39 protein-coding genes are annotated in these 47,457 nt (G+C 67.1%); 14 read left to right on the top strand and 25 right to left on the bottom strand.

The features are described from left to right. The first annotated feature begins 119 nt into the window (after nt 1-119). The 7 genes from WAZ62_RS09045 (at nt 120) to WAZ62_RS09015 (ending at nt 12,287) form a co-directional block, all read left to right on the top strand. Nucleotides 120-2,081, top strand: a complete 1,962-nt coding sequence (locus tag WAZ62_RS09045; protein WP_422643198.1) for an APC family permease — start codon at nt 120-122, stop codon at nt 2,079-2,081. A 159-nt stretch (nt 2,082-2,240) separates the two neighbouring features. Continuing rightward, entirely contained in the window at nt 2,241-5,561 is a 3,321-nt protein-coding gene (locus WAZ62_RS09040) for a DUF2126 domain-containing protein (protein ID WP_422643197.1), read from the top strand. 148 nt (nt 5,562-5,709) lie between these two features. Then, on the top strand, nt 5,710-8,298 hold the full coding sequence (locus WAZ62_RS09035; protein ID WP_422643196.1) for a circularly permuted type 2 ATP-grasp protein: 2,589 nt from the start codon (nt 5,710-5,712) through the stop codon (nt 8,296-8,298). Continuing rightward, nucleotides 8,295-9,191 (top strand): transglutaminase family protein, encoded by an 897-nt coding sequence (locus WAZ62_RS09030; protein ID WP_422643195.1) that lies wholly within the window; start codon nt 8,295-8,297, stop codon nt 9,189-9,191. The genes WAZ62_RS09035 and WAZ62_RS09030 overlap by 4 nt, the downstream gene beginning before the upstream one ends. 128 nt (nt 9,192-9,319) lie before the next feature. Next, nucleotides 9,320-10,708 (top strand): circularly permuted type 2 ATP-grasp protein, encoded by a 1,389-nt coding sequence (locus WAZ62_RS09025; RefSeq protein WP_422643194.1) that lies wholly within the window; start codon nt 9,320-9,322, stop codon nt 10,706-10,708. Then, nucleotides 10,701-11,675 (top strand): alpha-E domain-containing protein, encoded by a 975-nt coding sequence (locus WAZ62_RS09020; RefSeq protein ID WP_422643193.1) that lies wholly within the window; start codon nt 10,701-10,703, stop codon nt 11,673-11,675. Before WAZ62_RS09025 ends, WAZ62_RS09020 begins: the two co-directional genes overlap by 8 nt. Before the next feature lie 102 nt (nt 11,676-11,777). Next, entirely contained in the window at nt 11,778-12,287 is a 510-nt protein-coding gene (locus WAZ62_RS09015) for a hypothetical protein (protein ID WP_422643192.1), read from the top strand. Nucleotides 12,288-12,302: 15 nt separating this feature from the next. Here the strand turns inward: WAZ62_RS09015 and WAZ62_RS09010 are convergent, their stop codons facing one another. Both WAZ62_RS09010 and WAZ62_RS09005 read right to left on the bottom strand, forming a co-directional pair. Beyond that, complete coding sequence (locus tag WAZ62_RS09010) at nt 12,303-16,439, bottom strand: translocation/assembly module TamB domain-containing protein (protein ID WP_422643191.1); 4,137 nt, start codon at nt 16,437-16,439, stop codon at nt 12,303-12,305. Nucleotides 16,440-16,458: 19 nt separating this feature from the next. Further along, nucleotides 16,459-18,222: an autotransporter assembly complex protein TamA gene (locus tag WAZ62_RS09005; RefSeq protein WP_422643190.1), complete on the bottom strand. Its 1,764-nt coding sequence runs from the start codon at nt 18,220-18,222 to the stop codon at nt 16,459-16,461. A gap of 47 nt (nt 18,223-18,269) precedes the next feature. Here WAZ62_RS09005 and WAZ62_RS09000 point away from each other — a divergent pair, with 47 nt between their 5' ends. After that, nucleotides 18,270-19,349, top strand: coding sequence for a quinone-dependent dihydroorotate dehydrogenase (locus WAZ62_RS09000; protein ID WP_422643189.1), 1,080 nt, complete (start codon nt 18,270-18,272; stop codon nt 19,347-19,349). Nucleotides 19,350-19,415: 66 nt separating this feature from the next. After that, on the top strand, nt 19,416-20,090 hold the full coding sequence (locus tag WAZ62_RS08995) for a hypothetical protein (protein ID WP_422643188.1): 675 nt from the start codon (nt 19,416-19,418) through the stop codon (nt 20,088-20,090). A 5-nt stretch (nt 20,091-20,095) separates the two neighbouring features. Here the strand turns inward: WAZ62_RS08995 and WAZ62_RS08990 are convergent, their stop codons facing one another. The 7 genes from WAZ62_RS08990 to WAZ62_RS08960 form a co-directional block, all read right to left on the bottom strand. Next, the gene (locus tag WAZ62_RS08990) at nt 20,096-21,277 is read right to left on the bottom strand and encodes a branched-chain amino acid ABC transporter substrate-binding protein (RefSeq protein ID WP_422643187.1); all 1,182 of its coding nucleotides are present in this window, start codon (nt 21,275-21,277) and stop codon (nt 20,096-20,098) included. 159 nt (nt 21,278-21,436) lie between these two features. Continuing rightward, nucleotides 21,437-22,555, bottom strand: coding sequence for a branched-chain amino acid ABC transporter substrate-binding protein (locus tag WAZ62_RS08985; protein ID WP_422643186.1), 1,119 nt, complete (start codon nt 22,553-22,555; stop codon nt 21,437-21,439). 121 nt (nt 22,556-22,676) lie between these two features. Next, on the bottom strand, nt 22,677-23,024 hold the full coding sequence (locus WAZ62_RS08980; protein ID WP_422643185.1) for a DUF6867 family protein: 348 nt from the start codon (nt 23,022-23,024) through the stop codon (nt 22,677-22,679). Between the two features lie 5 nt (nt 23,025-23,029). Further along, on the bottom strand, nt 23,030-23,740 hold the full coding sequence (locus WAZ62_RS08975; protein ID WP_422643199.1) for an ABC transporter ATP-binding protein: 711 nt from the start codon (nt 23,738-23,740) through the stop codon (nt 23,030-23,032). Between the two features lie 136 nt (nt 23,741-23,876). Continuing rightward, entirely contained in the window at nt 23,877-24,698 is an 822-nt protein-coding gene (locus tag WAZ62_RS08970; RefSeq protein ID WP_422643184.1) for an ABC transporter ATP-binding protein, read from the bottom strand. Continuing rightward, nucleotides 24,695-26,161 carry a high-affinity branched-chain amino acid ABC transporter permease LivM gene (gene livM, locus WAZ62_RS08965; RefSeq protein ID WP_422643183.1) on the bottom strand — a complete coding sequence of 489 codons (1,467 nt, stop codon included), beginning with the start codon at nt 26,159-26,161 and terminating at the stop codon, nt 24,695-24,697. The genes WAZ62_RS08970 and livM overlap by 4 nt, the downstream gene beginning before the upstream one ends. 2 nt (nt 26,162-26,163) lie before the next feature. Next, a complete protein-coding gene (locus tag WAZ62_RS08960) occupies nt 26,164-27,087 on the bottom strand; it encodes an ABC transporter permease subunit (RefSeq protein WP_422643182.1) in 924 nt (307 codons plus the stop codon). A gap of 338 nt (nt 27,088-27,425) precedes the next feature. Between WAZ62_RS08960 and WAZ62_RS08955 the strand changes: the two genes are divergently transcribed. Continuing rightward, nucleotides 27,426-29,192 (top strand): methyl-accepting chemotaxis protein, encoded by a 1,767-nt coding sequence (locus WAZ62_RS08955; RefSeq protein ID WP_422643181.1) that lies wholly within the window; start codon nt 27,426-27,428, stop codon nt 29,190-29,192. A 68-nt stretch (nt 29,193-29,260) separates the two neighbouring features. Here the strand turns inward: WAZ62_RS08955 and leuB are convergent, their stop codons facing one another. The 8 genes from leuB to ffh all read right to left on the bottom strand — a co-directional run bounded on the left by leuB (nt 29,261) and on the right by ffh (nt 36,232). Continuing rightward, the gene (gene leuB / locus WAZ62_RS08950) at nt 29,261-30,373 is read right to left on the bottom strand and encodes a 3-isopropylmalate dehydrogenase (RefSeq protein ID WP_422643180.1); all 1,113 of its coding nucleotides are present in this window, start codon (nt 30,371-30,373) and stop codon (nt 29,261-29,263) included. Between the two features lie 86 nt (nt 30,374-30,459). Then, the gene (gene leuD, locus WAZ62_RS08945; RefSeq protein WP_422643179.1) at nt 30,460-31,065 is read right to left on the bottom strand and encodes a 3-isopropylmalate dehydratase small subunit; all 606 of its coding nucleotides are present in this window, start codon (nt 31,063-31,065) and stop codon (nt 30,460-30,462) included. An 18-nt stretch (nt 31,066-31,083) separates the two neighbouring features. Continuing rightward, on the bottom strand, nt 31,084-32,487 hold the full coding sequence (gene leuC / locus WAZ62_RS08940; protein ID WP_422643178.1) for a 3-isopropylmalate dehydratase large subunit: 1,404 nt from the start codon (nt 32,485-32,487) through the stop codon (nt 31,084-31,086). Nucleotides 32,488-32,611: 124 nt separating this feature from the next. Continuing rightward, a complete protein-coding gene (gene rplS, locus WAZ62_RS08935) occupies nt 32,612-32,998 on the bottom strand; it encodes a 50S ribosomal protein L19 (RefSeq protein WP_422643177.1) in 387 nt (128 codons plus the stop codon). A gap of 5 nt (nt 32,999-33,003) precedes the next feature. Then, nucleotides 33,004-33,765, bottom strand: coding sequence for a tRNA (guanosine(37)-N1)-methyltransferase TrmD (gene trmD, locus WAZ62_RS08930; protein WP_422643176.1), 762 nt, complete (start codon nt 33,763-33,765; stop codon nt 33,004-33,006). Then, nucleotides 33,762-34,379 (bottom strand): ribosome maturation factor RimM, encoded by a 618-nt coding sequence (rimM, locus tag WAZ62_RS08925; protein ID WP_422643175.1) that lies wholly within the window; start codon nt 34,377-34,379, stop codon nt 33,762-33,764. The genes trmD and rimM overlap by 4 nt, the downstream gene beginning before the upstream one ends. Before the next feature lie 29 nt (nt 34,380-34,408). Further along, on the bottom strand, nt 34,409-34,765 hold the full coding sequence (gene rpsP, locus WAZ62_RS08920; RefSeq protein ID WP_422643174.1) for a 30S ribosomal protein S16: 357 nt from the start codon (nt 34,763-34,765) through the stop codon (nt 34,409-34,411). 45 nt (nt 34,766-34,810) lie between these two features. Continuing rightward, entirely contained in the window at nt 34,811-36,232 is a 1,422-nt protein-coding gene (gene ffh / locus WAZ62_RS08915; RefSeq protein WP_422643173.1) for a signal recognition particle protein, read from the bottom strand. A 490-nt stretch (nt 36,233-36,722) separates the two neighbouring features. On the opposite strand from ffh, the gene WAZ62_RS08910 reads away from it, so the two are divergent. Both WAZ62_RS08910 and WAZ62_RS08905 read left to right on the top strand, forming a co-directional pair. Next, nucleotides 36,723-37,154: a PRC-barrel domain-containing protein gene (locus WAZ62_RS08910; RefSeq protein ID WP_422643172.1), complete on the top strand. Its 432-nt coding sequence runs from the start codon at nt 36,723-36,725 to the stop codon at nt 37,152-37,154. 38 nt (nt 37,155-37,192) lie between these two features. Continuing rightward, nucleotides 37,193-37,393, top strand: coding sequence for a CsbD family protein (locus WAZ62_RS08905; RefSeq protein WP_422643171.1), 201 nt, complete (start codon nt 37,193-37,195; stop codon nt 37,391-37,393). A gap of 99 nt (nt 37,394-37,492) precedes the next feature. Here the strand turns inward: WAZ62_RS08905 and WAZ62_RS08900 are convergent, their stop codons facing one another. After that, nucleotides 37,493-38,743 (bottom strand): oxygenase MpaB family protein, encoded by a 1,251-nt coding sequence (locus tag WAZ62_RS08900; RefSeq protein WP_422643170.1) that lies wholly within the window; start codon nt 38,741-38,743, stop codon nt 37,493-37,495. Between the two features lie 116 nt (nt 38,744-38,859). On the opposite strand from WAZ62_RS08900, the gene WAZ62_RS08895 reads away from it, so the two are divergent. Further along, a complete protein-coding gene (locus WAZ62_RS08895) occupies nt 38,860-39,435 on the top strand; it encodes a TetR/AcrR family transcriptional regulator (protein ID WP_422643169.1) in 576 nt (191 codons plus the stop codon). Here the strand turns inward: WAZ62_RS08895 and WAZ62_RS08890 are convergent, their stop codons facing one another. Next, entirely contained in the window at nt 39,436-40,533 is a 1,098-nt protein-coding gene (locus tag WAZ62_RS08890; protein WP_422643168.1) for an alpha/beta hydrolase, read from the bottom strand. It lies immediately after the preceding gene. A gap of 185 nt (nt 40,534-40,718) precedes the next feature. Beyond that, nucleotides 40,719-41,483: an SDR family oxidoreductase gene (locus tag WAZ62_RS08885; RefSeq protein ID WP_422643167.1), complete on the bottom strand. Its 765-nt coding sequence runs from the start codon at nt 41,481-41,483 to the stop codon at nt 40,719-40,721. Nucleotides 41,484-41,605: 122 nt separating this feature from the next. Here WAZ62_RS08885 and WAZ62_RS08880 point away from each other — a divergent pair, with 122 nt between their 5' ends. Beyond that, on the top strand, nt 41,606-42,514 hold the full coding sequence (locus tag WAZ62_RS08880) for a LysR substrate-binding domain-containing protein (RefSeq protein ID WP_422643166.1): 909 nt from the start codon (nt 41,606-41,608) through the stop codon (nt 42,512-42,514). Nucleotides 42,515-42,567: 53 nt separating this feature from the next. Here WAZ62_RS08880 and WAZ62_RS08875 read toward each other — a convergent pair whose 3' ends face one another. The 5 genes from WAZ62_RS08875 to WAZ62_RS08855 all read right to left on the bottom strand — a co-directional run. Continuing rightward, on the bottom strand, nt 42,568-43,596 hold the full coding sequence (locus tag WAZ62_RS08875) for an aspartate-semialdehyde dehydrogenase (RefSeq protein ID WP_422643165.1): 1,029 nt from the start codon (nt 43,594-43,596) through the stop codon (nt 42,568-42,570). Between the two features lie 161 nt (nt 43,597-43,757). Further along, nucleotides 43,758-44,123 (bottom strand): diguanylate cyclase domain-containing protein, encoded by a 366-nt coding sequence (locus WAZ62_RS08870; protein WP_422643164.1) that lies wholly within the window; start codon nt 44,121-44,123, stop codon nt 43,758-43,760. A 256-nt stretch (nt 44,124-44,379) separates the two neighbouring features. After that, complete coding sequence (locus WAZ62_RS08865) at nt 44,380-46,155, bottom strand: heparinase II/III family protein (protein ID WP_422643163.1); 1,776 nt, start codon at nt 46,153-46,155, stop codon at nt 44,380-44,382. 6 nt (nt 46,156-46,161) lie between these two features. Further along, nucleotides 46,162-46,827 (bottom strand): ribulose-phosphate 3-epimerase, encoded by a 666-nt coding sequence (rpe, locus tag WAZ62_RS08860; protein WP_422643162.1) that lies wholly within the window; start codon nt 46,825-46,827, stop codon nt 46,162-46,164. A gap of 39 nt (nt 46,828-46,866) precedes the next feature. After that, nucleotides 46,867-47,457 (bottom strand): SAM-dependent methyltransferase (locus WAZ62_RS08855; RefSeq protein WP_422643161.1); only part of this gene is annotated, 591 nt, incomplete at its 5' end.

The raw sequence follows: 47,457 nt of genomic DNA, 5'->3' as shown, positions 1-47,457 counted from the left end.
ATGCGTCGTCCCGGCGAAGGCCGGGACCTCGAGACGGGAAGGCCCCTCGCGGCAATCCCGCTTTCGCCGCCCTTCGTCCGGTGTACACTGCGAACAGCGGGGCGAGGGGTGGCGGTTTCGTGATCAGACGTTTGTACAGGGCCATAGTCGGCGCCCCCAAGGATCCGCTCTCCAGGGATACACGGCAGCACATGGCGCTGGCGGCCTTCCTCGCCTGGGTCGGGCTGGGCGCCGATGGATTGTCGTCCGCCAACTACGGGCCGGAGGAAGCCTTCCTCGCCCTTGGCCATCACACCCATCTCGCGCTCTATATCGCCTTGATGACGGCGCTGACCGTCTTCGTCATCTCGCTGGCCTATAATCAGGTGATCCGGCTGTTTCCCTCGGGCGGGGGCGGCTACAAGGTCGCGAGCACCCTGCTCGGCCCCCATGCCGGCCTCGTCTCCGGCTCGGCGCTGATGGTCGATTACGTGCTGACCATCGCGATTTCAGTGGCGAGCGGGGTGGATGCCCTGTTCAGCCTGCTGCCGGTCACCTGGCAGGGCGCCAAGCTCGGGGTCGAGATCGCGACCATCCTCGGCCTCATGGTGCTGAACCTGCGTGGCATGAAGGAGCCCTTGAGGCTGCTGGTGCCGATCTTCCTCGGTTTCGTCGGCACCCATCTCCTGCTCATCCTCGGCGGGATCCTGGCCCATGCCGAGCAATTGCCCGGCCTCCTGCCCGCGACCTTCAGCGAAACCTCGAGCCTGACCGGCGAAATCGGCTGGGTCGCCGTCGCCTCCCTGCTGCTGCGCGCCTATTCGCTGGGCGCCGGCACCTATACCGGGATCGAGGCGGTCTCGAACAATGTGCATATCCTGCGCGAGCCCCGGGTGCGCACCGGGCAATGGACCATGGCCCTGATGGCGACATCGCTGGCGGTGACCGCCGCCGGGCTGATCTCGCTCTACCTCCTGTGGAACGTCGGCCATGTCCCGGGCGAGACGCTGAACGCCACCACCTTCAAGGCGATCCTGGGCGAGACCTTCGGCGACGGCAGCCTGGCGCAGAGTGTCGCCCTGCTGATCGTCATGGTCCTGGCGGCTGGGCTGCTGTTCGTCGCCGCCAATACGGGCTTCCTCGGCGGGCCTTCCGTGCTCGCCAACATGGCGGCCGACCGCTGGGCGCCCCACGCCTTCGCCTATCTGTCGGTCCGGCTGGTGACCCAGAATGGCATCTTTCTGATGGGCATCGCCGCGCTCACCCTTCTGGTCATCACCGGGGGCAAGGTCTCGCTGCTGGTCGTGCTCTATTCGATCAATGTCTTCCTGACCTTCACCCTGTGCCTCGCCGGCCTCGTCCGCCACTGGTGGCGACAGCTCGGGACCCGCGACGCCAGCATCGGCAGTCTGCTGCAGGCGGGGCTGGCCCTCATCGTCGCCGGCTCGATCCTGGTCGTCACCCTGTTCGAGAAATTCTTCGAGGGGGGCTGGCTGACGGTGATCATCACCAGCCTCGTCATCGTGCTCGGCCTCGCCATCCGCCGCCATTACGACCAGACCGCGGTCGAGATCGCCAAGATCGACGCGCTCTTCGCGACGACGACGCGCAGCGCGCCGGTCGAATCGGTGCCCGCGGTCGACCCCGCCCTGCCCACCGCCATCTTCATGGTCGGGCGCAGTTTCGGCGCGGGGATGCACACGCTGCTGGCGGTGCGGCGCATGTTCCCCGGGCATTTCCGCAATTTCGTCTTCATTTCCGTGGGCGAAGTCGATTCGGAATCGTTCCGGGGCAGCGAACAACTCGCCCGCATGACCGCCGATGTCGAGGCCAGCCTCGGCGAGTTCGAGCGCTATTGCCAGCGCCGGGGCCTGCCGGCGGCGAGCAAGGCCGCCTATGGCACCGATGCCGCCCATGAACTGGCCCGGCTGGCCGAGAAGCTGATGGAAACCTATCCCCACGCGGTCTTCTTCGCCTCGAAGCTGATCTTCGGCCGGGACAGCCTGTTCAGCCGCCTGCTGCACAACCACACCGCCCTCGCCGTGCAGCGCCGCCTGCACCTCAAGGGCATCCCCATGGTGATTCTGCCCATGAAGGTCTGACCAAGGATGAGGCAGCGCCCCATGCCCTGCCCAATATGCGTTCACCCCTCGACGGCAGCGCCATCTTCGGGTTCAATCAATGCCAATGAATGATCACAACGTAACCGTGCCATTGTCTTTTGCGTCGACGGTGCCAGCCGTCGCGATCCTGGAGCGAGCATGACCATCAGGGTGGCCCTCAATCACAAGACGACCTACACCTATGACCGCCTGGTCAATCTGGGGCCGCAGACCATTCGTCTGCGCCCGGCGCCGCACTGCCGCACGCCTGTCACGGGCTATTCCCTGCGCATCACGCCTTCCGTCCATTTTCTGAACTGGCAGCAGGACCCGCAGTCGAATTATCTCGCCCGCGTCGTCTTCCCGGAAAAGACCCGGGAGTTCGCGGTCGAGGTCGATCTGGTCGCGGAACTCGCGATCATCAACCCTTTCGACTTCTTCCTGGAGAAAAGCGCCGAACGGGCGCCCTTCGCCTATGAGCCGGCGCTGGCCCATGAACTGAAGCCCTATCTCGAGGTCGGGGCGCCGGGCAAGGAACTGGCCGCCCTCCTCGCCAAGGTCGACCGGCGCGAGCGCGGCACGGTCGATTTCCTCGTCGATCTGAACCGCCTCGTCCATCGCCACGTCTCCTATGTCATCCGCATGGAGCCGGGCGTGCAGACCCCGGAAGAAACCCTGACCCTGAAGAAGGGCAGCTGCCGCGATTCGGCCTGGCTGCTCGTCCATCTGCTGCGCCACCTGAAGCTGGCCGCGCGCTTCGTCTCGGGCTATCTGATTCAGCTGGCGCCCGACGTGAAATCCATCGACGGGCCTTCGGGGACCGAGGTCGATTTCACCGATCTTCATGCCTGGACCGAAGTCTATCTGCCGGGTGCCGGCTGGGTCGGCCTCGACCCGACGTCGGGCCTCTTCGCCGGCGAGGGCCATCTGCCGCTCGCCTGTTCGCCCGAGCCGAGCAGCGCCGCGCCGATCGCCGGCATCGTCGACGAGGCCGGGGTCGAGTTCGACTTCTCGATGTCGATCACCCGCATCGAGGAGGCGGCCCGCGTCACCAAGCCCTATACCGACGAACAGTGGGAAGAGATTCTCGCCGCCGGTCGCGGCGTCGAGGAACGCCTGGTCGCGGGCGATGTCCGCCTGACCATGGGCGGCGAGCCGACCTTCGTCTCGATCGACGATTTCGACGGCGGCGAATGGAACACCGAGGCTCTCGGCCCGACCAAGCGCGGCCTCGCCAACACGCTGGTGCGCAAGCTGAAGGACAAATACGCCCCCGGCGGCGTGCTGCACTACGGCCAGGGCAAATGGTATCCGGGCGAATCGCTGCCGCGCTGGGCGCTGGGCTGCTACTGGCGCGCCGATGGCGAGCCGCTGTGGCAGCAGCAGAAATATCTCGCCGACGAGAATGTCGACTATGGCTTCACCCTCGAACAGGGTGAGAACTTCCTGATCACTTTGGGCGAGAAGCTGAAGGTCGCGCCGGATAACACGATCGCCGCCTTCGAGGATCCCTGGTACTGGATGTGGCGCGAGCGCCGCCTGCCGATCAACGTCGATCCGCTCGAGAACAACATGGAAGACGCCGAGGAACGCGAGCGCATGAGCCGCGTCTTCGACAAGGGCCTCGACACCCCCACGGGCTTCGTGCTGCCGCTCGAATGCTGGATGACCATGGAAGGCCCGCTGTGGCAGGCGAAACCCTGGAAGTTCCGCTCGAAGCGCGTGTTCCTGACCCCGGGCGATTCGCCGGTCGGCTACCGCCTGCCGCTGCAGAGCCTGCCCTGGGTGAAGAAGGAGGATTATCCCTACCACTTCGAGGAGGATCCCTTCGCGCCGCGCCCGCCGCTGCAGACCGGGGCCAGCACGCTGGTGTCCCAGATGCCCGGCCGCCTGCCCTCGAAGCCCCTGCCGCCGCCGGAGCCGACGACCCCGCCGGGCGCCCATCCGGGCAGCATCGTCGGCGTGTCCATGCCCGGCGTGATCCGCACCGCGATTTCGGTCGAGATCCGCAAGGGCAAGCTCTATGTCTTCATGCCGCCGCAGTCCTATCTCGAAGCCTGGGTCGACCTGATCGCCAGGATCGAGGAGACGGCGATCGCCCTCGACATGCCGGTGATCCTCGAAGGTTACGGCCCGCCCAAGGACTGGCGCCTGAAGAACATCATGGTCACCCCCGATCCGGGCGTGATCGAGGTGAACGTCCATCCGGCGAAAAGCTGGGACGAACTGGTGGACATCACCACCAGCCTCTATGAGGACGCGCGGGTCTGCCGCCTCGCCTCCGAGAAATTCATGGTCGATGGCCGCCATGTCGGAACCGGCGGCGGCAACCATATCGTCGTCGGCGGCGCGCGGCCGGAGGACAGCCCGTTCCTGCGCCGGCCGCATCTGCTGCGCAGCCTGCTGTGCTACTGGCAGAACCATCCCAGCCTGTCCTATCTGTTCTCGGGCATGTTCATCGGACCGACCAGCCAGGCCCCGCGCATCGACGAGGCGCGCCACGATTCGCTCTACGAACTCGAGATCGCCTTCCGCCAGGTGCCGGACCACACCAATGTCCCGTCCTGGCTGGTCGATCGCCTGTTCCGCCACCTCTTGTGCGATGTGACGGGTAACACCCACCGTTCGGAGTTCTGCATCGACAAGCTGTTCTCGCCCGACAGTTCGTCGGGCCGGCTCGGCCTTCTCGAACTCCGCGCCTTCGAGATGCCGCCGCACGCCCGCATGTCCTGCGTGCAGCAGCTGATCCTGCGGGCGCTGATCGCGCATTTCTGGGATCATCCCTATCCGGCGCGCCTCGTGCGCTGGGGCACCGAGTTGCATGACCGCTTCCTGCTGCCGCATTTCGTCTCGGACGATCTCGACGATGTCGTCACCGACCTCAACCAGTGGGGTGTGCCGTTCCAGCGCGAATGGCTGAACCCGCATTTCGAGTTCCGCTTCCCGCACTACGGCACGATCCATCAGCGCGGCCTGACCATGGAGCTGCGCCAGGCGATGGAGCCCTGGCATGTGCTGGGCGAGGAAGGCATGGCGAGTGGCACGGTCCGCTTCGTCGACAGCTCGGTCGAGCGCATCCAGGTGAAGATGAACGGCATGACCGATGGCCGCCATGCCGTCTCGGTCAATGGCTACCGCGTGCCGCTGACCTCGACCGGGCGCGAGGGCGAATATGTCGCCGCCGTGCGCTTCCGGGCCTGGCAGCCGGCCTCGGCGCTGCATCCGACCATTCCGCCCCACGGCCCCCTCGTCTTCGATATCGTCGACGAATGGTCGGGGCGGTCGATCGGGGGTTGCACCTATCATGTCTCGCACCCCGGCGGGCGCAATTATGTCACCGCCCCCGTGAACGCCTATGAGGCGGAAGGCCGGCGCCTTGCCCGATTCTTCAGCTTCGGTCACACCCCGGGGCCGATGACCCTGGGTCCGGTCGAAGTGACGCGGGAATTTCCGCTGACCCTCGATCTGCGCCGCCAATAGTCCTCGGAAACGGCCCCCAACCCCTGGATGGGGGGCCGTGTTTCGGGACATTGACCGCACAAGGCCGCGAATTGACCGCATTGATTCAAGAGCAAAATGATCGTGAAAAGTCATGGCGGCCCCCGACCTGCCTGATACGATGCCCCGCGTGAGTCTGGCGATCGAACCGCAAGGCCCCGAGGACGGGGCACAAATCCCTCTGCCCCTGCCGGCCGGCGAATCCGCTGCCGGCGGCGGTGATCGTCTGCGCGACTATCAACCCCTGCCCGGCACCTTCGACGAGAGCGTCGACGAGAACGGCGCCCTTCGCCCGCACTGGAAGGAGCTGACCGAATCGCTGGTCGGCCTCGGCAAGCAGGAATTCGGCGACCGCACGGCCCGGGCCCGCCAGCTGCTGCACGACAACGGCGTCACCTACAACGTCTATGGCGACCCGCGCAACGCCGCCCGGGCGATCGAACTCGACCTTGTCCCCCTCGTCATTTCCGAGACGGAATGGGCCACGATCGAGGCGGGCCTCATCCAGCGCGGGCGCCTGATGAACGCCCTGCTCACCGATCTCTACGGCGAGCGCAAGGTGTTGAAGGACGGCGTGCTGCATCCCGGCATCGTCGAATGCAATCCGGACTATCTGCGCCCGCTCGCCGGTTTCCGGCCGCCGGCGGAGATCTGGCTGCATGTCTACGCCGTCGATCTGGTGCGCGACCCGGAAGGCCGCTGGCAGGTCGTGGGCGACCGCACGCGCACCCCGGCCGGCGCCGGTTACGCGCTGGAAAACCGCATCATCACCTCGCGCTCGCTGGCGGAAGCCTACCGCGCGATGAAGGTGAAGCGCCTCGCCGCCTGGTTCGACCGGCTGCGCCAGACCCTGCGCAACCTCGCGCCCTGGACGCGCTATCCGCGCATCGTGCTGCTCACCCCCGGTCCCTATAACGAGACCTATTTCGAGCACGCCTATCTGGCGCGCTACCTCGGCTACACGCTGGTCGAGGGCAATGACCTGACCGTGCGCGGCAACCGCGTCTTCCTGAAGACCCTGGGCGGGCTGGAGCCGGTCGACGTCATCCTGCGCCGGGTCGACGACGATTTCTGCGATCCGCTCGAGCTGCGCGGCGATTCCTCGCTCGGCGTCGCCGGCCTGGTGCAGGCGGTGCTGGCGGGTCATGTCATCGTCGCCAACGCGCTGGGCACCGGCCTGGTCGAGACCCCGGCCCTGATGCCCTTCCTGCCGGCCCTGTCGCGCCACCTGCTGGATGAAGATCTGCAACTGACCAATATCGACACGGTCTGGGCGGGCGAGCCGCAGGGCCGCGACCGGCTGATGGCGCGCGGTGGCAATTACGCCCTGCGCCCGGCCTTCCCCCGGATCGGGGTCGCGCCGCCCGACACGGCCGAAAGCTGGGCCCGCCATTTTGGCGACCATCCCTATGATGGCGTCGGCCAGGCGCCGGTGCGCCTGTCGACGGCACCCTGCTTCACGGCGGAAGGCCCCCGGCCGCAGCCCATCGCCATGCGCGCCTTCCTGACGGCGACCGAGCGGGGCTTTTCCGTGATGCCGGGCGCCCTCGTCCGCATCGCGCCGACGCCGGATCGCCCGATCCTCCGCCTGCAGCAGGGTGGCCTGTCCAAGGATGCCTGGGTGCTGTCCAGCGCGCCGGTCGAGCAGTTCAGCCTGTTGCGGCCGCCCGATACCACGGTCGAGGTACGGCGCCAGGGCAATAACCTGCCGAGCCGGGTCGCCGACGATCTCTATTGGGTCGGGCGTTATGCCGAGCGGGCGGAATTCGGCGTTCGCGCCCTGCGGGCCCTCGTCCAGCGCCTGACCGATGGCGGTGGCCAGGCCGCGCAGGAAGAAATCGGCCCGGGCGCCGCCTTCCTCGCCTCCTTCGGCGAGATCACGCCGAAGCTGGCCGCGCTGGCGATCAGCGACCGGGAACGCTTCGATACCGACCTGCTGCCCCATCTGACCGACGAGACCCGCTCCAGCGGCTTTGCCTCCATGGTGCGCCGCCTGAACATGAACACGGGCATGGTGCGCGACCGCCTGTCGGTCGACATGACCCGGGTACTGCTGAACCTGCATGGCCAGATCGCGGATATCGGCAAGGCGACCCCCGGCGACTATGTCGGCCTCCTCGAATGTTTCGATTCGATCGTCGCCTCCATGGCCGCCCTGTCGGGCCTTGGCATGGAAAACATGACCCGGGGCCAGGCCTGGCGCTTCATGGATCTGGGCCGGCGGGTGGAGCGGGCGCTGTGCTCGGTCGAACTGGCGCGCGAACTCATCGTCGGCGGGGCGGACGGCGGCGGCCGCGCCCTCGACCTCGCGCTCGAGATCGCCGACAGTTTCATGACCTATCGCGCGCGCTATTTCACCGCGGCGCAATTCGCCCCGGTGCTCGATCTCCTGCTGCTCGACGAGGCCAATCCCCGCTCGCTGGCGCGGCAGATGTGGGCGCTCGCCGACCATGTCGAGAACCTGCCGCGGGAGCGCGGCGCCTTCGGCTCGGGCGCGGCGCGGCTGCTGGCCCAGACCGCCCTCGCCGAATTGCGCGCGGCCGAAATCATGCGCCTCGCCGGGACCGGCGCCGATGGCCGCCATGTCGAGCTGGAAGCCCTGATCGACGCCGTTCATGTAACCCTGCCCGAGCTGTCCGACATCATCTCGCAGACCTATTTCAGCCATGCCCTGGCCGTCCGGCCCGGCGGGCCGATCCGCACGGTGATCAAGCCATGATCCGCTTCGAGGCCCGTCACAACACGGTCTATGACTATGGCGAGCCGGTCACCCTCGCCCATCATCTCGCCCATCTGAAGCCGCGCGACAGCAGCCGCCAGCGCCTGTTGCGCCACGAGCTGCGCGTCATTCCCGAGCCTTCGACCTGGAACGAGCGGCACGATGCCTTCGACAATCCCATCGTCCAGTTCGCGGTCGAGGAACCGCACCAGAAACTGATCGTCGAATCCCTGATCGAGATCGAGATCGTGGGCGAGCCCGCGCCGGATCCGGCCTCGGCCCCGGCCTGGGACGCGCTGCGCGCCCGGCTCGACGCGGCGGGACCGGAAACCCTGGACGCCTTTGCCTTCCTGCAGGATTCGACGCTGATCGGGGTGGATCGGGAATTCGCCGAATATGCCGCCGAGGACTTTCCCCCGGGCCGCCCGGTGATCGAGGCCCTGCTCGCCTTCAACACCCGCATCAACACCGAATTCACCTTCGATCCGCAGGCGACGACGGTGACGACCCCGCCCTCGGAAGTGCTCAGCGTGAAACGCGGCGTGTGTCAGGATTTCGCCCATCTGATGATCGCCTGCCTGCGCTCGCTCGGCCTGCCCGCGCGATACGTCAGCGGTTATCTGCGCACCACGCCGCCGCCGGGCCGGCCGCGCCTCGTCGGCTCCGACCAGTCCCACGCCTGGGTCGCGGTCTGGATCGGCCCCGACCGCTGGCTGGAGCTTGATCCGACCAACGACTGCATCCCCGGCCTCGACCACATCATCCTCGCCTGCGGGCGGGATTACGACGATGTCGCGCCGCTTCGCGGCATCATCATCGGCGGCGGATCGCACCGGCTTCAGGTCGGCGTCGATGTCGTTCCGCTCAAAAACGATGCACCGTCCAAGGTCTGAGCTGAATGTGCCGATTTTTGATGCGGCGCATCGGATTAGTTTGCTAGGCTCGATTCACCGATGAAGCGAGGACTTGGATGAGCGGCGTTCTGTCCCGATATGATCAAGGTCCATTCTATTGCGAGATCATGGGGCAGCACGATACGCCCCCGGTGGAGCATACGGTGGCCATCCGCGAGCGGCTGGCGCAGCTCGATCTTGATGCGCTTCAGCGCCGGTCCGAAGACGCCGAACGCGAGCTTTACAACCTCGGCATCACCTTCACGGTCTATTCCGACAAGGATGCCATCGACCGGATCCTGCCCTTCGACGTCATCCCGCGCATCCTCAGCCGCGAGGACTGGGCTCACCTCGAGGCCGGCGTCATCCAGCGGGTTACGGCGATCAACCTGTTCCTCGCCGATGTCTACGGCCCCCAGCACGCGCTGAAGGACGGCATCATCCCGGCCGAACTGGTGCTGAACAACAGCAACTACCGGCCCGAGATGATCGGGGTGAAGATCCCCCACGGCGCCTATGCCAACATCTGCGGCATCGACGTGGTGCGCGACGACAAGGGCAAGTTCATGGTCCTCGAGGACAATGCCCGGACCCCGTCGGGCGTGTCCTATGTCCTCGAGAACCGCAACATGATGTTGCGGGCCTTCCCGGATCTGACCACCGACATCTCGATCCTGCCGGTCGACAATTACGGCCCCAAGCTGCAGGAAGCCATGGTCGAGATCGCGCCGCCCGACGCGGTCGATCCCCAGGTCGTGCTGCTGTCGCCCGGGGCCTATAATTCCGCCTATTTCGAGCACATCTTCCTCGCCCGCGAAATGGGCGTGCCCCTCGTCGAGGGCCGCGATCTCATCGTCGAGAACGACCGGGTCTACATGAAGACCACGGGCGGGCTGGAGCGGGTTCACACGATCTATCGCCGCCTGAACGACGACTTCCTCGACCCCGAGGTGTTCCGCCCGGAATCGACACTGGGCGTCGCCGGGCTGATGCGGGCCGTCCGGGCCGGCAATGTCGCGCTGGCCAATTCGGTCGGCACCGGCGTCGCCGACGACAAGGCGGTCTACGCCTATATGCCGCGGCTGATCAAATACTACATGCAGGAAGACGCCATTCTCGACAATGTGCTGACCCACATCTGCCGGGAACCGGAAGCCCTCGCCTATACGCTCGCCAATCTCGACAAGCTCGTCGTGAAGCCGGTCGCCGAATCCGGTGGCTATGGCATCACGGTCGGCCCCAAGGCGTCGAAGGAAGAGCTTGAGGCCTGCCGCGCCAGCCTGCTGGCGGACCCGTCCAACTACATCAGCCAGCCGACGATCCAGCTGTCGGTCTGCCCGACCCTGGTCGAAGGCGAGGTCGAACCTCGCCATGTCGACCTGCGGCCCTTCGCCATCACCGGCAAATCCACCTGGGTCCTGCCCGGCGGTCTCACCCGGGTCGCGCTTCGTCGCGGCTCGCTTGTCGTCAACTCAAGCCAGGGAGGCGGGTCGAAAGACACGTGGGTGCTTGGCTAGACTTCTTGCCCGTTTCGCCGAAGACATGTTCTGGCTGGCCCGCTCCATGGAGCGAGCCGAGAACCTGGCGCGTATTCTCGACGTCAACGAGACCTTCAGCCGCGATGCTCGCGGATCGCAAAACTGGCTGTCGATCGTGAATCTTCACGCCGACGCCGAGCCCTTCTTCAAGAAGCATCAGGCGGCGACCGCGAACAACGTCATCCACTATTATCTGCTGGATCCCGAGAACCACACCTCGATCTATTCCTCGATCAAGGCCGCGCGCGACAATGCCCGCACCCTGCGGCCGCTGATCTCGACCGAGCTGTGGACCCAGCTGAACATGTTCCACAGCTGGCTGCGGACATTGACCCCGGCCGATGTCGGCCGGGCCGACCTGTCGCGCATCTGCTCGAAGATCAAGGAAGGCTGCCAGACTCATACCGGCATCCTCGAAGGCACGCTCTATCGCGACGAGGGCTGGTATTTCTACCAGCTCGGCAAGCTGATCGAGCGGGCCGACCAGGGCACCCGCCTGCTCGACATCAAGTATCACCTGCTGCTGCCCGGCGCGGCGGAAGTGGGCTCGCCGCTCGATGTCTCGCAGTGGAACGCCCTGCTGCGCTCGGCCGCCGGCTATCACGCCTATCGCCGGGTTCAGCCGCGCGGCATGAGCCCGGGATCGGTCGCCGGTTTCCTGATCTTCAACAATGCCTTCCCGCGTTCGACCGCGGTCTGCATCGCCTCGATCGACGAAATCGTGGTGCGCCTGCGCCAGCGTTATGGCCTGCGCGCGGGCAACCGCACGCTGGAAATCCTCGACGGCGTCCGGGGCACGCTCGCCAACCGCTCCATCGAAATGGTGCTGGGCGGCGGCTTGCACGAATTCCTCGACTGGGTGCAGCTGCAGCTGATCGCCATCACCGACGATCTCGGCCGCTCCTTCTTCGGCCACGCCGTCGCGGAGCAGAGCCAGGTCGCCTGAGGTCCCGGCGCGCCATCCCTGAACCAGGGTGGCGCGCCGGGTCGCCTTTGTCGGCGGCCTTTGTTATCCTTGCCCCGGGGATCAACATGGGGACAATCGATCATGCGTTTCATCGCCATACTCGCGGCCCTCGTCATGGCGGCGACGCCGGCTTTCGCCGGCAAGCGGATCGACGAATATGTCTCCGGTTACTGGACGACCTACGCCTATCAGAACGACGACGGCAGTTTCGGCCATTGCGGCATGGAAACCTCCTTCGACGACGGCATGGTGCTGTCGATCCTGCTGGCCGATCAGGGCGTGATCATCGCCTTCTGGAGCCCGAAGTGGCAGCTCCGCGTCGGCTCGACCACGGCGATGCAGATGCAGATCGACCGGCGCTACGATACATTCGCCGGCGTCACCATCGACGATCCCCAGGGCATGGTTTCCAGCCTCGGCTACGATGCCCAGTTCTGGATCGCGTTCAAGGCCGGCAACGCCATGAATCTCGCCATGGCGGACGGGCGCTCCTGGACCGTGAACCTGAAAGGTTCCAGCAAGGCGACCAAGGCGCTGACCGTCTGCTTCGACCTCTATGCCCCGAACGGCCGCAAGGGCATGTTCAAATAGGGCGGGCGACCGGCCTCAATAGTCGAATTTGTAATTGAGGCCGAGCGCCGAATTATTGTCCTGGCCGATGTTGCCCTCCACCGTCACCCGCGGATAGACCTCGACCTCGATGTTGACCGCGCCGGAATTGGGCGCCAGGCCCTGTTCGAAACCGAGATAGACCCCTTCGGCGATATAGCGCCCGGCGGACAGGCTGCTGCCCGCGAGGGCGCCGCCGGACTTCGTGTCGGCGCTGTCGTCCGAGCCGATTTCCAGCCGGTCCAGGCCGAGCGTGTCACGAACCTTGCCCAGGAAATCGCCACCGCCCTGACCCGACAATTCGAGCGCGGTCTGGCCCAGCCGCACCGCCTGGCTGGCGGTCAGGTTGGAGACCGAACGGCCGAACAGAACCCGGCTCAGCACCTCGTCATTGGGCAGGGACGGCTCGGACGAGAGCTGGATCTTCAGGGCGTTGGCCGGACCGGTGACCGTGACCTTGGCCGTGACGTCATCGGCCGGCGCGGTCGCGACGATATTCAACTGGGGCGCGGCGGCGAGACCGGACGGGAAGGTGAGCGAGCCTTCCGAGATCGAGAACGGCCGCCCAGCCAGGGTGAAGGTGCCCCGGACCACCTCGAACCCGCCCGAGAGATCGGGCGCGGTCAGGGCGCCGGTCACCCTGATCGTGCCGCGCCATTCGGAATCAAGACCACGGCCCCGGACGAAGAACTGCCCCGGCGCATGGATCGCGAGATCGAGGCTGCCGACCCGGGGCGGCGGCGCATCCTGATCCGGCGGCAGGGCGAGCGGCGTCGGCGGCGTCCCCGGCGCGGCCGGATCGCGCACCTCCACGACGGCGACCGAAGGCGGCACCTTGGCGGAAATCTCGACATTGCCGTGGCGGATGGTCACCGTGCCCTTCACTTCGGGCGCCGTTGCCGTGCCCGCCAGCGCGATATCGACATCGCCATCGGTGGTCGCCAGATCGAGACGGGTGAAACGCAGCGAACGCGCGGTCACCTGGCCGTCGATGGCGAAATCGCCATCGGCCAATTGGCGGGCGCTGCCGCTGCCGGCGATGGTGCCGCCCTCGCCATCGGTGCCCTTCAGGGATTCGATGGTCGCGCTCGTCCCGGTGAAAGCGACCGCGAGGGCGAGGTCGCGCAGCTCGAAGCCCGACAGGCCATTGGTCACCCGGCCCTTCTCCAGGGTCAGGCGGCCCACGGGCTCGGGCGCGGCCGGCGTTCCCTTGATGGTCGCGTCGACCGCCAGCCGACCGGCGATCCGGTTGTCGCCCAGCGGCAACAGGGGTGCGATGCGGCGCAGGTTGGCGTCGATCCGCACCGCGAGATCGAGGGCGCCCTTCTGGTCCGGCATGGGAATGCCGCCCTCGATCCGCACCGGGACCGAGCCATTGGCCTTGATCGTGGCCTCGCGGATGCCGGTGACGGCCAGATCGACATCGGCCCGGCGCCCCTGCCAGGCGATGCTGGCATCGAGATCGGGCTTCGGCATGTCGGCGGCGGCGACATCGAGAAGACCCGCCGGCGGCGTCAGGCCCTTGGCGGCCAGATCGAGGCGGCCGCGATCGCCGGCGATGTCGAGCGTGGCGTCGAGAATGCCACCGGGCAGGCTGCCTTCGGGAACAAGCGCGGCGACATCGGCGAAATCGAAGCCGGACAGGCGCAGCTTGCCCGAGGGCGCGCGCCCGATGGCGACATCGCCGACGAGGCGCGCCTTGCCAAAAGCGAGGTCGAGACCCTTCACCGCCGTCTCGGCGCCGAGAGTGACCGTCAGCGGCTTCCGCAGGCCGAAATCGGTCTCGGCCAGAGTGCCGGTCAGGCTTTTCGCGGTGATCCTTGGCGTATCGACATTCTCGAAACGGCCTTCGAGATCGAGCTTCACGGGTGCCGGCACGCCGCCCGCCGCCGCGACGGTGAAGCCGATATCGGCGAAGGAGGCGAGATCGGCCTTCGCCGTCAGCCGGTCGATGGTGGCATCGCCACTGACGAGGCCCGTGGCCTCGACGGTCGTGCGGCCCTTGCCGGCGCCGAGCAGATCGTCGAGCACGGCCTTGAGGTCGAGCCGGGCAAGCGTCGCACCGGCGGCACTGGCGTTGCGCAGTTCCGCCGTCACATCGGCGCCCTGCCCCTTGTCGCGCGGCGCCAGCGCCAGTTCGATGCGCGCGGAACCAGCGAGCGGCATTCCAGCGACGGGAGACAGCGTGGCGAGCCTCGGCACCACGGCCTTCACCCGGCCCTCCGCGAGGCCGCTGTCGCTGGCATAGGCGATATCGCCAGCAAGGTCGACGCCCAGCACCTGCCCGGACAGACCCGTGACCCGCGCCGTTACCCCGTCGAAGGCGACATCGGCGCCGAGCCGTGTCGGATAGGTCCCGCCGGTCTCGACATCGAGCCGCCCGGCCGATGTGCCGGCGGCATCGGGCACGGCCTTGAGGACCAGTCGCGGATCGCCGAAGGCGATACCCCCGGCCGAGACCCCGGCGCCGGTCAGGGTCAGGTCCAGCAATGGCTTCATCACCGGCCCCTGCACCGTGCCCGCCAGATCGACACTGCCGGCGAGACCTTGGAGGCCCAGCCGGCCAAGATCCGAGGCCTTGCCCGCGACTTCGGCCGACAGGGTCTCGGCGGCGGGATCGAAACTGCCCCTGGCCCGCAGGCTGGCCACCGCGGCCTCCGCCGAGAGACGGTCGAGCACCAAGGCCCCGCCGTCCACATAGCGCCCGGCGAGGGATACCCGGGGCGTCGGCCCCAGCAGGCGGGGCAGGTCGGCGTCGCCCGCGATATTCTCGCCCGCGACATCGGCGGTGAAGCCGATATCGAGCGGGGAAAGCCGGCCTTCCGCCGTAACGGCCAAGGTTCCGGCTCCGGCCAGGCCCGCCTCGGGCACTTGCGCGAGATCGACCAGCCTTGCCCCGACTTCGGCCTTCAGCGAAGCGAAACCATCGGCCAGTGTCGCCTTGCCCTCTACCTCGGCGCCGGGGGCGGCGACATGAAGGCGGGTGATATCGGCGCCGCCGACCGAGAGATCCGCCACCCCCTCGAGTTCGATCAGGCTGGGGCGGAGCGCCACCGGAAGGGTGGCAAGCTCGGGCAGCGGGGCATCCGGCCGCACGTCGATCCGGGCCGACAGACTGGCGTCGGCCCCACCCTTCAACTGCCCCTTCGCATCAAGAGCGACCCCCGTCAGCTCGAGACCAAGGCGCGAGACATCGACCGTCTCCCCCGCGACGGAAAGCGCGAGGTCGATGCCGATGCCATCCCCGACCAGCGCGCTATAATCCACCGGCACCAGCGGCCCGGGTAGCGCCCGGCCCCGCAGGCTGGCATTGATCGCCGCGCCATCGCGGGCAAGGCTCAGCCGGCCGTCGAGACGGGCGCCGAGCGCGGCGAGTTTCAGATCGGCCTCGAAGCCGGTCAGGGGACCCTGGCCGGTCAGGGCGACATGCAGCGGCTCGTCACTGGCGAGGCCGGCGATCCGCGAGATCGGCCCATGGGCCGGCTCGTCCAGCCGGACATCGAGGGCCAGATGATCGCCCTGCGGCTCGTGGCGGACGTCGAGGGTGAGGCGGGTCGAGTCCGCGCCCGCCACCGGTTGCAGGGAAAGGCTGGCCCCGGCGATACCAACGCCATCGACCCCCAGCCGCCCGCCGAGGGCAAAGCGCGTCTCCTCTCCGGCGAGGGCGGCGCCCAGCACGATTTCGGGCACCGACAGGCGGTCGAGGGCAAGGCCGGCCGGCAGACGCGGCAGGGAGAAATCGCTGGTGGGCTCCTCGGATGGCGGCGGCTCGGCGCCGGCCATGGGCAGGCGATCGAGCACGAGGCGGCTGGCGACGATTTCCCGGACATGGATGCGGCCGCCGATGAGGGCGTAGGGATCGATCGAGACCCGGGCATTCTCGACCGTCAGCCACGGTCCCACCGGGTCGGACACTTCGATCCGGGCGAGCGCTGGCCCGAAGGGCAGGCCGCCGGACAGCCCGTCCAGCCGGATGGTCATTTCCGGGCTGGAGACCTGATCGGAAATGAAGGCGGCCAGCCGGCTTTGCACCGCCGGCACCTGCAGGGCGGCGATCGCAAGGGCGATGACGACCAGCGGCGCGCCGAGCCCGATGCCGGTCCATTTCAGGGTCCGGGACAGTGAAGGTTTCATCTTTCGCCCTCCTCCCGGCTCAGAAGGCCTGACCGATGGAAATATAGATCTGGATGATATCGTCGCTGTCGCGCTTGCCCACGATCGGCATCGCGATATCGAGGCGCAGCGGCCCGATCGGCGAGCGATAGCGCAGACCGAGACCGGCGCCCATGAAGAGATCGGCGCCGAAATCGGGAATACTGTCCTCGAACACGCTGCCGAAATCGACGAAGGGCACCAGACCGATGGTCTCGGTCACCCGCCAGCGCATCTCGACCGCGCCGGTCAACAGGGATTTGCCGCCGGTCGCCTCATCGTCGCTGCCCAGCGGCCCCGCCGCCTGATAGGCGAAGCCGCGCACCGAATCGCCGCCACCGGCATAGAAGCGCTTGTCCGCCGGCAGCGAATAGGTCGAGCCGCCGAAGGTCGCGCCGAGGCCCCCGCGCAGCGCCAGCACGTAATCCTCCGCATCATCGAGCGGCAGATAGGTCGAGGCCGAGGCCTGACCGATCAGGAAGGTGCCGGCGGTCCCCGCGAGGTCGTAATAGGGGGTGAGCGAGAAGACCAGGCGATGCCCCCGCGTCGGATCGAGCGCATCGTTCGACGTGTCGCGCCGCGCGATCACCGGAACGCCGAACAGCGTGTAGTCCTCGGTGACGCCGTCGTCGTCGATATGGCTCTGCTCCAGCGTGGCGCCGCCCGAGAAGAACCATCGCGGCGAATAGCGCCATTCGAGGCCGCCACCGATCGAGAAGGTGTCGAGGTCATAGGCATCCAGTTCCTCGCGCTTCGCCTTGGCCTCGAACACGAGGTCCACATCGCGCCATTCGAAATCCGGCTTCTTCGCCTTGGCGTCGAGACTGTAGCCGGTCTGGGCGATATCGGCGGTGATGCGCAGGGTCTCGCGCCCGCCCAGCAGGTTGCGGTGTTCCCAGAAGGCGCGGGCACCGGCACCGTCGCTGGTGGAATAGCGCAGGCCGCCGCCGATGGTGCGGGGCTTCGCCTCGGTCACCCGGATCAGCATGGGCGCCCTGCCGTCCGGCCCCGGCGGCTGGGTGGTGACGCTGACCGTGCCGAACAGGCCGGTGGCGACGAAGGCGCGGCGCGTCTCCTCGATCTGGTCGATGTTGACATCGTCGCCTTCGCGCCAGCGCAGCAGGGCCCGGGCGGCCTTGTCCTTCAGGCGCTCCAGCCCCTCGAAACTGGTCGGGCCGAAGCTGGCCAGGGGGCCATAGTCGATCGCCCAGGTGATATTCACCCGGCGGCCCGCCCGGTCGAGCACGGCATCGCGATGCGCGACCTTGGCGAAGGGCCGGCCGCGCTGGCCAAGATGGATGATGATCGCCGCTTCGGCATCGAGAACGGCGCGGGCGTCATAGGGCGCCCCCGTCTTGAGCCCCAGGCGCTCGGGAGACGGCGCCAGGGCGGGGCCGAGGTCGACGCCGCCCGGATCGGTCAGGCGCAGGGCGCCCACGGCATAACGCTCTCCCGGCGTGACGCGGATGGCGACGGGGACCGGCTTCTGGTCCTCGTCCGAGGTCACGTCGATGGCGGCATCGAACCAGCCATAGGCGTTGAGCACGAGGCGGATACGGTCGAGATCGCCCCGGATGCGGTTGCGCAGGGCGGTCAGGCTGGGCGGCGGCTTGTCCTTCAGGGTGACGAGTTCGCTCGTCTCCTCGACAAGGCCGCGGGTGGTATCGTCCGGCAGACCGCTCAGATCGAGGCGATAATCACTCGCCGCCCGGGCCGCGCCCGCGCACAGCATGAGCACCAGCGCCAGAACAAGCCGCGCCTGCATAGACCTCGCTTCAAAGCCGCGCCACATTCCGCTAGCGTCCATCCACCATGACCCGTGCCTCCACCATCACGCCCGTCGGCTGGTATCGCCTAGTATGGCCGATCATTCGCCGATTCGACCCTGAAACCGCCCATGGCCTCGCCCTTCGCTTGCTGGCCTGTGGAATCATGCCGCCTGTTGGTGGCGAGAATCCGGCGGCGCTCGCCGTCCGGGCGATGGGATTGAGCTTCGCCAATCCGCTCGGCCTCGCCGCCGGATTCGACAAGAATGCCGTGGCGGCCCATCGCCTGTCCCGGCTCGGCTTTGGTTTCGGCGAGGTCGGCGGCGTCACGCCGCGGCCGCAGGTGGGCAATCCCCGGCCGCGCCTGTTCCGGCTGGATGGCGATTTCGGCGCCATCAACCGCATGGGCTTCAACAACGAGGGCGAGGCGGCGGTCGCGCTGCGCGTCCGCGCCGCGAGGCATCCCGGCTTTCCCCTGGGGGTCAATCTCGCCAGCAACAGCGATTCGGAGGCCCCGGCGGAGGATTTCGTCCGTCTGGTGCAAGGTTTCGCCCCCATTGCCGATTATCTGACCGTCGACGTCTCCTGTCCCAACACGAAGAACGGGCGCATGTTCCAGGATCCCGTCCGGCTGGACGATCTCCTCGCCCGGCTGCTGACCGCGCGCGGCGGCCACCGGACACCGATGCTGGTCAAACTCGCCTCGGACCTTTCGGAAGCGGAAGCCCTCGCCATCGCCGAGGTCACCATGCGCCACGGCCTCGCCGGCCTCGTCGTCGCCAATACGAGCGCGCTGCGCCCCGACAGCCTGACCTCGCCGCACAAGGCCGAGCGCGGCGGCCTGTCCGGCCGGCCGATCTATGGCGCCTCGACCGCGCTTCTCGCCGCGATCCGGCGGGCGGTCGGCAAAGACGCCACCCTCGTCGGTGTCGGCGGCATCTTCACGGGCGAGGATGCCTACGGCAAGATCAGGGCCGGCGCCAGCCTGCTGCAGCTCTATACCGCCATGGTGTTCCGCGGCCCGGGCGTCGTCGGCACGATCAAGCGGGAACTGGCCGCCCTGCTGACCCGCGACGGCTTCGCCAGCGTCGCCGACGCGGTCGGCGACGGCAGCGCATTGACCTGAGGGTAGCTCTCGGACACCCTCAACGGAAAATTGCGGGTTGGGGGATATCCAATGCGGTTCGGGTCGTTGGCGACGAGCGTCGCCCTCCTCGTTGGCCTCGCGGCCTGTCAGACCGTGCCGGAAACGCCGCACGTCGCGGCGGCACCGCCAGCGGAGCAGGGCCAACCGCAAGCGCCCGACCCTGCCGACGCTGCCGACGCTGCCCGGCTACAGTCCATGATCGACGCGGCCCTGGGTGGCGACAAGGCCTTTCGCGTCGAGGGCAACACCCACGTCAGGCATATCCAGAGCGGCATGACCTGCGACCTGAGCAAGGATTCCGTCGCCCCTCTCGCCCATCTGTTCGTTTTTCCGGCCGCCGCGGTCGGCGACGATGTCGGCTGCGACCGCGCGCTGCCTGATGGCAAGATGACCGTTTTCGCGACCCGGAAAGGCCATCTATCCTTCGACGACTATGTCGCCGGCACCGTGAATTCGATGCGCCGCATGTTCCCCAGCGGAATCTCCACCGCAGCGATCGTCCCCACCTACCCGGACATGAGCAATCCACGAGCCTTCAGCTTCGACGTCACGCTGGACGGGCATCCGTATGTGACCACGGCGTGGATCGCCGAGGAGGGTGACTGGTTCGTCACCGTCCGTTCGACCTATCCCGCCGAAGCCAAGGGCCAACTCGAGGTTCTTTCCGCGATCACGATCATTCCCGCCCGCCTGTCGATCCGGTCGGCAGGCGGCCGCTGATCGCCTCACATCGCCTTGAGTTCGCCGCCCTTCCAGACGTAATAGACGACGCCGGGCTTGGACAGGTCGCCCTTGGCGTCGAAGGCGATTTCGCCGAGCACCGTGGTGAAGCGATTGACCCGGATCGTGGCGGCGAGGCGTTTGCCGTCGATCGGGGCGGCTGGATCGGGCTTGACGACGGGGCCGAGGGCGGCGGTCAGCACTTCCGCCGCCGCGAAGGCGTTGAGGACATAGCCCGACGGATCCTTGCCCTGGTCGAGCAGTTTCTCGATCGCCTTGGCCGCGGCGGGATTGTCCAGCGGGTTGCGGGCGAAGGTCACGATGGCGCCATCCGCCGCCTTGGCGCCGGCCGCCTTGACGAAATCCGGGCTCGCCATGGCATCGGTGCCGATGATCGAGGCGGTGACGCCGGCATCGCGCAGCGCCTTCACGAATGCGCCGGAGCGCTCGGGCACGGCGGCGACGAAGACGACCCCGACGCCGGCCGATTTCAGCTTGGCGGCCGCCGTCTTGGCCGAGAGATCGGCGCCGATGACGAGATCGGCCGCGGCCTCGGGCATCTCCAGCTTGGCGACGGCGGCCTTGAACACCGTCACCACCTGCTGACCGTAAAGCGTGCCATCGCGGATGATGCCGATCTTTTTCTTCGGCATGGTCTGCTTGATCAGGGCGGCGGCGATCAGGCCCTGATAATCGTCGCGCCAGACGGTGCGGAAAACCGTGCCGCCGGCCTGGTCCGTCAGGCGCGGATCGGTCGATCCCGGGGTGATCATGACCACCTGGGCCGGGCCATAGACCGCCGCCGCCGCCTCGCTGGCGCCGGAGCAGAAATGACCGATCACCGCGACGATGCCGGACGAGACGAATTCGGCGGCGACACCGGCGGCCTTCGCGCTGTCGCAGGCGTCGTCCCTGGTCACCAGTTCGACCTTGCGGCCGGCGATGCCGCCATTGGCGTTGACCATGGCGATGGCGAATTCGACGCCGGTTTTCAGTTGCGCGCCGAAGGCGGCCTGATCGCCGGACAGTGGCGCTGCAAGGCCGATGCGAATGTCGGGCAGGCTGGCCGTCGCCTGGGCGACGGGCGGGGCCGAGGCCTGATCGCGCCGCGCGCTATGCATCCAGAACCAGGCAACGGCGGCGCCAAAGGCGATGATCGCCACCAATCCCAGTACCAGCTTGCGCATGACCGTCCCCTCACGAACCCACATTCCGGCGACGCTAAGGTCGGCGCCGATTCTCTGCAACCGTCACTGTACCCGAAGCCGGTGGAAGGCAAGGAAAAAGGGCCCGGCCGTCACCGGCCGGGCCCCCCAACCGGACCCTTTGTCGCGATGCCGGAAGACTTACTTCTTCTCGGCGTACTGGCCCTTCGACCATTCGTACATGACGTATTCCGGGTTCTTCACGTCGCCCTTGGCGTCGAAGCCGAGGGTGCCGAGCACCGTCGGGAACGCACCGGCGCGGATCGCCGCCGCCACCTTGGCGGTATCGGTGCCGCCGGACGTCTTCACCGCCTCGGCCCAGACCTGGATCGCGGCATAGGTGTAGAGGGTGTAACCTTCGGGATCATAGCCGATCTTCTTGAACTCGTCGACGACCTTGGCCGCTTCGGGCTTCAGGCGCGGATCGGGCGCGAAGGTGAAGAGGAAGCCTTCGCCGGCGTCGCCGGTGATCGACCACAGTTCGTTGGTGTTCTGCGCGTCGCCCGAGATGAAGGTGGCCTTCAGGCCCTGCTCGGCCGCCTGACGGATGATCAGGCCGCTCTCGGTGTGATAGCCGCCGATGTAGACGACTTCGATGCCTTCGGCCTTCAGCTTGGAGACGAGGGCCGAGAAGTCCTTGTCGCCCTGGGTATAGGCTTCATAGACCGCCGGCGGCGTCTTCAGCGCCTCGAGGCCCTTCTTGGTCTCGTCCGCGAGGCCCTTGCCGTAGGCCGACTTGTCGTGCAGGACCGCGACCTTCTTGCCCTTGAAGTTCGTGTCGATGTACTTGGCCGCGGTCGCGCCCTGGTAATCGTCACGGCCGCAGGTGCGGAAGATGTTGGTCCAGCCCTTGGTCGCCGCTTCGTCGGTGAAGACCGGGTTGGTCGAGGCCGGCGACATCTGCAGCACGTTGTTCTCGTTGTAGACCGCCGAGGCCGGGATCGACGACGAGGAACAGAAATGCCCGGCCACGAAGACCACGCCCTTGTTGACCAGATCGTTGGCGACCGCGACCGCCTGCTTCGGGTCGCAGGCATCGTCGCCGACTTCGAGCTTCAGCTTCTCGCCATTGATGCCGCCGGCGGCGTTGATATCGGCGATCGCCTGTTCGGCGCCACGCTTCATCTGCTCGCCGAATGCCGCGTACTGGCCGGTCATCGGACCTGCGGTCGCGATGGTGATGTCGGCGTGGGCGATGCCCGCAAAGCCGAGACCGGCGAGCAGGGCGGCGGCGGCAAGCCCGGATTTGAGCTGCTTCATGCGATCCTCCGAAAAGTCCCCCGACGTGCTTCGGTCCGACATGGCGCCGAGTGGCACGCCGCAGGGCAAGAGCCTAGACACAACGGCAGGGCCCGCGCAACGGGCCGTTGCCGTCCAACACTCATTCCGGCGCCTTGGCGCGCCAGCCGAAAGGTCCCGTCTGTTCGTAAAGCCAGGGGTACTGCCGCACCATCTTGGCGACGAAGGTCAGCCGATGCCCGACGAGGGCATAGGCCGACAGGATGAGACCATCCAGGACGTAGCCCTGCAGGGACCAGAGGTGACCCGAGAACAGGCCCCAGTGCAGGAAGCGATCGAAGATGGCGACACCGAAGCCGGCCAGTACCGCCATCCAGGCGGGGCGCCAGCCCTCGGCGATGCCCTGCCCGGCCAGGAAGCTGCACAGGCCGAACAGACAGAGCGTGAGCCCGATGAACGGGCCGAGGGTGGTATCGAACACGGTTTCCATGGCGCTCAGTGCCCCCCTTCGAGATAGGCGGCGCGCACTTCCTCGTTGCCGAGAAGCTCGGCCGAGGTCCCGCTCATCTGCACCCGTCCACCCGCCAGCACATAGGCGCGGTGGGCGAGTTTCAGCGCGTGGAAGGCGTTCTGCTCGACAAGGAAGACGGTCATGCCCTGACTGGCGTTGATCTCGCGGATCACCTGGAAGATCTGGCGGACGATGATCGGGGCAAGCCCCAGCGACGGCTCGTCGAGGAGGAGAAGACGCGGCCGGCTCATCAGAGCGCGGGCGATCGCCAGCATCTGCTGCTCGCCGCCCGACAGGGTGCCGCCACGCTGGCCTTGCCGCTCCTTGAGGCGCGGGAACATGCGGAAGGCCCGGTCCAGATCCTCGTCGAAGAAGGCGGGGTCGGTGACGACCGCGCCCATCTTCAGATTCTCCATCACGGTCATGCGCGGGAAGATGCGGCGGCCTTCCGGGCTCTGGGCGATACCGAGGCGCATGATCTGATGGGTGGGCAGGCCGGTGATATCCCGCCCCTCGAAGGTGATGCGCCCGGCCGAGGGTTTCGGCTTGCCGCACATCGACATCAGCAGCGTCGACTTGCCGGCGCCATTGGCGCCGATCAGGGTGACGATCTCGCCTTCGTTGATCTCGACATCGACGCCGCGCAGGGCCTCGATCGCGCCGTAAGACGCGCGCAGTCCCTCGATCTTCAGCATGGGGGCGCTCATGCGGCACCTCCCGCCTTGGCGTCATCCCGGCGCAGGCCGGGATCTCGCGACGGGATGGCACCGATGCCAACGCCCATGAGGTCCCGGCCTGCGCCGGGACGACGAACGGGGAGGAAGCGCACGCTCATGCCACCGCCCCTTCCACTTCGTCATCCTCGCCGAGATAGGCGCGGATCACATCCGGGTTCGACTTGATCTGGGCCGGGTTGCCTTCGGCGATCTTGCGACCGTAGTCGAGCACGACGATGTGATCCGAGATTTCCATCACAACGCTCATGTCGTGTTCGATCAGAAGGAGGCCGACGCCGTAATCGTTGCGGATCATCAGGAGAAGCGCGTTGAGTTCCGCCGATTCTCGGGGGTTGAGGCCCGCCGCCGGCTCGTCGAGGCAGAGCAGCGCGGGGTCCGTGCACATGGCGCGCGCGATTTCCAACCGGCGCTGGTCGCCGTAAGGCAGCGAGCCCGCGGGCTCGTCCGCCCGGTTGATGAGACCCGTGCGGTTCAGCCAGAAGCGCGCCTTCTCCACCGCCTCGGCCTCGGCCTTGCGGAAGCCCGGCCAGCCGACGAGGCCGAGCAGGCTGTAACCGCTGGCGCGCATCAGCTTGTTGTGCTGGGCGACCATCAGGTTCTCGAGCACCGACATGCCGGTGAACAGGCGGATATTCTGGAAGGTGCGCGCGACCCCCGCGGTCTTGGTGATGCGGAAATCGTCGAGCCGCTCGAGCAGGAAGGATTTGTCGCCGCCCGGGCGGGTCAGGGTCAGGCGGCCCACCGTCGGCTTGTAGAAGCCGGTCAGGCAGTTGAAGACCGTGGTCTTGCCCGCGCCGTTCGGCCCGATCACCGCGGTGATATGGCCGGCCTGCGCCTCGAAGGAGACGTCGTTGATCGCGGTCAACCCGCCGAAGCGCATGGTCAGATGCTCGACCGTCAGCAGGGGGCGGCTCATGGGCGCACTCCCTTCCCGCCGTTGATGAGAATGGTCGGATCACGGTGCGACAGGAGCCCGCGCGGCCGCCAGATCATGATCAGCACCATGCCGAGACCGAACACCAGCATGCGGTATTCGGCCAGGCCCCGGAAGGCTTCGGTCAGGCCGATGACGAGGATCGCCGCCAGGGCGACGCCGAGCTGGCTGCCCATGCCGCCCAGGACGACGATGGCGAGGATCATCGCCGATTCGAGGAAGGTGAAACTCTCGGGCGAGACGAAGCTCTGGGTCGTCGCGAAGAAGGAGCCGGCGAACCCCGCGAACATGGCGCCGATGGCGAAGGCCGTCAGCTTGGTGTTGGTCGGGTTGATGCCGAGCGCCCGGCAGGCGATCTCGTCTTCCCGCAGCGCCTCCCAGGCGCGGCCGACCGGCAGGCGCCGGATGCGGATGGTGAAGACATTGACGACAAGGGCCAGCACCAGGATCAGATAGAAGAAGAAGATCGAACGGTGCAACGGCGAGAATTCGAGGCCGAACAGCTGGTGGAACGGCGTCACCCCTTCCGGCGCGTTGCGGACGAAAGGATGGCCGAAGAAGGTCAGGCGCGGGATGGAGCCGATGCCGTTCGGCCCGCCCGAGAAATTGGTCCAGTTCAGCAGGACGATGCGGATGATCTCGCCAAAGCCCAGGGTGACGATGGCGAGATAATCGCCGCGCAGGCGCAGCACCGGAAAGCCGAGCAGCACGCCGAAGGACGCGGCCAGCAGGCCCGAGATCGGCAGCGCGCCCCAGAAGCCGAAGCCATGATCCTTGGACAGCAGGGCATAGGTATAGGCGCCGACGGCATAGAAGGCGACATAGCCGAGGTCGAGCAGCCCGGCGAGGCCGATCACGATGTTGAGGCCCCAGGCCAGCATCATGTAGGTGAGGACGCGGATCGCCGTGTCGAGAATATAGGAATTGGCGAAGGGCATCATCGGCAGCAGAAACGCCGCCGCCAGCAGCAGGAAGCCGAGGCCCCGGGTGAACAGCCGGCGCAGGCGGTCGGCCTTTTCCTCGTCGCTCTCGGTCGCCAGCGCCGCCCGGGCCTGACGATGGGCGCCATAGTGGCCGGCCAGACCGCGAATGACGAGGGCGGCCCCGGCGGCGATCGCCAGAATGCCGAGGAGATCGGCCGGCCAGGGCAGCAGGAAGCCGGCGGCCGCCAGCGCGGCGGCGATGCCATAGGCGGGAATACGCAGTCCCCGATCCGACAGGGCGAGACCAAGCCGGCCGAAGAAGACGATGATGATGCCGACCGCGACTTCGGTGAAACGGGCATCGACCGTCAGCATTCCGCCCCGATCGACGGTCTGCAGCCCGACGATCGGGCCGGCCAGGGCCATGGCGACCAGGGCAACGATGGCGGCATCCTTCAGCGACGCCTGGAAGGGCGTGGCCGGGGTGGCGCGGGGGCCGGGGAGAAGATCCGTCGCGGCCATGCTCACACCTTCTCGATCTCGGGCCGGCCGAGGAGGCCGGAGGGACGGAAGATCAGCACCAGGACGAGAATGGCGAAGACCGCCACATCCTTGTATTCGACCGAGAAATAGGCCGACCACAGCGCCTCGATCAGGCCGATCAGCAAGCCGCCGAGCACCGCGCCGGGCAGGGAGCCGATACCGCCCAGCACCGCCGCGGTGAAGGCCTTAACCCCGGCGAGGAAGCCGATGTAGAAATCGATCACGCCGTAATAGAGCGTGACCATCATGCCCGCGACGGCGGCGAGGGCGGCGCCCATGACGAAGGTCATGGCGATGGTGCGATCGACGTCGACCCCGATCAGCGACGCCATGGTGCGGTCCTGCTCGCAGGCGCGCTGGGCCCGGCCGAGGGGCGTCTGGGTGATCAGATAGGTGAAGCCGACCATGAGCGCGATTGTCAGGACGACGATGAAGACCTGCAGATAGGACAGGGTGACGGTGAAGCCGCCATTGCCGGTCATCAGCTCGAAGCCGCCGCGAATGACCGGCGCGATCGGCTTCGGCCGGGCGCCCTGCGCCAGCTGGACGTAATTCTGCAGGAAGATCGAAACGCCGATCGCCGAAATCAGCGGCGCCAGGCGGAACGAGCCGCGCAAGGGCCGATAGGCGATCCGCTCGATCGCCCAGCCGTAGAGCGCGGTGATCGCCATGGCGAAGACGAGGACGATGAGAAGGGCGAGCGGGATCCAGGTGACGCCGATCAGCCCCATGACGATGATCCCGATCAGCGACAGGAAGGCGCCGACCATATAGACCTCGCCATGGGCGAAGTTGATCATGCCGATGATGCCGTAGACCATCGTGTAGCCGATGGCGACCAGGGCATAGACCGAGCCCAGGGTGAAACCATTGATCAGCTGTTGAACCAGATAGGCGCTATCCACGTTCAGCCCCCCGTCTTCAGGCTATGTCGCAAGCGCGGACAGGAATGAAGTGAATGATGACGGGCCCCGCCCGCCGCCGTACTGATCCTCAAAACACGACCCCCAGCCTTTTGGCTCTATGCTTGAACGGTAGCCTTCCTTTCCGGGCTCCGCAATGCGGGTCGAACATTGAATCGATACATTGCCCCCGCCATGCGGGCGCCTGGCTTCCGTCTTAGACCAAAGGCTAAGGCGACACTGGGAGGGATGCTTTACCAATTCTTATCTCCCCCCGTGACAGGGTTGCGCTTGCGCCTGGCCCCTGTCGGAGGGAAGCGGTCCGGGCGGCGGAGGAGTTCATGCGAGTCAAAGCAAAGATCTACGCCATTGTCGCCGTTCTCGGCCTTACCGCCGCATCGATCGCCGGTATCGCCATCCATGCCATCAACGGTCTCGGCGCCCAGTCGACCCTGCTGGACGAAGCCGGCAAGCGGGCGCTTTATGCCGAACGGCTGGATCGGCTGGTGACCGCCGTCGTGATGGAGTCACGCGGCCTCTACGCCGCCACCGACAGCCAGGCCGCCAAACCCTTCGCCGAGGGCTTGAAGAACTATCTCGACCAGATCGACCAGAATTTCGCGGACTGGGCCCCCCTCGTGCCCGAAGCCAACCGCCACATCCTCGTCGATCTGCAGAATCAGGCCGCCGAATTCCGCAGGTTCCGCCTCGAACTCGCCCGCGTCGCCGTGGAGCAGAACCCGGCCGCGGCGGCGACTCTCGGCAACAACGACGAGAACCGTGCCAATCGCAAGGCCTTCCAGACGTCGATCTCCGCCGCGCTCGAAAAGATCCTGGCCAATCTGAAGCAGATCCAGACCGAGTCCGCCGACTATGCCTCGCAAATGCAGACGCTGCTGATCGGCGCGACCATCATCGGCCTGCTGCTGGGTACGTCGATCGCCGTCTATATCGGCACCCGTCAGCTGGCCAAGCCGCTGGCCGAAGTGACCGGCGCCCTGCAGGAGATGGCGAACGAGAAGCTCGAGGTCACCGTCCCCACCCGCAAGTCGTCCGACGAAATCGGGGACATCTGGCGTACCGTCGAGAATTTCCTGACCCGCCTCAAGGACGCGCGCGATGCCCGCGGCCGCGAGGCCGAGAACCGCGCCCGCCAGGAAGCGGCGGAACATGCCCGCATCGAAGCCGAGCGCCAGGCCCGCGACGCCGAGCAGAAGCGCATGGCGGAAGATCTGCGTCGGGCCGAGGATCAGTCGCGCCGGGCGCGCGAACTGGCCCAGGCGGTCGGCGCCTTCGAAGCCAATATCGCCGAAGTGGTGAACACGCTGTCGGCCGCATCGAACGAACTCAGCGCCAGCGCCGAGGTACTGACCGGCACCGCCCGCGACACGTCGGAACGCGCGACCTCGGTCAGCGCCGCCGCGGAACAGGCCTCGGCCAATGTGCAGACCGTCGCCAGCGCGACCGAGGAACTCACCTCGTCCTCGCGCGAGATCGGCCGCCAGGTCCAGCAGTCGGCCGAGCTGTCGAACCACGCCGTCGCCGACGCCGAGAACGCGACGGGCATCATGCAGATGCTGGAAAAGGGTTCGGACGCCATCGGCAATGTCGCCAAGCTGATCCAGGACATCGCCGGCCAGACCAATCTTCTCGCGCTCAACGCGACGATCGAGGCGGCGCGGGCCGGCGAGGCCGGCAAGGGCTTCGCCGTCGTCGCCTCGGAAGTGAAGAATCTCGCCAATCAGACGGCGAAGGCGACCGAGGAGATTTCAGGCCAGATATCCGAAATCCAGGCCGCGACCCGCAATGCCGTCGATGCCCTCGCCCGGGTGTCGCGGCAGATTTCGGACATGAGCCTCGTCTCGAACACGATCGCCAGCGCGGTCGAGGAACAGATCGCGGCCACCGCCGAGATCGCCCGCAATGTCGAGCAGGCCTCGGTCGGCACCAACGAAGTCTCGTCCTCGATCCAGGGCGTGCAGATGGTCGCCACCGAAGCGGGCAATGCCTCGTCCGAGGTTCTGTCGGCGGCCGGCGACCTGTCGCGTCAGGCCGAGAACCTGCGCCGCGAGGTCGACCGCTTCCTCGTCACCGTCAAGGCCGCCTGAAACCTCGTCGATCCCAAAAGAAAACCCCGGCCGGATCGCTTCGGCCGGGGTTTTTCACATTCGCCGGATCAGGCCGCGAGCTTGTCGAGGGCGCGGATGATCGATTCGCCCATGACGCCGGTCGAGACCTTGGCCATGCCGGGCTGCATGATGTCGCCGGTGCGTAGGCCCCCGGCCAGCACATTCTCGACCGCCTTCTCGATCAGCGCGGCTTCCGTACCGAGATCGAAGGAATAGCGCAGCGCCATGGCGAACGACAGGATGGTGGCGATCGGGTTGGCCATGTCCTTGCCCGCGATATCCGGGGCCGAACCATGGACCGGCTCGTACATCGCCTTGCGCTTGGCCGAAGCGTCGGCGGCGCCGAGCGAGGCCGAGGGCAGCATCCCGAGCGAGCCGGTGAGCATGGCCGCGCAGTCGGACAGGATATCGCCGAACAGGTTGTCGGTGACGATGACGTCGAACTGCTTGGGGTTACGCACCAGCTGCATCGCGCAATTGTCGGCGTACATGTGCGACAGCTCGACCTTGGGGAATTCCCTGTCGTGGACGTAAGTGACTTCCTCGCGCCACAGGATGCCCGATTCCATCACGTTGGCCTTCTCGGACGAGGTGACCCTGTTGTTCCGCTTGGTCGCGATGTCGAAGGCGACGCGGGCGACGCGGCGGATTTCCTCGGTCGTGTAGACCTGGGTGTTCACGCCCCGGCGGCTGCCGTCGGGCAGGGTCTCGATGCCGCGCGGCGAGCCGAAATAGACGCCGCCCGTGAGTTCCCGCACGATCATGATGTCGAGGCCGCGCACGACCTCCGGCTTCAGGGTCGAGGCATCGACGAGCGCGTCGAAACACATGGCCGGGCGCAGGTTGGCGAACAGGCCGAGGTCCTTCCGCAGGCGCAGCAACCCACGTTCGGGCTTCACCTCGAACGGCAGGTTGTCCCACTTCGGGCCGCCGACGGCGCCGAGCAGCACCGCGTCGGCCTCGAGCGCGACCTTCATGGTCTCGTCGGTGATCGGCTTGCCGCAGGCATCGATCGACGAACCGCCGACCAGGCCGTCCTCGACCGCGAAATCGATGCCGCGCTTCTTCGACAGCCAGTCGATGACCCGGCGAACTTCCCGCATGACTTCGATGCCGATGCCGTCGCCCGGCAGGATCAGGAGCTTGCCCTTGGTGGCCATGTTCATTTCCTCGGATTTGATGGGGGAGTGGCGATGTTCGCCAACGCCCGGGCGAGGCCCGGGCACCACGATGCGTCAGCCCGCGCTCAGAGCCAGGGCTGGGACAGTTTCCGCTCTGCCTCGAAAGCGTCGATCTTCGGCTTCTTCGCGAGGGTCAGACCGATATCGTCGAGACCATTCAGCAGGCAATGCTTGCGGAAGGGATCGACGTCGAAATGGATCTTGCCACCGTCCGGCCCGGTGATTTCCTGGCTTTCCAGATCGACCGTGACGACCGCGTTGGCGCCGCGCCGGGCGTCATCCATGAGGAGATCGACCTGTTCCTGCGGCAGCACGATCGGCAGGATGCCGTTCTTGAAGCAGTTGTTGAAGAAGATGTCGGCGAAGCTCGGCGCGATGACGCAGCGGATGCCGAAATCGAGGATCGCCCAGGGCGCGTGCTCGCGGCTCGAGCCGCAGCCGAAATTGGCGCCGGCGACCAGGATTTCCGCCTTGCGCCAGGCCGGCTGGTTCAGCACGAATTCCGGCTTCTCGGCGCCATTGTCGTCATAGCGCATCTCGGCGAAGAGATTGACGCCAAGACCGGTGCGCTTGATCGTCTTCAGGAACTGCTTCGGGATGATCATATCGGTGTCGATATTGATCAGCGGCAGCGGGGCGGCGATGCCGGCGAGCTTCTTGAAGGGCTGCATGGTGTTACTCCTTCCCGCTCAGAGCTTGCGGATGTCGGCCAGGTGGCCGGTGACCGCCGCCGCGACCGCCATGGCCGGGCTGACCAGATGGGTGCGACCGCCGCGGCCCTGACGACCCTCGAAATTGCGGTTCGAGGTCGAGGCGCAGCGCTCGCCCGGCTCCAGCCGGTCGGCGTTCATGGCGAGGCACATGGAACAGCCCGGCTCACGCCATTCGAAACCCGCTTCGAGAAAGATCTTGTCGAGGCCTTCGGCTTCCGCCTGTTCCTTGACGAGGCCGGAACCCGGCACGACCATGGCGCCGACATGGGCGGCGACCTTGCGGCCCTTGGCGACGACGGCGGCGGCGCGCAGGTCCTCGATCCGTCCGTTGGTGCAGGAGCCGATGAAGACGCGGTCGATCTTCACCTCCTGAAGCGGCGTGCCCGGGGTCAGGCCCATGTAAGCGAGGGAGCGTTCGATCGCCGCGCGCTTGCCTTCATCGGCGACATCGGCCGGATTGGGCACGCTCGCCGTGATCGGCAGCACGTCCTCGGGGCTGGTGCCCCAGGTCACCTGCGGCACGATATCGGCGGCATCGAGCACGATTTCCTTGTCGAACACGGCGCCTTCGTCGGTCGTCAGCGTCGACCAGTAAGCGACCGCCTGCTCGAAAGCACCGGCCTTGGGCGCGCGGGGCTTGCCCGCGACATAGGCGAAGGTGATCTCGTCCGGGGCGATCAGGCCGGCGCGGCCGCCCGCCTCGATCGTCATGTTGCAGACGGTCATGCGGCCTTCCATGGAGAGGCCGCGAATGGCCGAGCCGGCGAATTCGACGACGTAACCCGTCGCGCCCGCGGTGCCGATCTTGCCGATGATGGCGAGGACGATGTCCTTGGCGGTCACGCCCGGGCCGAGGTCGCCGTCGACCGTGATCCGCATGTTCCTGGAGCGCTGCTGGATCAGCGTCTGGGTGGCGAGGACATGCTCGACTTCCGAGGTGCCGATGCCGAAGGCGAGCGAGCCGAAGGCGCCATGGGTCGCCGTGTGGCTGTCGCCGCAGACGATGGTCATGCCCGGCAGGGTCAGGCCCTGTTCCGGCCCGACGATATGGACGATGCCCTGGCGGATGTCGTCCATCGACAGATATTCGACGCCGAATTCCTTGCAGTTCGCCTCGAGGGTCGAGACCTGCAGGGCGGATTCGGGATCGGAAATCCCTTTCGAGCGATCGGTCGTCGGCACGTTATGATCGGGCACGGCCAGAGTCGCCTCGGGGCGATGAACCTTGCGGCCGGTCATGCGCAGGCCCTCGAAGGCCTGGGGGCTCGTCACTTCGTGCACGAGGTGCCGGTCGATGTAGAGGAGGCCGGTGCCGTCCTCGGCCATTTCAACCAGATGGCTGTCCCAGATCTTGTCGTAGAGCGTGCGCGGACCTGACATTCTTCCGTTCCTCGAGCCGTGTTCCGGCTTTTTTCACATACCGCTGAGCTGCCGTCCGACGCCCGAAATCCGGCGACCGCGAGGGCCGCCGGACCGGCGAAAGGACGGACAGTAATGGCCGAAGTTACTCGGCCTTGGCGCCTTCGCGGCGATCGACCTTCTCGACGATACGGGCCGACTTGCCGCGACGATCGCGCAGGTAATACAGCTTGGAGCGACGAACCTTGCCGCGACGCACGACGAGGATCGAATCGAGGCGCGGGGAATAGAGCGGGAACACGCGCTCGACGCCTTCGCCATAGGAGATCTTGCGCACGGTGAAGGAAGCGTTGGCGCCCTTGTTGTTGCGGGCGATGACGACGCCTTCGAAGGCCTGGATACGCTCGCGCGTGCCTTCGACAACCTTCACGTTGACCTTGACGGTATCGCCGGGACGGAAGGCGGGGATGGTCTTGCCTTCAGTGACCGCAGCGATCTGCTCGGCCTCGAGCTGGTCGATGATGTTGGTCATGGGGATCAGTCCTTTCGAGAAACAGATATGGGGTTTGTGTCGTTCGGCCGCATCCCCCTGCCCTGCCGGGCGAGGTAACGCGACCAGAGGTCGGGACGGCGCTCGCGCGTCAGGCGTTCGGCCTGTTCGCGGCGCCAGGAATGGATGCGGCCGTGATGGCCCGACAGGAGAACGTCCGGCACCTGCCGGCCCTCCCATTCGGTCGGCCGCGTGTAATGCGGATATTCGAGGAGATCGCCGGTGAAGCTCTCCTCCGCCAGGGTCTCGGCCGCGCCCATCACGCCGGGGATCAGGCGCACCACGGCATCGATGAGGCACAGCGCCGCCGGCTCGCCACCCGAAAGCACGAAATCGCCGATCGAGACTTCCTCGAGGCCGCGACCGTCGATCACCCGCTGATCGACGCCTTCGAAGCGGCCGCACAGCAGGATGACACCCGGCCCTTCGGCCAGCTGGCGTACCCGCTCCTGGTCGAGCGGCCGGCCGCGCGGCGACAGATAAAGCGTCGGCGCCGAAGGCAGGTCGACCCGGGCCGAATCGATCGCCCGCGCGACCACATCGGGCTTCATCACCATGCCGGGACCACCGCCTGCGGGCGTATCGTCCACCATATGGTGACGGTCGGTCGCGAAACCGCGAATGTCCGACGCCCGCAACCGCCAGAGATCATTCGCCAACGCCCGCCCGGCCAGGGAATGGCCGAGGGGACCCGGGAACATCTCGGGGAACAGGGTCAGCACGCTGGCGGTCCAAGGGGCGCCGGTCATGACACCTCTCCCGTTTCGTCAGGTCCCGTCTCGTCAGGCTCTTCCGCGCCGCTGTCGGCCCAGCCTTGCGGCGGATGGGCGACAAGCCTGCCGCCGGGGACATCGACCACCGGCACGATCTCGCGGGTGAAGGCGAGGAAGGCCGAACCGCCGCCCTCGAAGGCGACCTCGATCATGTCGCCCGCGCCGAAATCCTGGATCGTGGCGACCTTGCCGAGCATCTGGCCCTCGCCGTCGACGACGGCAAGGCCAAGCAGATCGGCGTGGTAGAACTCATCCTCGTCTTCCGTCGCCGGCAGGGCGTCGCGCGGGACATAAAGCCGGCGGCCACGCAGGGCTTCCGCCGCGTTGCGATCGGCCACCCCTTCGATGCGGGCAACCACGGCCTGGCCCTGAACGCGCAGGGGCAGCAGGACGAGACGGGCGCCCCGGTCGGTCAGCACCGGGCCGTAAGCCCCGACGTCGAGGGGATCCATGGTGAAGGATTTCACCTTCACCTCGCCCCTGATGCCATGGGCCCCGGCGATGGCCCCGACGCAGACATGAGTCCGCTCGTCCACCGCGGATGTTTCCGCGGTGCCGGTGCTCGGCCTTGTCTTGCCCGGGGCGATCATGACGGGAAGGTCCAGCGGTCTCTTGGGACTTACGCCTCGGCGGCGGCGGCGGCGGCTTCAGCCGCGGCCTTGGCGCGTTCCTGCGCCTTCGCCTTCGGGGCGGACTTCTTCGGGCTCTCGACGATCGCCGGGGCGGCGATCAGGCCCTTGTAGCCGAGGAACTTGGCGACGCGCTCGGTCGGCTGGGCGCCCTGGGCGAGCCAGTACTTCACGCGCTCTTCGTTCAGGGTCAGGCGCTCGGCGTGATCCTGCGGCACCAGCGGATTGTAGGTGCCGACGCGCTCGATGAAACGACCGTCGCGGGGCGAGCGGCTGTTGGCGACCACGATGCGGTAGTAGGGACGCTTCTTGGCACCGCCACGCGACAGGCGAATGGAAACGGACATATGAGGTTCCTTCTCTCGTCTATTCGATAAGGTTGGTTTGCTTGATCACTTGAAGCCGCCGGGCGGGAATCCCCCGCCGGGGCCACCGAAACCGCCGGGGGGCATACCGCCGCCACCGCCGAAAAGAGCGCCGAGGCCGCCGCGCATGAGGCCCTTCTTGCCGAGCTTGGCCATGCGCTTCATCATGTCGGCCATCTGCTGATGCTGCTTCAGCAGCTTGTTCACATCCTGCACCGAGGTGCCGGAACCCTTGGCGATGCGGACCTTCCGCTTCGCCTGGATGATCTGGGGATTCTTGCGCTCCTTCGGCGTCATCGAGGAGATGATCGCTTCCTGGCGCTTGATCGCCTTGTCGTCGATATTGGCCTTGGACAGCTGGTCTTTCATCTTGGCGACGCCCGGCAGCATCGCCAGCATCCCCTGCATCCCGCCCATCTTGCGCATCTGGCGCAGCTGCTGGGCGAGGTCGTCGAGATCGAACGTCCCCTTCGCCAGCTTGGCCGCCATCTTCTCGGCTTCCTGCTGGTCGATCGTCTCCGCCGCCTTCTCGACGAGGGAGACGATGTCGCCCATGCCGAGGATGCGGTTGGCGATACGGTCGGCATGGAAGACTTCGAGGGCGTCGATCTTTTCGCCGAGGCCCATCAGCTTCAGGGGAACGCCGGTGACGGCGCGCATCGACAGGGCGGCGCCGCCCCGGCCGTCGCCGTCGACGCGGGTCAGGGCGATGCCGGTCAGGCCGATGCGGTCGTGGAACTGCTTGGCGACGGTCACCGCGTCCTGGCCGGTCAGGCTGTCGGCGACCAGCATCACTTCATGCGGGTTGGTCTCGCGCTTGACCGCCTCGATCTCCTGCATCAGCGCTTCGTCGATGTGCAGGCGGCCGGCGGTATCGAGAATGACGACGTCGAAACCCTGGAGACGGGCGGCGGTCAGGGCGCGCTTGGCGATATCGACCGGGGTCTGGCCGGCGATGATCGGCAGGGTGGCCACGCCCGCCTGCTCGCCGAGGACCTTGAGCTGCTCCTGCGCGGCCGGGCGGCGCACGTCGAGCGAGGCCATCAGGACTTTCTTCTTGTCCCGGTTGGTCAGGCGATAGGCGATCTTGGCGGTGGTCGTCGTCTTGCCCGAGCCCTGCAGGCCGACCATCATGATCGGCACCGGCGGGGCGGCGTTCAGGTCGATGTCCGGGTTGGCGTCGGCGCCGCCCAGCATCTCGACCAGGTGATCGTGCACGATCTTGATGACCATCTGGCCCGGCGTGACCGAGCGGACGACATCCTGACCGATCGCCTTTTCCCTGACGGAAGCGACGAAGTCCTTGACCACGGGGAGAGCGACGTCGGCCTCGAGCAGGGCGAGACGGACTTCGCGCATCGCCTCGGCGACGTCGGAATCGGTCAGCGCACCCTTTTTGGTGAGGCGACCGAAGACATCGGAAAGACGATCGGAAAGACTCTCAAACATGCGCTGACCAGCTATCCTCTGCACAAACACCAAGGGCGCCGGTGGGCGAACCTTCGCTGACCGGCGGACGCCCGTAGGCGCGACGAAACACAAAACTTCGTCGAAGATGCGGGAACATGATCGAAACCGCGCCCGTTGTCAAATTGAGTCCGCGCGCCCCGGAGCCAGATGAATTGCAGTGCCCGATCCGGCCTGAAATAAGATCATGATACCCGAAATCCGGCCCGAGCGGAAATATGTCAGGAATATGGCGCGGCCCCAATACCGTATTCCGATCCACCTTGGCGGGAACACTTCAGAGCTTCAGCCCCTGTTACTCACGGAACCTTTGATGGTTCGTTGCATTTATCTATCCGTGGGCAATGCAATGCCCCGCATCATCATCCGGCGGCCGGCCAATTCAGGACGGCGCCGACGTGAACGGCGCCCCTTCGGGTGCGTCCAGACACGACCGCACTCCTGCGGTCGATGAATGACAAAGGAGAATGCCATGAAAAAGACCCTGAGCATCGCCGCCCTGACCGCCATTCTGGCCGGCGCGGCCGTGCCCGCCCTCGCCCAGGAAGGCACCATGTCGCCGCCGAAGGCGACCAGCGAAGCGCCCCTGACCGCCCCGGGCGGTGAGGCGGCCGCACCCGTGGCCTCGGCCACCGACATAAGGGCCGGCGCGCTGATCGGTGCCGACGTCACCAATTCGGCAGGCGAAGACATCGGCAAGGTGACCGATCTCACGATCGGCGACGACCACAAGGTGAACGCGGCGATCGTTTCGGTCGGCGGCATCCTCGGCGTCGGCGACAAGCTGGTGGCGATCGCCCTCAGCGACATGTCGGTCACGCCCGATGCCGATGGTGACCTGACGGTGAAGGTCGCGGCGTCCAAGGATCAGCTGAAGGCGATGCCTGAAGTCGTCCTGAACTGACCCCACCCGATCCGGACAACACGAGAAGGAGTGACGCCATGAACTGGGATACCGTCAAAGGCAACTGGAAGCACACCAAGGGTCTGATCAAGGAGAAGTGGGGCGAACTCACCGACGATGACCTGACCCAGGCCGAGGGCCGCAAGGACCAGCTGGTCGGTCGCATCCAGGAACGCTACGGCAAGACCAAGGAAGCCGCCGAGCGCGAGCTCGACAGCTGGATGAGCGCCCTTCGCTAGTCGACCGGGTCGCGGAAGGAGGGTCGCCGCCCCGCCCCCTCGGGGGCGGCGGCCCTCCGCCGACCTATGTGAAAGCCGCGAGGGCGGCCCGCCGCCGGGTCAGAGGGCCCGGCTCTTGCCCGTGAGGGGGCTGCCCTCGCCGGTCTCGAACGGTGGTTTCCGCTCGGCGAAGGCCTTGCGGATCTGGCCCTCCAGCTGACCAAGGCGGAGACGGGCGAAGCCCTGGCGCACCGGCCCCAGACGGCGGATGCCGTTGGCGGCGACGATCGCCGGGCGCAGCACCCGGGGCAGCACGCGCCAGCCGCTGTCGGGCAGGCCCAGCGTATCGGCCGCCGTCTTGCCGATGATATGGCGCGAGAAACCGGCATAGGACGCCGCGTCGAGATCCGCCAGCCAGCGCCCCCAGGGCTGCGGCAGGCCGGCCAGGGCTTCCCGCCCCGCGCCCAGCAGCGCGACCGAAAGCGCCCGGCTGTCGTCGTCGGCATCGGGCTGGGAGCGGACCAGCAGGCTGAACAGGCCCGAGGCCTGGGCGTATGAGTCCGGCAGCAAGGCCTCCTCCACCCCCATGATATAGCCGATGTAGCGCCAGAGATGGACGATGCCCTCCTTCTCGGCATCGGTCAGACTGACACCGAGATCGATCAGCGGCCCGACCATGCCGAGTGAGAAGGCAAGTGCCGTCGCCGCCATGTCGGCCTGATTGACCGGCAGGCCCCAGTCATCGGGGCGCCAGCGCGGATCCTTGACCAGCGACCGGCGCACCATGGCGTGCATCACCCGCACCCGCACCGGCGAGGCGAAGCCCGGGGTAAAGCGCCCGACCGTGCCGGAGGCGAAGATGTCGACGGCGAATTTCCCCGTCTCCTCCAGCCGCTTGTAGGTCCTTCCGTTCAGGGCGCCGGTCATCATCAGCACCCGGGCGATCGCGCTCGAGCAATAGCCGACCATGAGCGTGCCGGAGCCGAGGGCATAGCGCAGCAGCGGCCCGACCGACAGCGCCGCCTGGCAGCCGAGGCGCAGCAGGTCATCGCGCACCCAGTCCGGCCGGCGGTCGATCTGGGCGAAGAAATCGCGAAGCGCCGGGGCGGGGTCGTCGACACTGTCGATGCCCCGGGTCAGGGCCTGATCGAACAGGCGCCAGCCCTTGCCCTTTTCCACCGCCATCCAGTCGACCAGGGCATCCGCCTCCGGATCGCCCTTCCGCAGGCCTTCCCGCACCGCCGCCCGGCGCAAGGGATCGGCCGAAGGGGCGCCGAAATGGCGGGTGAGATGCAGCGTCCAGGGCGCCGGATCGTGATCCGGGTCGCGCCAGCGGATCGGAACCGCGATCTGTCCTGCCCTGTCGGTCATGCCGTTCTCCCTTGTGTTCTTTTCCCCATTGTATATGAGCAATTATTCACATCTACTTACATGGCACCGCCCTTCGCGAAGGCTTCGCCACGTTGAACCAAGCCCTTGATCTTTCGATGAAAAAGCAACCGACCCAGGGCCGCTCGCAGGCGACGGTGGAGGCGGTTCTGACGGCGACGGCTCAGCTTCTGGCCGAGCGCGGCTACGCCGGCCTGACCACCAACCACATCGCCGAGCGGGCGGGGGTCAGCATCGGCTCGATCTATCAGTATTTCCCGGGCAAGGAAGCGATCGTCGCCCGGGTGACGGGCCAGACCGTGGACGCCATCCTCGATGATTTCGGCCGTGGCCTGCTGGGCCATGCGATCGGCCCGGCCCGGATCGCCGAAGTGCTTTACGATGCAATCGACTGCCGCGCCGGGCTGCTGCGGGCCCTGACCCACGAAGTGCCCTTCCTGCGCGATCTGCCGGTGGTGACCTCGATGCGCAGCCGGCTGCTCGTGCTCGCCGGGCTGATCTACAGCCATCAGATGGGCGACCGCGGCTTCAGCCATCCCCCGGTCGCCGCCTTCCAGCTGACGACCATGCTGCAGGCGGCAGTGCTGGACTCGATCCTGGCCCCGCTGCCCGGCATGACCCGGCGTCAGGCGATCGACACGCTCGCCGAGATCATCGCCCGCCTGTCGGCCTGATCAGACCGAATGCGGCACCATGACCGCGCGCGGCCGCGCCGGTGCCGCCAGCGCGTGTCCGGCCCACAGCGCCCGGTGCAGGGCCGCGATCGCCTGATCCAGTGCCTGGCGCGCCCGGGGCACAGTGCCGGTGAAGGTCAGGAAACCATGCAGCATGTCGGGATGATCGTGGATTTCGACGGGCACCCCGGCGTCCCGCAGGCGGGCGGCATAGGTCATGCCTTCGTCGTGGAGCGGATCGAAGCCCGCGACCACCACCGTCGCCGGGGCGAGATCGTCGAAGCGGGCGGCGTTGATCGGCATGACATGATGCAATTCGTCGTCGGTCAGGTCGCCGGCGGTCTGGGCGCGGAACCAGTCGGTCAGCTTCTTCTCGAGGATGAAGCCCTTGCCGTAGAGCTGGGCCGAGCGGGTATTCATGCGCCCATCGGTCGCCGGATAGATCAGCAACTGGTGGCAGGGCGGCTGGACATCGGCGTCCCGCGCCATCTGCGCGACCATGGCCGAAAGCAGGCCGCCGGCGGAATCCCCCGCGACCGCCATGCGCCTGGTATCGATGCCCATCTGCCGGCCGTGGGACAGGAGATGGCGCCAGACCGCGCCGGCATCGATGACCGCCGCCGGCATCGGATGCTCCGGCGCCAGCCGGTAATCGACGGACAGAACGGCGCAGCGCGCCTTGTCGGCGATATGGCGGCAGGTGCTGTCATAGCCGGCGACATCGCCCAGCACGAAGCCGCCGCCATGGAAATAGACCGTGAGCGGCAGCGGCGTCGACAGGCCGGGCGGCACGAACAGCCGGGCGCGCACCAGGCCGAGTTCGCCCGGGATCGCCAGTTCCTCGATCAGCGCCATGCGCCGGGGCGCGACGGCGAAATTGCGCATCGCCATGCGATACATGCCGCGCGACTGTTCGACCGGCATCCGGTGCACGGGAAACAGCTTGCGCTGGATGGCGGCGAAAGCCTGAAGCTGGGGATGCAGGCGCTTGCCCTCGATGATCGCGGGCCGGATGTTGGTGACCTGCGTCAGCACCGGGGCAGAGACCTGGGACAGGCCGCCGAGGGCAAGACGCTGAAGGCTGGCTGCGAGACTCATGATCGAACCGTTTCCCTCCACCGGCCCCGGCGACGGCCGGGGCCCGCGATGCGCCGACAGGGCGACACCACCGATGACGACAGCGTCACCTTGTCACACCTTCCAAAGGATTAACGCCCCAGGTCAAGAGTCCTTTGGATGGAGATGAGGGGAATTCAGTTTGCGCGATGCACAAGCGATGCCCGTCAGCTACGGGTGATGGATACGCCGCCATCGATCAGCGATGCCGTCCCGGTGACGAAACTCGCATCGTCGGATGCAAGATAGAGCACGGAACGCGCCAGTTCCTCGGGCACCGCGACGCGCTTCAGGGCGTGCAGCCCGGTGATGAAGGCCTGCTTGTCGGCGGTATCGTTCATGTCCCGGTACATGTCGGTATCGACGGCGCCCGGCAGAATCGCGTTCACGCGCACATTCTGCGGGCCAAACTCGGCGGCGAGGGCCTGGGTCAGGCCGATCAGGCCGGACTTGCTGGCGGCATAGGCCGCGACCCCCGGAAACGCGAAACTGTAGCCAACGAAGGTCGAGGTGAAGATCACCGAGCCGCCGCCATGCTTCGCCATCTCGGCGATCTGATGCTTGGCACCGAGGAAGGAGGCGGTCAGGTTGATCGCCAGCGCCTCGCTGAAGCCAGCCTCCGAGACACCCGTGCTCGGACCCGCCTCGCCCAGGGTGCCGGCATTGTTGAAGGCAATGTCGAGACGACCGAAACGATCGACGGCGGTCGCGACCAGTGCCTGCTGAAACGCCTCCGAGCGCACGTCACCGGCAAGGGCAACGGCTTCGCCGCCCGCCGCCGTGATTTCCGCGACCAGACTGTCGAGTTCGGCCTGGCGCCGGGCGCCCACGATGACCTTGGCGCCTTCGGCGGCGAACAGCTTCGCGGTCGCCCGGCCAATCCCCGAACTGGCCCCCGTGACGATCGCGACTTTGTTGGCAAGGCGGTTCATTTTCCATCTCCTGTTTCTGGCGGCGCGGCGGTGCCGTCACACGCGATGACCGGAAGATGGCCTCGGCGGTTCGTCCGGAATAGTATCCAGATGAAGGAACTTAAATCCGGGATTTCCGAACGATGATTCGCATCGAAGGACTGGCGGCTTTCGTTGCCGTGGTCGAAAGCGGCTCGATCAGCGAGGCGGCGCGGCGTCTTCGCCTGTCGAAATCCGTGGTCAGCGAAAGGCTGGCCGAGCTGGAAAAGGCGCTGGGCGGAACCTTGCTGCGCCGAACCACCCGCAAGCTGACCCTGACCGACGACGGCATGGCCTTTCTGGACCGGGCCCGCCGCATCATGCACGAGATCGACGACGCAAGGGCCGATATGACCGAGCGGCGCCAGACGCTTGTCGGACCGGTCAGGATCGCGGCGCCGGTCAGTTTCGGCCGGATGCATCTTGGCCCCGCGCTCTATCCCTTTCTGGCGCTGCATCCCGGCCTGGAGCTGACGCTCGACATGGATGATCGCAGGGTCGACCCGTTGGGGGGTGGCTATGACGCCATCATCCGCAATGGCCCTATCGCCGACTCGCGCCTGGTCGCCTGGATACTGGCGACAAGCCGGCGCCGGCTTGTCGCCTCGCCCGATTATTTGCGGCGGCAGGGCACGCCCCGTGCCCTCGCCGATCTCGATGACCACCGGGGCATTCTCTACACCAATCGCGGCATCGCCGACTGGCGCTTCCAGACCCCGGAAGGGGCGGTCACGGTCCGGCCACGGCCGGCCCTTGTCGTCAACAATGGCGACATGATGCGGGACGCCGCGATCGCCGGTCTCGGCATCGCCCTGCTACCGACCTTCATCGCCGGCCCGGCGATCCGGGCGGGCCAACTCGCCGAAATCGATATCGGCCACCAGCCGGAAGCCGAGTTCATCCATATGGCGCACCCCGAGGGGCGCAATCCGTCAGCCAAGCTGCGCGCGATCGCCGAACATCTGCGGACAAGTTTCGGCGCGCCGCCCTATTGGGAGCCGGAAACGCCCTGAATCAAAAAGGCCCCCGGCTTTCGCCAGGGGCCTTTCCATCATTCCGACGGGTCTCAGGCCGCCTTCTTCAGGTGCCTCGCGATCAGGATTTCCGCGATCTGGACGGCGTTCAGCGCCGCGCCCTTGCGCAGATTGTCGGACACGCACCACAGCGCGAGGCCCTTGCCATCGGGCACGGTCGGATCGCGGCGGATGCGCGAGATGAAGGTGGCGTAATCGCCGACGCATTCGAGCGGGGTGATGTAGCCGCCCTCCTCGCGCCGGTCGACGACCATCAGGCCCGGCGCCTCGCGCAGGATTTCGCGCGCCTGATCGACGGTGATCGGATTCTCGAACTCGATGTTCACCGATTCCGAATGGCCGACGAAGACCGGCACGCGGACGCAGGTCGCGACCAGGGCGATATCGGGATCGAGGATTTTCCGCGTCTCCGCGGTCATCTTCCACTCTTCCTTGGTGAAGCCGTCATCCATGAAGACGTCGATCTGCGGGATCACGTTGAAGGCGATCTGCTTGGGGAATTTCCTCGGCTCGACCGTGTCGTTCACATAGAGCGCCTTGGTCTGGTTGAAGAGTTCGTCCATGCCCTTGTTGCCGGCACCCGAGACCGACTGATAGGTCGAGACGACGACGCGCTTGATCCTGGCGAAATCATGCAGCGGCTTCAGCGCGACGACGAGCTGCGCGGTCGAGCAGTTCGGGTTGGCGATGATGTTCTTCTTGGCATAGCCCGCCAGCGCCCCGGCATTCACTTCCGGCACGATCAGGGGAATGCCCGGCTCCATGCGGAAATGCGACGAATTGTCGATGACGATGGTTCCGACCGCCGCGACCTTCGGCGCCCATTTGGCCGAGACCGAACCGCCGGCCGAGAACAGCGCGATGTCGGTGCCGCGAAAATCATAATCCTCGAGGGCTTTCACCTTGAGGGTAGTCTCGCCGTAGGAAACCTCGGTGCCGATCGATTTGGGCGACGCGAGCGCCACCACCTCGTCAGCGGGAAACTGACGTTCGGCAAGGATGTTCAGCATTTCACGGCCGACCTGCCCGGTCGCGCCGACGACGGCGACTTTCCAACCCATCGCGGTTAAGTCCTTAAATTTCGTAAGGTGATCGCACCGCCGGACAGGAGCCCGGATATGCGACCGCGCACAATAGGGCAATGCGCGCCAGCCGCAAGCCTGTTCGGCGCGTATCAGACCCGCGATGTCGCATGAATCCCGCCTGTCGGCGGGCGGGGGCGTCAAACCGGCGGGGTCAGGCCGCACACGGACATCAGGCCGCCGCGCATCATGATGGCGATGCGATTGCCGCCCTGGCCCACCGCATAGGACAGGGCCGAGCCGGCACGGGCATAGATATCGAGCGCGCTGTCGTGGCGCCCCTCGAAGCCGGCGATGCCGAAAGACAGGGCCATGGCCGGATCCGGCGCCGCCCGCCCGGGGGCCGGCCGCTCCTGCGCCCAGCGCCAGATGCGTTCGGCGATCAGCCGGCCGACTTCGACCGGGCTTTCCGGCGCAAGCACGCAGTAACGGGAATCGCCCAGTTTCGCGACCGTGTCCGATGGGCGCAGGATCGCCGCCACGGCATCGACGGGTTCGCCGTTCACCGGTCCTGACAGCAGGCCATGATAATCGAAGCGGATGAGCGACAGCGACCGGTAATAACGAGAACACCGGTCAACTTCGGCGATCAGTCGCAGCCCCAGGGCTTCATGGTCCAGCGCAATATTTGGGCCGCAGGTAAGCATTTGAAATGCGCAACTTCCCACCGGAATGGCAGCAATCGTTCCAATATCGGGCCTTATCGCGTGCACGTCAAATGCGCAATGCGCATGGAGCTGATGCGAGTGTCGGCAAAAAAGCTCAGGCCTTGGCGTCCAGCCGCTTCAGGGCCCAGCGCAGCACGACGCGCCCGGCGTCGAGCGAGCCGGTGACCACCATCTGCTCGGCCCGGCGGGGCGGCCCGGGGCTGGCGATCGAGACGGAATCCTCGAGCGCGAGATGGCCGCCCAGGGCCCTGAACTGCCAGCCCTCGCCGCCCGGGGTCCGCAGCAGGATGCCGGTGCCGTCGCCGGTCAGGCTGGCCCGGACATCGGGCGCGAGGTGGAAACGCAGGGCGAAGGGCAGGCTGCGGCCGGGCGTCCGGCCCCGGGGCTCGATCCGGTCCTCGCCGCGCAACTCGCCGCCATCGGGATCGACCCACAGCGCCCGGCGATGGACGAGGCCAAGGCGCGGGCCATAGCCCGAATGGCTGGCCTCGATCCAGACCTGGCCGTCGGCCTCGTTCCGGGCGGCGGTGGTCACCAGGGCGGGCAGGCCGGGCCGCGGGCCGAGGTCGAAATCCGTCACGGAAACCCAGGCGTTCTGATCGTCGAGCGTCAGCGTCGAATGGGCCGCGGTCGAGCGGCCGACCTTGCGCCAGGACTCGTCGAGACCGGGTCCCGCGCCGCAGGAGACGATCAGCCGATCCCGCCCCGCGCTCATCTCAAAGGCAAGGGGGGCGGCATGACAGCCGGCGGCATGGCCCGGCGGCGGCGGCGGCCCGACATCCATGACGAGGATGAGGCGCCGGCCCTCGACCCGTTCATAGCCGATATGGGGTAGCCGGCTGGGGGCCTTGCCACGCGGTGCCGCCAGCGCCAGCACCTGTTCGATGCGGGCGAGATCGCCGGGCCGGCCGCCGTTGAAATTCGCCAGCCGGCCGTCACCCAGACGAAAGAACCGCAGGGCCGGCGCCAGCCGGTCGAGGGCGCGGGTGAAGCCGGCGCTGGGCATCTGGCCGGCCGCGGCCAGCGCCTCGCGCATCCGCACCAGGGCTTCGAGGACCCTCAGATGATCGGACGGATCGCGGCTGGGCAGGCCGCCGTCCGGCAGGATCAGGCGGCCGAGGGTGTCGTCGAGCCGGCGCAGGCTGCGCGCCAGCGGCCGTCCCCATTGGCCAAGGGCAAGGTGACCAAGGGCAAGGCCGCACAAGGCCACCACCTTGGCCGGCCCCGGCGCCATGCCCTTGTCGGCCCGGGCCAGATAACGCAGATGCCGGACCAGGGATTCGAGCAGCGCCTCGCGCAGCGGCAGGTCGGCACCGTCGAGCAGCAGCGGCAGATGGCTGACCCAGGCCATGACCCGCCGCCCCGCCATGTCCGGCCGCCACCAGCCCGCGTCGAAACGACCGTAACGCTTCAGCCAGCCGTCGAGCAGTACCCGGGCCTGACGGCCGGCGGCATCGCCGCCCGCGGCCGAGAAATGGCGCAGCCAGTGGAAATCATGCAGCGCCTCCTGCCATTCCCGGCTGGCGCCGGTCAGGCTCCACGGCGTCTGATGCGGTGACAGCAGCAATTGCCCGGCGAAACGGTAGCGGCCCTGAAACAGGGCGTTGGCTTCGTCGATCGAGCCGGGAAAGGGATCGGGCTGGACATTGAGCGCGACCACCGAGGGCGCGCGCCCCAGGGTTGCGACCGACAGGCGCGAGCCCGCGGCCGACAGGCACAGCCGGCGCCAGGCCGCCGCCGCCTTGGCCTTCAATATATTGCGCTTGGTCCAGGCCGGCGGCAGACCCGGCAAGGTTGCATGGGTGGTCGCCCCGATCGTTTCCGCTCTGGGGTCCGGTGCTTCCATGCCCGCCGCCCCGGTCGCCATCATCGGCCCCTACGCGCCGCCGCGCAGTTTTTCGATGTTGGCGGCATAGGCGGCGGGGCCGCCCGTGAAGCTGGCGGTGCCGGCCACGAGGACATCCGCCCCGGCGGCGATCGCCAGCGGCGCCGTCTCGAGATTGATGCCGCCGTCGACTTCGAGGTCGATGGTCCGCCCGGTGCCGTCGATCAGCTGGCGCAGGCCCCTGATCTTGTCGAGCTGGCTGTTGATGAAGGACTGGCCGCCGAAGCCCGGATTGACCGACATGACGAGGATGAGGTCGACCATGTCGATCACCGTCTCGACCGCGCTGATCGGCGTCGCCGGGTTCAGCACGACGCCGGCCTTCACGCCCTGAGCCTTGATCGTCTGCAACGTGCGGTGCAGATGCGGCCCGGCTTCCGGGTGCAGCGAAATGATGTCGGCACCCGCCTTGGCGAAACCTTCGATGAAGGGATCGACCGGCGAGATCATCAGATGGACGTCGAAGGGCTTCTTCGTGTGCGGGCGCAGGGCCGCGACCACCGAAGGGCCGATGGTGATATTGGGCACGAAATGCCCGTCCATCACATCGACATGGATATAATCGGCCCCGGCCGCATCCATGGCGCGAACCTCCTCACCGAGGCGCGCGAAATCGGCCGAGAGAATCGACGGGGCTATGCGAATCGTCTGCTGCATCTTCTGCTCGTAACAGCTCTGGGCCGTGATGCCAACCGGTCAGACGCGGGTCAGGCGGCTGACGAAGAATCCATCGATGCCGCCCGCTTCCGGCCACTGGCTCGGCAGGGTGCGAAGATCGCCGGCCGGGGTGATTGCCGCCTCCAGCCCGGGCACTTCCGCCGGCATAATCGGCGCGCGGCGCAAGGGGGCGCCAGCGGCCAGCGCGGTTTCGATCGCCTCGGGACCTTCGCGCGGCTCGATCGAACAGGTGCAGAAAACCAGGGTGCCGCCGGGCGCCAGCATCTGCACCGCCGCCCGCAACAGCCGGATCTGGACCTTGCCCAGCTCGCGGATCTCTTCCGGCTCGCGGTGCAGGGCGATGTCCGGGTTGCGGCGCAGGGTGCCGGTGGCGCTGCAGGGCGCGTCGAGAAGAATGAAGGGCGCCTTCTCGGCCGGTTGCCAGGTGGCGACATCGGCCACCACCGCCTCGGCAGCGAGGTTCAGGCGCGCCAGATTCTCGCGCAGGCGATTGATCCGGCCGCGCGCCTGATCGACCGCGGTCACAAGGGCGCCCATGGCCGCCAGCTGCGCGGTCTTGCCGCCCGGCGCGGCGCAAAGATCGATGACCCGGCTGCCGGGGGCCGGGCT

This window comes from Zavarzinia sp. (genome assembly GCF_049306435.1).
GTDB lineage: Bacteria > Pseudomonadota > Alphaproteobacteria > Zavarziniales > Zavarziniaceae > Zavarzinia.
Note: the sequence above shows the minus strand (reverse complement) of the source record. Positions and strands in the feature narration are given on the sequence as shown.

What these genes read in the sequence shown, in the direction of transcription:
- WAZ62_RS08900 (WP_422643170.1), bottom strand. Translation starts at nt 38,743, where the DNA reads ATGACCGACAGGGCAGGACAGATCGCGGTTCCGATCCGCTGGCGCGAC.
- WAZ62_RS09000 (WP_422643189.1), top strand. Translation starts at nt 18,270, where the DNA reads ATGACCCGTGCCTCCACCATCACGCCCGTCGGCTGGTATCGCCTAGTA.
- rpsP (WP_422643174.1), bottom strand. Translation starts at nt 34,765, where the DNA reads ATGTCCGTTTCCATTCGCCTGTCGCGTGGCGGTGCCAAGAAGCGTCCC.
- WAZ62_RS08865 (WP_422643163.1), bottom strand. Translation starts at nt 46,155, where the DNA reads ATGATGGCGACCGGGGCGGCGGGCATGGAAGCACCGGACCCCAGAGCG.
- WAZ62_RS08985 (WP_422643186.1), bottom strand. Translation starts at nt 22,555, where the DNA reads ATGAAGCAGCTCAAATCCGGGCTTGCCGCCGCCGCCCTGCTCGCCGGT.
- rimM (WP_422643175.1), bottom strand. Translation starts at nt 34,379, where the DNA reads ATGATCGCCCCGGGCAAGACAAGGCCGAGCACCGGCACCGCGGAAACA.
- WAZ62_RS08990 (WP_422643187.1), bottom strand. Translation starts at nt 21,277, where the DNA reads ATGCGCAAGCTGGTACTGGGATTGGTGGCGATCATCGCCTTTGGCGCC.
- WAZ62_RS08910 (WP_422643172.1), top strand. Translation starts at nt 36,723, where the DNA reads ATGAAAAAGACCCTGAGCATCGCCGCCCTGACCGCCATTCTGGCCGGC.
- WAZ62_RS08885 (WP_422643167.1), bottom strand. Translation starts at nt 41,483, where the DNA reads ATGAACCGCCTTGCCAACAAAGTCGCGATCGTCACGGGGGCCAGTTCG.
- WAZ62_RS08955 (WP_422643181.1), top strand. Translation starts at nt 27,426, where the DNA reads ATGCGAGTCAAAGCAAAGATCTACGCCATTGTCGCCGTTCTCGGCCTT.
- leuB (WP_422643180.1), bottom strand. Translation starts at nt 30,373, where the DNA reads ATGGCCACCAAGGGCAAGCTCCTGATCCTGCCGGGCGACGGCATCGGC.
- WAZ62_RS08975 (WP_422643199.1), bottom strand. Translation starts at nt 23,740, where the DNA reads ATGCTGAAGATCGAGGGACTGCGCGCGTCTTACGGCGCGATCGAGGCC.
- leuC (WP_422643178.1), bottom strand. Translation starts at nt 32,487, where the DNA reads ATGTCAGGTCCGCGCACGCTCTACGACAAGATCTGGGACAGCCATCTG.
- rpe (WP_422643162.1), bottom strand. Translation starts at nt 46,827, where the DNA reads ATGCAGCAGACGATTCGCATAGCCCCGTCGATTCTCTCGGCCGATTTC.
- WAZ62_RS08905 (WP_422643171.1), top strand. Translation starts at nt 37,193, where the DNA reads ATGAACTGGGATACCGTCAAAGGCAACTGGAAGCACACCAAGGGTCTG.
- rplS (WP_422643177.1), bottom strand. Translation starts at nt 32,998, where the DNA reads ATGACCAACATCATCGACCAGCTCGAGGCCGAGCAGATCGCTGCGGTC.
- WAZ62_RS09005 (WP_422643190.1), bottom strand. Translation starts at nt 18,222, where the DNA reads ATGCAGGCGCGGCTTGTTCTGGCGCTGGTGCTCATGCTGTGCGCGGGC.
- WAZ62_RS09040 (WP_422643197.1), top strand. Translation starts at nt 2,241, where the DNA reads ATGACCATCAGGGTGGCCCTCAATCACAAGACGACCTACACCTATGAC.
- WAZ62_RS08875 (WP_422643165.1), bottom strand. Translation starts at nt 43,596, where the DNA reads ATGGGTTGGAAAGTCGCCGTCGTCGGCGCGACCGGGCAGGTCGGCCGT.
- WAZ62_RS08980 (WP_422643185.1), bottom strand. Translation starts at nt 23,024, where the DNA reads ATGGAAACCGTGTTCGATACCACCCTCGGCCCGTTCATCGGGCTCACG.
- leuD (WP_422643179.1), bottom strand. Translation starts at nt 31,065, where the DNA reads ATGCAGCCCTTCAAGAAGCTCGCCGGCATCGCCGCCCCGCTGCCGCTG.
- WAZ62_RS08890 (WP_422643168.1), bottom strand. Translation starts at nt 40,533, where the DNA reads ATGAGTCTCGCAGCCAGCCTTCAGCGTCTTGCCCTCGGCGGCCTGTCC.
- WAZ62_RS09015 (WP_422643192.1), top strand. Translation starts at nt 11,778, where the DNA reads ATGCGTTTCATCGCCATACTCGCGGCCCTCGTCATGGCGGCGACGCCG.
- WAZ62_RS08970 (WP_422643184.1), bottom strand. Translation starts at nt 24,698, where the DNA reads ATGAGCCGCCCCCTGCTGACGGTCGAGCATCTGACCATGCGCTTCGGC.
- WAZ62_RS08880 (WP_422643166.1), top strand. Translation starts at nt 41,606, where the DNA reads ATGATTCGCATCGAAGGACTGGCGGCTTTCGTTGCCGTGGTCGAAAGC.
- WAZ62_RS09010 (WP_422643191.1), bottom strand. Translation starts at nt 16,439, where the DNA reads ATGAAACCTTCACTGTCCCGGACCCTGAAATGGACCGGCATCGGGCTC.
- WAZ62_RS08895 (WP_422643169.1), top strand. Translation starts at nt 38,860, where the DNA reads ATGAAAAAGCAACCGACCCAGGGCCGCTCGCAGGCGACGGTGGAGGCG.
- trmD (WP_422643176.1), bottom strand. Translation starts at nt 33,765, where the DNA reads ATGACCGGCGCCCCTTGGACCGCCAGCGTGCTGACCCTGTTCCCCGAG.
- WAZ62_RS09025 (WP_422643194.1), top strand. Translation starts at nt 9,320, where the DNA reads ATGGGGCAGCACGATACGCCCCCGGTGGAGCATACGGTGGCCATCCGC.
- WAZ62_RS09030 (WP_422643195.1), top strand. Translation starts at nt 8,295, where the DNA reads ATGATCCGCTTCGAGGCCCGTCACAACACGGTCTATGACTATGGCGAG.
- ffh (WP_422643173.1), bottom strand. Translation starts at nt 36,232, where the DNA reads ATGTTTGAGAGTCTTTCCGATCGTCTTTCCGATGTCTTCGGTCGCCTC.
- livM (WP_422643183.1), bottom strand. Translation starts at nt 26,161, where the DNA reads ATGGCCGCGACGGATCTTCTCCCCGGCCCCCGCGCCACCCCGGCCACG.